Origin of the sequence: Demequina salsinemoris (assembly GCF_000974805.1) — a bacterium.
GTDB classification, from domain to species: Bacteria; Actinomycetota; Actinomycetes; order Actinomycetales; family Demequinaceae; genus Demequina; species Demequina salsinemoris.
In genome coordinates, this window is record NZ_BBQZ01000001.1 from 427,929 (window position 1) to 484,979 (window position 57,051).

The following is a 57,051-nucleotide window of genomic DNA, read 5'->3' on the forward strand; positions in this document are numbered from 1 at the left end:
GGCCCCGGGGATCGATCCCCGGGGCCCCGCCGTCGTCCAGGCGGCCAGCGCGTGACGCGCGGGCCGTCCGTCACCTGGCGGCGGTCACCAGCGCGGGCTCCTGCTCCGCGGGTCGGGGCTGCGGCTCGACCTCGATCCGCATCTGCGGAAGCCACTGCAGGGCGCGCGGCAGATACCAGTTCCACCGCCCGAGCAGGGTCATGAGGGACGGCACCAGGATCGTGCGCACGATCGTCGCGTCGAGGATCACCGCCGCCGCGAGCCCGAAGCCCATCTGAGCGAACTCCGCGAGGTCGCCCAGCGCGAAGCCAGCGAACACCGCGACCATGATGAGCGCGGCTCCCGTGATGAGCGACCCCGTCCTGCTGAGCCCGTGGACCACGGCTGCCCTGGTGGTGTCCCCGGCGTCGTGCCGCTCCTTGATGCGGGTGAGCAGGAACACGTGATAGTCCATCGAGAGCCCGAACAGGACGGCGAAGAGGAACAACGGGATCCAGGGAGCGATGGCGTCGGTCTGCGGCATGCCGAGCAGATCGGCCCCGACGCCCCACTGGAAGACCATCACCATCAGCCCGTACGCCGCGGCGGCGCTGAGGAGGTTCAGCATGATCGCGGTGGCCGGGATGACGATCGAGCGGAACGCCACGAGCAGCAGGACGAACGACGCCCCGAGCACCGCGAGGAGCACCCACGGCGTCGAGCTCGTCACGATGTCGGTGAAGTCGACCGACTCGGCCTGGTCCCCGCCGACGTAGGCCTCGAGCGCGGTGTCGTCGATGTGCGCGCGCAGGTCTCCGAGCGCCTGCTCCGCGCGCTCGTCGGCGCCGCCGTACACGTCCTTGGCGTCGATGAAGGCGGTGTCGCCGCGCCAGTCGATCGTCGCGTCCGTGTATGCGGGCGAGGCGTCGATCCACGCGGCGAGCTCCTCGACGGCGACCGCGTCGTCCGCTGCGCCCTCGATCGCGACCAGCGTGGTCTCCGACCCGTAGCCGAAGTCGTCGACGAGCACCTCCTGGGCGACCCGGAACTCGTTGTCCTCGGGCAGCGCCTCGAGGCCGGGGAACGCGAGCCGCATCGAGGCGGCGGGCACCGCGATGGCGATGAGGATCGCGAGGCCCGCGACGAGGCTCACGACGGGGCGCCCCGTCACGGTGCGGGCCACGCCTCGCCAGACCCGCGGCTCGCGGCCCGCGCGGGTGAGGGGCACGCGTCCCTTGTTGATCCGGTGCCCGAGCAGGCGCAGGACGGCCGGCAGCAGCGTGAGCGCGGTGACGACCGCCATGATCGCGGACAGCATCGCTCCCGCACCGAGGCTGCGCATGATCGTGCTGGGGACGATGAGCATCCCGGCGAGCGAGACCAGCACGGTCAGCCCGGAGAACAGGACGGCCCGGTTCGCGGTGGCGCCGGTCACGCCCACCGCGTCGAGCGGTGTGCGTCCGTGGGCGAGCTCCTCTCGGAAGCGTTGGACCGCGACGAGCGTGTAGTCCACGCCGAGCGCGAGCCCCATCATCGTGATCATGTTCACGATGAAGAAGGACAGGTCGAACGCGGAGCCGACGATCGCCGTCGCGCCGACCGCGGTCGTGATCGCGACGAGGCTGACGAGCAGCGGGATCCCCGCCGCGACGAGCGCGCCGAAGACGCCGATGAGGATGAGGATCGCGACCCCGATCCCGACCACCTCGCCGCGCACGAGCGTGTCCTCGGCAAGCCCGTCGAACATCGCCTCGCCGGTGAGCGGTCCGAAGCTCAGGAACTCGACGCCCTGTTCCTCGAGCGCGTCGGTCGCGGCGAGCAGGTCCTCGCCCGTGCGTTCCGGGTGATCGGCGGCCACCGTCACGCTCACCAGGAGGCTGGTGCCCGAGGCCGACGGCGCCGGCGAGATCTCTGCGGCGTCGACCCCGTCGACGCCGAGGGCCGCGGCGACGGCATCCTCGCCAGCACGCGCGAGCGCGTCGGCCGACGTGCCCTCGGAAGCGCTAACCACGATGGTCTCGGCCACGGGGCCGTCGTCGATGCCGCGTTCGCGCTGATCGATCTCGGCCGCGGTGTCGGAGTCGGTGGCGACGAGGTTGCTGTCGTCCTGGACGAGCGCGCTGCCGAGGCCTCCCGACAGCGCGATCGCGCCGCCCACGAGCAGCACCCACAAGGTGATGGTCAGCCATGGCCGGGCGGCCGAGGCGCGGGCGATGCGCCCGGTGAGTCCGATGTGCATGATGAAGCCCCCTCCAATGGGTGCGGCGCGCTGGTGCGGACCGCTGACTCCACGGTCGCGCCGGGCGGCCGCGCCCCACAGCCCGCGCGAGAGCGAACCGGGGCCCCCGTGCGAGGGGTTCGCGATCGCTCCGACTCGGGGAGGTCCCTGACGGATCCCCCGTACGGGGGAGGGCGGAACCACCGCGGGAGCCTGGCGATCCACGGGACGTACCGGGCACGATGGACGTATGGACGTCCTGCGCCGCTACTTCGCCGCCGCCTGGGAGGCGCGCACCTGGAACGCGGTGCTCTACCTCCTGCTCGGCCTGCCCGTGTCGATCCTGCTGTTCGTCTATGTCGTGACCGGTTATGCCGTCGGCGTCGGGCTCGCGGTCGTGTGGGTCGGGGTGCTCGTGCTCGTGGGGGTGCAGGCGTCGCTGCGCCCGCTCGGCGCGGTCGAACGCGGCATGGCCAACGGCCTGTTGGGGACGCAGGTGCGTGCGCCGTCGCCGCTGCGCGTGCCCGCCGATGCGGGGCGCGTCCGGATGGCCCTCGCGCCGTTCCACGATCAGTCGTCGTGGCGCGTCGTCGCGTGGATCGTGGCGCGGATCGTGCTCGGCCCGGTGGGCTTCGCGTTCGCGGTGGTCCAGCTCGTCGTGCCCGTCACGCTCGTCGCGTCCCTCGTCCTGGCCGTCGTCCAGCTGCTGGGGATGGCGGACGCGATCGGCATGCAGACGGACGATGCGCAGGCGGCGTCGGTGGTCGACACGGTCGCCTTCTGGGTCGCGGTCGGCTCCCCGGTGATCCTGCTCGTGCTGCCCATGCCTGGGTGGATCGTGCGCGGCACTGCGGAGCTGCATCGGCTGCTCGCGCGCTGGGCGCTCGGCCCGTGCGATCGGGAGCTCGCCGAGGCGGCGACCGAGCGCGCCGAGCTCGCCGAGGCGCAGCTGAGGATCGACCAGGAGCTGCACGACAGCATCGGGCACATGATCACCATGAACATCGTCCAGGCGGGCGCCGGCGCGCACGTGTTCGACTCGGACCCGGAGTTCGCGCGCCAGGCGCTGCGCAACATCGAGGAGCGCGGGCGCGCCGCGATGGGCGAGCTGGACCGCATCATCGCGCACCTGCGCGGGGACGAGGCCGCCGAGCGCGCGCCGCTTCCCACCTTGCGCGACATCACGGGCCTGGTCGAGACCTCGCGCCGAGGAGGCGCGGAGGTCACGGTCGACGTGGACGCGGACGACGTCCCGCCCGCGGTCGGGCGCACGGTGTTCGGCATCGTGCGGGAGGCCCTCACGAACGCCGCCAAGCATGCGCCAGGGGCGCCGATCGACGTGCGCGTCGCCACCGAGGACGATGCGGTGGGCGTCGCGGTCGTCAACGGCGCGGCCGTAGGGCCGCCGACGGCGACGCACTCGACCGGACGAGGGGTGAGCGGCATCCGTGACCGCGTGACCCTGCTCGGCGGGCGTACCCGCATCGGCGCCACGGGCGACGGCTTCGAGGTGGTCGCCCTCATCCCGCTCGGCGCGGACCTCGCCGAGGCAGGAGACCTGTCCTCCCCGTGGGCGGGCCTGCGTGAGAAGGTGGCCCCATGAGGATCGCCATCGTGGACGACGACCCGCTCGTGCGGATGGGCCTCAAGGCGATCCTCGGCTCGGAGGGCGGCTGGGACGTGGTCGGCGAGGCGGGCGACGGCGAGGCCGCCGTCGCGCTTGCGACGCGCGAGCGGCCCGACGTCCTCCTCATGGACATCCGGATGCCGGGGATCGACGGGCTCGAGGCGACGCGGCGCATCGTCTCCGCGGGCCTGCCCACCGCGGTCCTCGTGCTCACGACGTTCGAGCTCGACGAGTACGTCTTCGACGCGATGCGCGCGGGCGCAGCCGGCTTCGTGCTCAAGCGGGTCCCGCCCACCGAGCTCATCGAGGCCGTGCGCGTGGTGGCGGCGGGGGAGTCTCTGCTGTTCCCCGCGTCGACGCGGACGGTGATCGAGCGCTTCGCCGCTCGCGAGCCGGGCATCACGCTGCCCGAGCTCACCGAGCGCGAGCAGGAGGTGCTGCGCGCGCTCGCGAGGGGGAGGTCGAACGGCGAGATCGCCGCCGAGCTGTTCCTCGCGGTCGAGACCGTGAAGTCCCACGTCGCGTCGATCCTCACGAAGCTCGGCGTGCGCGACCGGACGCAGGCGGTGATCGCCGCGTACGAGAGCGGCTTCGTCGCGCCCGGGGAACCCACAGACTGACCTGACGGAAGGCCCCGGCCCGCGTCGTCGCGCGGGCCGGGGCCTTCCTGGTGAGCAGGGCGTCAGCTGTCGCGGTCGGCCCTGGCCTTGGCCTTGAGGCGCTTGACGGTCTTGTGCAGGGTGGTGTCGGCGTCGGTGAGCTTGGTGACCGATGCTGCGGGGCTGATGTGCTTGGCGGTGGAGATGGCGGTCTTGAGCCTGGTGCGCTGCGCGTCGGTGAGGTGGTGCTTGGCGAGCGAGCTGCGGTAGAACTTCACGGCGGTGGCGATGGTGCTCTTGAGCTCGCGGTAGGCGGTGCGCTTGGCGACGGCCTTCTTGGTCATCTTCGTGACCATGGTGGTCAGGCTCTTGGCTTCGGCGATGCGCTCGGTGGAGGTGCCGTCGGCGCGGATCTCCCTTGCGTCGGCGATGTGGTTCCTGAGGATCCTGAGCTGTCGGTCGGTGAGGAACTTCGTCAGGGCGCTGTCGCGCAGCTTCACTGCGGAGGCGATGGCGGCGGTGAGCTCGGCCTTCGGGTCCGCCGTGGTGGCGGAGGACGAGTCGTCGCTGCCCGAGTTGGAGCCGGAACCCGAGCCAGCCGCGTCGTCCGCGGGCGCCACGTAGGTCTCGACGGCGCCGATGTCGCAGGCGTTGCCGTCCGCGACCGCCTCGGCGCGCGAGACGCCGCGCTGGTCGAACTCCACCAGGAACGCCTCGTCCGACTCGAGGGCCGACTGGCACAGCTCGACCGGGATCGCGTCGACGAGCGGGCTGCTCGACGCGGGCAGGCGGGTCAGGGTGGTTCCGCCGTTGTCGGTCAGAGTGCCCAGCTGCGCGTCGAGACCCTCGCCGAGGTCTCCGTCGCCGCTCCACTCGAGCGTGCATGTGCCGTCCTCATCGAAGGTCATGGCGCTGGTGCTGCCCATGACGAGGCAGGCGTCGCCGGCGCCGCCGGTGATGACGCTCGCGACGAACGACAGGAGGCCTCCGGTGAAGACGTGGTCGGCCGAGGTGCCGGCCGTGTTGTCGGTGAGGGTCGAGAATCCCATCAGGATGTTCGCGTGCGAGTCGGTCGAGATCGCGCCGCCGGTTCCCGCGGCCGCGTTGCCGTCGAACGTGGAGGAGCCGATGGTGATCTGGTCGCCGGAGGACAGGATCGCTCCACCGTCGGTGGCCTCGTTGTGCGCGAACAGCGAGCGGTTCACCGTGAGGTCGCCGGGGGTGTAGATCGCGCCGCCACTCTCGCCTGCGATGTTGTCGACGAAGGTCGAGTCCTCGATCACGAGCGCGTCGCTGTTGGAGAAGATCGCCGCGCCGCTGCCTGTGGTCGAGTTGCCGGAGAAGACGGAGTTGCTGATCGTGACGGTGAAGTCAGAGGTGGGGTCGCTGTACACGGTGAGCCCTGAACCGCCGGGAAGCAAGAAGTACGAGTCGCTGTCGTAGGCGAACTCGTTGTCGCTGAACGTGCTGTCGGTGATGGTGACTCCACCGTCGCCGACGAGTGTGACGCCGGGACCGTTCACGGTGTCGGCCACAGTCAGGCCTTCGAACGCGATAGTGTCGTTGGACGCGATGAACAGTGCGGCCGAGCCGGTCCCGTCGAAGCCCGTGAGCGTGAGGTCCCTGATGACGAAGGCGGCGTCGAGGTTGGCCTCCTGGTGCGCGACGAGCGCTCCGCCCGCGAGGGTGCCGTCCCATGAGATCGTGTGGCCGTTGCCCTCGATGGTGAGGTCCTGGTTCCCCCAATAGTTCTGCGTGGTGCCAGGGACGGAGAAGTCGGCGAGCACGTTGATCGTGTCGGGCACGCCATTGGTCGACGCGGTCTCGAGCGCAGTAGTCCACGAGGCGGCGTCCGTGACGTCCAAGGTCGCGGCCGAGGCTGGAGCGGCGACCGCCGCGGTGGCGAGAGCGAGCAGGGTCGTCGTGCCGGTGACGGCGGTGACGCGGCCGAGGCCGCGGGTGTGCGCAGTTGAGCGCATGGAGATCCCCCAGATATCAGTGCGGCGCGCGTCCGGTCGCGTGCCGAGCGACACCTTAGCGAGTAGTGGACTCGTCCACAATGCGCACGGTGGCGTGTCTCGGAGGCCATGCCTGGGTATCTCGCGACGTGCGTTGCCCGACCCGGATACGACGACGGGGCTCGGTCCGCGCTGGTGGCGCGGGCCGAGCCCCGTGATCGTGGGCAGGGCGTCAGCTGTCGCGGTCTGCCCTGGCCTTGGCCCTGAGGCGCTTGACGGTCTTGTGCAGGGTGGTGTCGGCGTCGGTGAGCTTGGTGACCGATGCTGCGGGGCTGATGTGCTTGGCGGTGGAGATGGCGGTCTTGAGCCTGGTGCGCTGCGCGTCGGTGAGGTGGTGCTTGGCGAGCGAGCTGCGGTAGAACTTCACGGCGGTGGCGATGGTGCTCTTGAGCTCGCGGTAGGCGGTGCGCTTGGCGACGGCCTTCTTGGTCATCTTCGTGACCATGGTGGTCAGGCTCTTGGCTTCGGCGATGCGCTCGGTGGAGGTGCCGTCGGCGCGGATGTCGCGTGCGTCGGCGATGTGGTTCCTGAGGATCCTGAGCTGCCGGTCGGTGAGGAACTTCGTCAGGGCGCTGTCGCGCAGCTTCACGGCGGAGGCGATGGCGGCGGTGAGCTCGGCCTTCGGGTCCGCCGTGGTCGCGGAGGACGAGTGGGAGCCGCCCGAGCCGGAACCCGAACCGGAGCCCGAGCCGTCGCCCGCCGTGTCCACCGCGAGCTCGACGGCGCCGATGTCATTCGCGTCCCCCTGCGGGCGCGAGACGCCGCGCGCGTCGACCGCGATGCCGAACGTCGTCGGCGCCGCGTCGATGAGCGGGCTTCCCGCCAGGGGCAGCATGGTCGGCACGTCGCCGCCGTGCTTCGCGAGGCTTCCGAGGAGGGCGTCGATCCCGTTGCCGATGTCGCCGTCGCCCGACCAGTCGTCGGTGCACGTGCCGTCCGCGTCGAAGTTCGCTGCGGTGGTGGCGCCGCCGTTCGAGTCGTCGACCTTGCATACGTCGTCTCCGGTGTCCGAGGCGAAGGCGTTGCCGACCAGCTCGACGTCGGGTGCTGCGGCGCGGAGGTCGGTCACGTCGAACGTGCTCGTGTTGTCGGAGAACGTGTTGTGGAGCAGCGCGACGCGGGACTCGGAGGAGGCGACGATGACGCCGAGGCCGGTGCTGTTGCCGACGAACGTCGAGTTCGTGATGACGCGCTCCGACTCGTCGGCCGCGGCGAGCGAGAGCAGCTCGCTCCCGACTCCCGCGGAGTTGGACGCGAACGTGGAGGAGTCGATCTCCACGGGCCCTCCGGCCTGGATCAGGTTCGCGTCGAGGTGGTCGGTGAAGAGCGATCCGGTGATGGAGAGCGGATCGTCGGCGTCGGTCATCATGATCGCGTTGGCCGTGGGCGCGCCGTTGGCGGTGAAGGCGCTGCCCGCCACCGTGAGCGGGACCTCGGAGTAGATCGCCCCGCCCGTCGTGTCAGCGGTGTTGTCCTCGAACGTCGAGCTCTCGATGGTGAGGCTTCCCAGGCCACTGGCGTGGATCGCGCCGCCGCTCCCCGGCTGGGAGTTGGCGGTGTTCGACGTGTTGGAGGTGAACGTCGAGCCGGTCACCGTCGCGACCATGTTCTTCAGCTGAAGGGCCCCGAAGTTCTTCCCGTTCTGGTTCGCGAAGGTCGAGTCCGCGATCGTCACCTCGCCCGAGGCGCTCCGATAGGTCGTCATGATGGCCATCGACGTGGTGCTCGAGCCGGTGTAGTCGAACGTGGAGTCCGTGATCGTGGCGGTGCCGTCGACGTACATGAAGAACGGGCGCGAATCGTCGGCCTGGTGCACCGTGACGTTGTCGACGACGATCGCTCGTCGGGAGTCGAGCGAGAAGGCGTAGCCTCCGTCACTGCCGAAGCCGTCGATGGTGAGGTCGCGCATGGTGAGGTTGGCGTCGACCGAGTCGTACGCGTGGGCCTCGATGAACGCTCCGCGCCGCTGGCTGTCGTCCCACGTGACCGTGTGCCCCTGGCCATCGATCGTGAGGTCCTCGTCGAACTCGCTGTACCACGTGCCTCCCGGGGCGGAGAAGTCGGCCGTGATGACGATCGTGTCGGCGACGCCGTTGTCGATCGCGTCCTGCACCGCTTGGGCCCAGGTCGCGGCGTCGTAGGCCTCCAGAGGCTCGGTGGCTGCGGCAGTGGCCGGCGCCGCGACCGCCACCGCGGTCAGCGTCAGAAGAGTGGTGGTGCCTGCGGCGGCCGTCGCGCGGCGCAGGCGTGTATGAGGCGCGAAGTTGCGCATGTGAGTCCCCCCCGGGTGGTGGTCGAGCGCGCCGTCGGTGGCGCACCGCGTGTCACCCTAGCGAGATGTTGATGTGATCCACAATGCCCCTAGCAGGCGTGTCAGGGAATGCGGAGGAACACGTCCGCGTCATTGCCGCGGTGGGGCCGAGGACATGCTCCGCCGGTCTTGCGAACCTTCGCACCCTCCGGACTAGGCTGGGCCCGTCGAACCCCACCGCCGTGATTCGGCGTCCCCGACAGTAAAGGACCGACGATGGACCTGTACGAGTACCAGGCCCGTGATGTCTTCGAGAAGCACGGGGTCCCCGTGCTGCCGGGCATCGTGGCCACCACCCCCGCCGAGGCTCGCGCCGCGGCAGAAGAGCTCGGCGGCACCGTCGTCGTCAAGGCTCAGGTGAAGACGGGTGGCCGAGGCAAGGCGGGCGGCGTGAAGGTCGTCCACTCGCCCGAGGAGGCCGAGGCGGCCGCCGAGGCGATCCTCGGGATGGACATCAAGGGGCACACCGTCCACCGCGTGATGATCGCCGCGGGCGCGCGGATCGCTCAGGAGTTCTACTTCAGCGTCCTTCTGGACCGCGCCGAGCGCCGGTACCTCGCGATGTGCTCGTACGAGGGGGGCATGGAGATCGAGGAGCTCGCGGTCGAGCGACCCGAGGCGCTCGCGAGGGTCGCGGTCGATCCGATCGAGGGCATCGACAAGGCCAAGGCGCTCGAGATCGTCGCCGAGGCGCGCTTCCCCGAGCACCTTCACCACAAGGTCGCCGACGTCATCGTCCGCCTGTGGCACGTCTACCGGAACGAGGACGCGACCCTCGTCGAGGTCAACCCGCTCGTGCTCACGGACGACCACGAGGTGATCGCGCTCGACGGCAAGGTCACGCTCGACGAGAACGCGGACTTCCGCCACGAGGACCACGCCGCGCTCGTCGACAAGTCCGCGGAGAACCCGCTCGAGGCCAAGGCCAAGCACATGAACCTCAACTACGTGAAGCTCGACGGCTCCGTGGGGATCATCGGCAACGGTGCAGGGCTCGTGATGTCGACGCTCGACGTCGTCGCGTACGCGGGCGAGCGGTTCGGAGGCGTGAAGCCCGCGAACTTCCTCGACATCGGAGGCGGCGCCTCGGCCGAGGTGATGGCCAACGGGCTCGACGTGATCCTCCACGACGAGCAGGTCAGGAGCGTGTTCGTGAACGTCTTCGGCGGCATCACCTCATGCGTGGCGGTGGCCGACGGCATCGTCGGCGCGCTCGAGACGCTCGGCGACGAGGCGACCAAGCCGCTCGTCGTCCGGCTGGACGGCAACGCGGTCGAGGAGGGGCGCGCGATCCTCGCGCACGCCAACCACCCGCTCGTGACCATCGTCGAGACCATGGACGACGCCGCGGCCAAGGCCGCCGAGCTCGCCGCCTAAGGAGCGTACGCACATGGCAATCTTCCTCACCAAGCAGTCCAAGGTCATCGTCCAGGGCATGACCGGCTCCGAGGGCATGAAGCACACGCAGCGCATGCTCGCCTCCGGCACGAACATCGTCGGCGGCGTCAACCCGCGCAAGGCGGGCACCGAGGTCGAGTTCCCCGGCGACGTCACCGTCCCCGTGTTCGGCACGGTCGCCGAGGCGATGGCGGCCACGGGCGCCGACGTGTCGGTCCTGTTCGTGCCGCCGGCCTTCACCAAGTCGGCCGTCATGGAGGCCGTCGACGCGGGCATGCCGCTCGCCGTGATCATCACGGAGGGCGTGCCCGTCGCGGACACCGCCGAGTTCTTCACGTACGCGCAGGCCAAGGGCACGCGCCTCATCGGACCGAACTGCCCCGGCCTGATCACGCCCGGAGAGTCGAACGTCGGCATCACCCCGGCGTCGATCACGGGGCCTGGCCGCATCGGCCTCGTGTCCAAGTCGGGCACGCTGACCTACCAGATGCTCTTCGAGCTGCGCGAGATCGGCTTCTCCACCGCGGTCGGCATCGGCGGCGACCCGATCGTCGGCACCACCCACATCGACTGCCTCGAGGCCTTCCAGAACGACCCGGACACGGACGCGATCGTGATGATCGGCGAGATCGGCGGCGACGCCGAGGAGCGTGCGGCCGCCTACATCAAGGACCACGTGACCAAGCCCGTCGTGGGCTACGTCGCGGGCTTCGAGGCTCCCGAGGGCAAGACGATGGGCCACGCCGGCGCGATCGTGTCCGGCTCGGCCGGCACCGCCCAGGCGAAGAAGGAGGCGCTCGAGGCCGCGGGAGTGAAGGTCGGCAAGACGCCGTCGGAGACCGCGAGCCTCATGCGGGAGATCCTCAGCTAGCCCTTCGGCGACCGCGGGCGCGTGGCGTTCCGGGCAACCGGGACCCGCGCGGGCGACCATGGATGCCATGACCGCCTCCTCCCCGGGCTCCCGCGCGCCCCGCAGCCTCGCCGGCGACCTGCCCGGCTGGGCGAGCGGACTCGTGACGGGCGCCCTCGCCGCCGCGGTCTCCCTGCTCGTCGTGATCGCGCCCACGCTCGCCTCGCTCGCGACCGCGCCCGTGGACGGCACCGACACCGACTGGGGAGCGGGCATCGCGGTCGCGATGCGGATCTGGCTGCTCGGCATGGGCGTGCCCGCGGCGACCTCGCTCGGCACCTACTCCCTGGTGCCGCTGGGGCTGACGCTGCTGATCCTGGGGATCCTGGTCGCGACCGCGCAGCGCTTCCTGCTGCGCTCGTGGGACGCCGTGGGGCTCGCGGTCGCCGCGTTCGCGACGCTCGCGGGCTTCGTGGCCTCTTTTGCGTGGAGGGACGCGGACGATGCGTCCGACCTGGTCGTCAGGGCTGTCGTGGGTGCGCTGCTGCTCGGCGTGCCGGGAGTGTTCGCGGGAAGGGTGCGCGCGTACGGGCTGAGGATCGACGTCGTGGATCTGATCCCGCCGACGGTCCGCGCGGGCATCCGTGCGTCGCTGTCGTCGCTGTCGCTCGTCGTGGTGCTGGCTGCCGCGGCCGGCGCGGTCTCCGCGTTCAAGGGCGCGGGGACGATGGCCGCGACCGTCACCTCGCTCGACGCGGGTGCCGTCGGATCCGGCGTCCTCGCCCTCGCGCAGCTCGCCTACGTGCCGACGCTCGTGGTGTGGATGATGGCCTGGGTCGCGGGCGTGGGCTTCAGCGTCGGCGCAGGAACCGTGTACTCGCCGGGCACGGTCGAGAGCGGTGCTCTGCCGGAGCTGCCGCTGCTGGGCGCGCTGCCTCAGGGCTCCGGCGGGCTGCTCGTGTGGACGCCGTTGGCGCTGGTCGCGGTGGGCATCGCGGTGCGCCTCGTGCTGCGCCGCCGGATCGTCACATGGCGGGAGGAGCTCGTCGTGATGGGCGTCTCAGGCGTCGTCACGCTGCTCGTCGCCGCGGCGACGATGCGCCTCGCCACCGGCGCGGCCGGGCCCGGAAGGCTCGCGGAGGTGGGTCCGTCGGTGTGGGCGGCCGCGGCCGCGATCGCAGGGCTCACGCTCGCGGGTCACGCCCTGGTCGGGGGAGTGTTCGCGGGGCTGGCGGCGTGGAAGGGCAGGGGAGCCGGTGCGGATGAGACCGCCGACGAGCCTCAGCCCGCGGTCGGCAGCTCGACGCCGTAGCGGCTCAGCAGGTCCTCGTACGCCTGGTCGAACTCCGTCTGGCACTGCTGGCTCGCCGACGTCGTGATCGCGCGCGACTGGCACGCGTCGAGATCGCTGAGCGGCTCGAAGAGGATGAGCATCCCGATGGCGGACATCCCGCCGAACGCGCCGATGATCACGCCGATCACCGCGTTGGCGCGCGCCCACGTCCCGAGGTCGCCCGATCCCCGCGCGGCGAGGACCACGATGCCCACGAGCGCCGTCACCGGGCCGATCACGAGCGCGCCGAGCGTCCACGGGAACCCGAGCAGCAGGAGCATCGCGAGCCCGAGCACCAGGAAGCCGAGCGCGCGCGACCAGCGTGCGGCGGGGGTGAGCGGCGGCTGGGTGCTGGGATCGGGGTCGGGCACGGTGCTCCTCGGCTTCGGTAGGGACACCAGCATGCCGATAGGCTCGGGGGTGTGACAAACCGGGTGCCCGTTCAGAGGATCGTCGTGCTCGTCTCAGGGGCAGGCACCGTGATGCAGGCGCTGCTCGCGGCGACTCTCGACGAGGCCTACGGCGCGCGCATCGTGGCCGTCGTGTCGGACCGCGCGGACGCCGGCGGGCTCGCGTTCGCGCGGGAGACGGGCATCGCGACCGCGACGGTCAGCCCCCGGGACTTCCCCGACCGCGCCACGTGGGACGAGGCGCTCGCCCGCACGATCGGCTCGTTCGAGCCCGACCTCGTGATGTGTGCGGGCTTCATGCGCCTGCTGGGCGCCCCGGTGCTTGACCGCTGGCCGGGCCGCATCGTCAACACGCATCCCGCGCTGCTGCCGTCCTACCCGGGAGCGCACGCGGTGCGCGATGCGCTCGCGGGCGGCGCGAAGGTGACGGGGTGCACCGTGATGCTCGTCGACGCGGGCGTGGACACCGGGCCGATCCTGGCGCAGGCGGCGGTCGACGTGCGGGACAATGACACCGAGGAGTCGCTGCACGAGCGGATCAAGATGATCGAGCGAGGCCTGGTCGTGGACACGATCGGCCGGATGGTGCGCGACGGATGGACTCTCGAAGGCCGGGTCGCGAGGCTCGGACCCAGCTCGGACGACCAGCCCAAGGAGGCATGATGACGGACCGCCAGGACGTGCGCAGGGCACTGATCTCGGTGTACGACAAGACCGGCCTGGAGGACCTCGCCAAGGGCCTCGTCGCGGCGGGCGTGGAGATCGTCTCCACCGGCTCCACGGCGAAGCGGATCGCCGATGCGGGCGTCGCCGTCACGCCGGTGGACCAGGTCACCGGCTTCCCCGAGTGCCTCGACGGCCGCGTCAAGACGCTGCACCCTCGCATCCACGCGGGCATCCTCGCCGATCGCAGGCTCGAGGACCACCGCGCGCAGCTCGAGGACCTCGACATCGCGCCGTTCGACCTCGTGGTCGTCAACCTCTACCCGTTCGCCGCGACCGTGGCCGCCGGCGCCTCGCAGGACGACACGATCGAGCAGATCGACATCGGCGGCCCGTCGATGGTGCGCGCCGCCGCGAAGAACCACCCGTCGGTCGCCGTCGTGGTCGACCCGAGCGACTACGCGTCCGTCGCCGAGGCTGTGACCGGGGGCGGGTTCACGCTCGCCCAGCGCCAGGCGCTCGCGGCCAAGGCCTTCCGCCACACGGCCGAGTACGACATCCACGTCGCGTCGTGGATGGGCTCGGTCGTCGCGCCCGACACGGACGACGCGGGCAACCCGGGCTGGATCGCGGCCTCGTTCGAGCGCATCGGCTCGCTCCGCTACGGCGAGAACCCCCACCAGAGCGCCGCCGTCTACCGCGACCCGCTGGTCTCGGGTGGGCTCGCCCAGGCCGAGCAGCTGCACGGCAAGGAGATGAGCTTCAACAACTACGTGGATGCCGACGCCGCCGTGCGTGCCGCGTACGACCAGCCCGGGACCGCCGTCGCGGTCATCAAGCACGCGAACCCGTGCGGCATCGCGACGGGCAAGGACATCGCCGAGGCGCACCGTCGTGCGCACGCGACCGACCCGATCTCGGCGTTCGGCGGCGTGATCGCCGCGAACGACACGGTGACGGTCGAGGCGGCGAACCAGATCAAGGACATATTCACCGAGGTGGTCGTCGCCCCCGGCTTCGAGCCCGAGGCGCTCGAGATCCTCTCCCAGAAGAAGAACATCCGCCTGCTCAAGCTCGACAATGCGCCGCTGCCGCGCGAGTGGCGCCGCATCACCGGCGGCCTCCTGGTCCAGGCGACCGACCGCATCGACGCTCCCGGCGACGACGTCGCGGCGTGGGAGCAGGTCGCGGGCGGGCCCGTCTCGGATGAGCTGCTCGCGGACCTCGCGTTCGCGTGGCGGTCGTGCCGCGCGGTGAAGTCCAACGCGATCCTGCTGGCCAAGGACGGCGCGGCCGTCGGTATCGGCATGGGCCAGGTCAACCGCGTCGACTCGTGCCGCCTGGCCGTCGAGCGCGCCGGAGAGGACCGCGCGCGCGGCTCCGTCGCCGCCTCGGACGCGTTCTTCCCGTTCGCGGACGGCCTTCAGGTCCTGATCGACGCGGGAGTCACCGCGGTCGTCTCGCCTGGCGGCTCGGTGCGCGACGCCGAGGTCATCGCGGCCGCGAAGGACGCGGGCATCGCGCTGTTCCACACGGGCACCCGCCACTTCTTCCACTGACCGTCGCCTCCCATGAGCGCAGGCGAGACTCGAGGTTCCGCATGAGCTACCAGCAGCCCGACACCCCCAAGGTGATCGCGGTGGCCACGCTCGTCGGCATGGTCGGCGCGGTATGCCTGTCGCTCGTGCTCGGCGCGCGGGTCGCGGTGCTGCTGATGGCCGCCGCCTGCTTCGCAGGGGCCGCCGCCCGGATCGCGCTTCCCGTGGGGCGCGCGTTCGCGGTGCGCCGGCGCGCGATCGACGTCACGATCCTGGTCGTGTTCGGCGTCGGGCTCGCCTTCCTGGGGTTCACGGCGCCGCTGTGATCGCTGCCGCGTCGTCGTGATCCACGGCCCGCCGGGACGAACGGAAGGGGCCGGTCGCCTGGCGGCGACCGGCCCCTTCGTCGTTCCCGCTCAGCCCTCGACGGTCTCGACCGTCTCGTCCTCGATCGAGGCGTAGGCGAGGAGGTCCTCCTTGGGGCCGAACGCCCGGAAGAGGACGCCCGAGATCGCCGCGCCGATCAGCGGGGCGACCCAGAACAGCCACACCTGCTGGATCGCCCACAGGTCGGACCAGATCGCGGTGCCGGTAGCGCGCGCGGGGTTGAGCGCGCCGTTCGTGAACGGGATCGCGACCATCACGAGGAAGCCGACCGTGAGGCCGATCGCGAACGGGGCGAGGTGCGCGCCGGCGGCGTTCCTCGCCGAGGTCACGGACAGCACCACGGCCACGAGCAGGGCCGCGATGACGATCTCGATGATGCCGGCGGCCAGCACGCCGAACTCCGTGGGGGAGTGCTCGCCGTAGCCGTTGGAGGCCGAGCTGATGACCTCGCGCGTCGTGCCGAGCGAGTCGTACAGCGAGTTGGTCGCGATGAGCAGCGAGAACAGGCCCGCCGCGAGCGTCGCGCCGATCACCTGGGCGACGACGTACGGTGCGACGTCGCGTCCGCGCATGCGTCCCGACAGCCACACGCCCACCGTCACGGCGGGGTTGAGGTGCGCGCCCGAGATCCCGCCGAAGATGAACGCGGCGATCATGACGCCGAGCGCGAAGCCGAACGGCACCGCGATGGTGTCCCACCCGAGCACGCCCGAGAACAGCGCTGCGCCGACGCCCATGAAGACCAGGATGAAGGTGCCGACCGCCTCGGCGGCCATGCGTGCGACGATCGAGGGGCCGGACGCCGCCTCGACGGGGGCGTCGTCCTCGACCGGCGCATCGTCCATGGCAGGGGTGCTCGCCGCGTCGGGCGCCGGCACGGCGTCGCCGTCCGCGTCATCGAAGACCGGGGTGGTCTGGGGCTTGTCCATCTCAGGCTCGGTCATCTCGAGTCCCTTCACGTCCGTGGGCGCGCGTCTGCGTGTCACGTTCGATCTTGGCAGGTGAAGCGGCCCGTTGCAGGCTGGACGCTCCGGGGGCTGCCCGTCGATCCGGTGGGCTAGCCTTGGGGCATCGTTCCCGAGAAGCACGTGAGGTAGAGCGCATGGCGAAGATCAAGGTCGAGGGCAAGGTCGTCGAGCTCGACGGCGACGAGATGACGAGGATCATCTGGCAGTTCATCAAGGACCGCCTGATCCACCCGTATCTCGACGTGGACCTTGAGTACTACGACCTGGGCATCGAGTCGCGCGACGCGACCGACGACCAGATCACGATCGACGCCGCGAACGCCATCAAGGAGCACGGCGTCGGCGTCAAGTGCGCGACGATCACGCCCGACGAGGCGCGCGTCGAGGAGTTCGGGCTCAAGCGCATGTATGTGAGCCCCAACGGCACGATCCGCAACATCCTGGGCGGCGTCGTGTTCCGCGAGCCGATCATCATCTCCAACGTGCCTCGCCTGGTTCCGGGCTGGACCAAGCCGATCGTCATCGGCCGTCACGCTCACGGCGACCAGTACAAGGCCACGAACTTCAAGGTGCCCGGCGCGGGCAGGCTGACGGTCACGTTCACGCCCGAGGACGGCTCGGAGCCGATCGAGCACGTCGTCGCCAACTACGGCGAGGACGGCGGCGTCGCGATGGGCATGTACAACTTCAACAAGTCCATCGAGGACTTCGCCCGCGCGTCCTTCGCGTACGGCCTGCAGCGCGGCTACCCCGTGTACCTCTCCACGAAGAACACGATCCTCAAGGCCTACGACGGCCAGTTCAAGGACATCTTCGCCGACGTGTTCGAGAAGGAGTACAAGGCGCAGTTCGACGCCGCGGGCATCACGTACGAGCACCGCCTGATCGACGACATGGTCGCGGCCGCGATGAAGTGGGAGGGCGGCTACGTCTGGGCCTGCAAGAACTATGACGGCGACGTCCAGTCCGACACCGTCGCGCAGGGCTTCGGGTCGCTCGGCCTCATGACGTCCGTGCTCATGACCCCCGACGGCAAGACCGTCGAGGCGGAGGCCGCGCACGGCACCGTCACCCGGCACTTCCGCCAGCACCAGGCTGGCAAGCCCACGTCGACCAACCCGATCGCGTCGATCTTCGCGTGGACGGGCGGTCTCAAGCACCGCGGCAAGCTCGACGGCACGCCCGAGGTCACGGGCTTCGCCGAGACGCTCGAGGACGTCATCATCAAGTCCGTCGAGGGCGGCAGCATGACGAAGGACCTCGCGCTGCTGGTCGGTCCCGACCAGGAGTGGCAGACCACCGAGGAGTTCCTCGCGACCCTCGACGAGAATCTGGCCGCGCGCCTGGCGTAGGCTCTGCACCACAGTCATCACTCCATTCCCCGAGGAGTCACACCGCCGTGAATGCTGTCCCCGTCAACGTCACCGTCACCGGCGCCGCCGGTCAGATCGGCTACGCCCTGCTGTTCCGCATCGCCTCCGGGCAGATGCTCGGCCCGGACGTCCGCGTCCGGCTGCGGATGCTCGAGATCCCGCAGGGGGTGAAGGCAGCCGAGGGCACCGCGATGGAGCTCGAGGACTGCGCCTTCCCGCTGCTCGCGGGGATCGACATCTTCGACGATGCGAAGGCGGCCTTCGACGGCGTCAACGTCGGACTGCTCGTGGGCGCCCGCCCGCGCGGCGCCGGCATGGAGCGCGGAGACCTGCTCGCGGCGAACGGCGGCATCTTCGGACCGCAGGGCGAGGCGATCAACGCCGGAGCGGCGGACGACGTGCGCATCCTCGTGGTGGGCAACCCCGCGAACACGAATGCGCTGATCGCGTCCGCGCACGCGCCCGACGTGCCGGCGGACCGCTTCAACGCCATGATGCGGCTCGACCACAACCGGGCGCTCGCGCAGGTGTCGATGCGCGCCGCGACCCCGGTGCGCGAGATCGAGCGCGTGACGATCTGGGGCAACCACTCCGCGAAGCAGCACCCCGACCTCACGCATGCGCTGATCAGCGGGCGCCCCGCGCTCGACGTGATCGGCGACGAGGCCTGGGTGAAGGATGACTTCGTGCCCACCGTCGCCAAGCGTGGAGCGGCGATCATCGAAGCGCGCGGCGCATCGTCCGCCGCATCCGCGGCGAACGCCGCGATCTCGCATGTCCACGACTGGGTCCACGGCACGCCGGAGGGCGACTGGACCTCGGTCGCGATGCCCTCGGACGGCTCGTACGGCGTGCCGGCGGGGCTCGTGTCCTCGTTCCCGGCGGTCTCGCGCGACGGCTCGTGGGAGATCGTCCATGGTCTCGAGCTCGACGACTACACGCGGACGGGCATCGACACGTCGGTGGCCGAGCTCGTGGAGGAGCGCGACACGGTTCGCGCGCTGGGCCTCCTGCCGACCGCGAAGGTGTGACCGCCTTGCGGGCGTGACGCCTCGACAGCTGTGACGGGGGAGCCCTGGGCCGAGGTCTGGGGCTCCTTCGCATGCGGCGCGAGCTCGTGGCTGCCTGACCCGCTGCCCTCGTCGGGCCGGAGCGCCCTGGTGGGAGCTGAGGGTCGGATGCGGCGCGGATTCTGCATTCAGCTCCCACCAGGGCGCAGCGGAAGTGCGAGGGCCGAGCGCGGGGACGATGCGGTGGTCGGGTCGGGTCGGGTCGGGTCGGCGAGTGTCACGGAACGGTAACGGTTCACCGATTCGTCATTCTCAGGTCTTGCGGAACTTTCGTTAGTAACCTTTACTAACAAACATGACCACGGCGGACATCACCCCCACGGGGACCCAGGCGGACAGCCCGACGGCCCCTGCCCCGACCTCCGCCGCGCACGCGCCCACCGCGACCGCTCACGGAGCATCCTCCGCCGCGGCGACGCGGACCGAGCGTCGCACCGCGCTCGCCTCGACGGTCCGTCCCGGCGCCAGGGTCCGCCCCGAGCACGCACGCCGCCACAACAGGGCGCTCGTCCTCCAGGCGCTGTACCGCGCCGAGGGTCTCAGCCGTGCGGACCTCGCCCGCGAGGTGGGCCTCACCCGCGTCACCATCTCGGACCTCGTCGCCGACCTCATCGCGGAGGACCTTGTCGTGGAGCTCGGCGTGCGCGCCGACTCGCGCCCCGGCAAGCCCGCCACGCTCCTGGACATCAACCGCGCGGGCTTCGCGATCCTCGCGCTCGACCTGTCCAAGGACGCGGTGTTCCGCGGGATCGTCTCCGACCTCGACGGCACGGTGCTGCACCGCGAGGAGCTCGCAGTGGACGGCATCACGGGCGACGCGGCCGTCGAGGCCGCCGCACGCGTCCTCGACAGGCTCGTGGCCGCGGCGAAGGCCCCCGTGCTCGGAGTGGGCGTCGGATCGCCCGGCATCGTCGACATCGATGGAACCGTCCTGAACGCGCCCAACCTCGCGTGGTCGGACGTGCCCCTCCAGGCGATCCTCGCCGACCGCACGGGCCTGCCCGTCCAGGTCGCGAACGACGCGAACACCGCCGCGCTCGCCGAGCGCACCTTCGGCGGGGGAGAGGCCGACATGATGCTCGTCCGCGTCGGTCGAGGCGTCGGCGCGGGAATCGTCATCGGCGGCACGCTCGTGCAGGGCGCGGCCTCGGGCGCGGGCGAGATCGGCCACGTCGTCGTCGGCACCGACGGCGGCGACCGGTGCGCGTGCGGCAAGGACGGCTGCCTCGAGACCTGGCTCGCGATCCCGCGCCTCACGGAACGGCTCGACGCCGCAGCCGACGACGCCGCGCGCCGCGCGATCCTCGTGGAGGCCGGCGAGCGGCTCGGCATCTCACTCGCGCCCGTCGTGGGCGCCCTCGACTTGGGGGAGGTCGTCCTGAGCGGCCCCCTCGATGTGCTGGACGGACCGCTGCTCGACAGCGCCGTCCAGACGATCCGCAACCGCACGATGGCCAGTGTCCACGGCCACCTGTCGGTGCGGATGACGGCCCTGGGACGCGACATCGTCGTCCTGGGCGCGGCCGTCATGGTCCTCACGGGCCAGCTGGGGGTCTCCTGACCCTCCGCACCAAGGGACGTAGCCGACGGGGCTGCGGCCGGAACCAATGAGAAGGAACAGGCAATGAAGAAGACCACGCTCTCCGCGGCCGCGCTTCTGGCCGTCGGGACCCTCGGACTCGCGGGATGCTCCTCGGCTGACGCCGAGGCGGAGGCCTCGACGTCCTCGTCCGAGCAGGCCGCCGAGGAGACGGTCGAGCCCCAGGACATCACCCTGTGGCTGGCCGGCACCGACACGCCCGAGGCGCTCATCGAGTACCTCAAGACCGAGTACACCGACGTGAACGGCGGCTCCCTCACCGTCGAGCAGATCGGCTGGGGCGACCTGATCTCGTCGCTCACCACCGCGCTGCCCGACTCGGAGAACACGCCCGACGTCGCCGAGGTCGGCAACACGCAGGCCGCGACGTTCACCACGGTCGGCGCGTTCATGGACCTCACCGACTACTACGACGAGTTCGGCGGCGACTCGCTGCTGCCCGGCTTCGTCGAGGCCGGCTCGATCGGCGACCAGGTCTACGCCCTGCCGTACTACTTCGGCTCGCGCGCGGTGTTCTACCGCTCGGACATCTACGAGGCCGCCGGCGTCGAGGTGCCCACCACGCTCGAGGAGTACACCGAGGTCAACGCCTCGATGAAGGAGCAGGGCCTCGGCGGCGCCTACCTCGCGGGCCGCGACTGGCGCTCGGGCATCTCGTGGATCTTCGCCAACGGTGGCGAGATCGCCGAGTACGACGGCTCCGAGTGGCACGCCTCGCTGTCCTCCGACGCGTCGATCGCGGGCATGGAGATGTGGCAGGACCTCTTCGAGACCGGCAACGTCGCGCAGTCCACGGACGACGACACCACCACCTACTCGGCGATCAACGACGAGTTCCTCTCCGGCACCCCCGCATCGTCCACGCTCGCCCCGTCGTGGGCCACCTGGACGCTCGGTGACTACGACGAGGAGACCGAGGGCTACGTCTGGAACCCCGAGACGTTCGGCGTCTACGCGCTCCCGGGCGTCGACGGCGGCACCGCTCCGGTGTTCGCGGGCGGCTCCAACATCGGCGTCTCCGCGGCCACGCAGAACGTCGAGGGCTCGCTCGACCTCATGGGCATCATCTTCTCCGACGAGTACCAGACGATGCTCGCCGAGAACGGCATGGGCCCGGCCAACCTGGACTACGCCGACATCTACGCCGAGAACAGCTACTTCGAGGGCGTGAACGCCGTGGCTCTCGAGGCCGCGTCGAACGCGAAGCTCACCCCCGCCGCCGCGGGCTGGGCGTCCATCGAGGAGGCCGGCATCATGGAGGACTACTTCCAGGCGGTCGCCGAGGGCGGCGACGTCGCCACCTTGGCCGCTGAGGCCGACGCCAAGATCGACGAGCTGATCAACGGCTAGTAGCAATCCCCGTCGGGAGGTCCGGCGCGCGCACCCCCTCGTGCGCCGGACCTCCCCCGGGAACCCTTCCCGAGAGGCAGTCGTGACCATGACGACCCCTGCGCCCGCCCCCGACACCGTCGGCACGGAGCCCGCGCACCCCCAGACTCCCGCACCCACCCGCTCGCGCCGCCCCCGGCGCTCGAAGCTCCCCCTGTGGCTGATCCTCCCGGCCGTCGGCACCCTGCTCGTCGGCCTGGCCTACCCGGTCACCTGGCAGATCATCAACTCCTTCAAGGAGTACGGCCTGGCCCAGCAGTTCGGTCAGCCCGCCGAGTTCGTCGGCCTGCAGAACTACATCGCGCTGCTCACCGACTCCGTGTTCTGGACCATCGCGATCCGTTCCGTGGTGTTCATGGCGCTGACCGCGCTCATCACGATGGCCATCGGGATCCTCATGGCCCTCCTGATGAAGGCGGTGCCCACCTGGTCCCGCATCGTCCTGCAGGTCGCGATGCTGCTCGCCTGGTCCATGCCGATCGTCGCCCAGATGACGGTCGCCAACTGGCTCATCGACGACCGCAACGGCGTGGTCAACTATGCGCTCTCGCTCATCCCCGGCGTCGACATGGTCGGGCACAACTGGCTCGTCGAGCCGCTCAGCTTCTTCGGCGTCGCGATGACGATCATCGTGTGGGCGTCGGTGCCCTTCGTGGCGTTCTCCGTCTACGCGGGCCTCACGCAGGTCTCCGAGGAGGTCCTCGAGGCCGCGCAGCTCGACGGCGCGGGCCGCGCCCAGACCCTCCGCCTCATCATCATGCCGATCATCCGGCCCGTCCTCGTGATCCTGCTGCTCCTGCAGCTGATCTGGGACCTCAGGGTGTTCGCGCAGATCCAGCTGCTGCAGGACTTCGGCGCGGGAGGCGAGCGCTACGACCTGCTCGGCACCTACATCTACGGGCTTGGCATCGGCCAGAGCCAGTTCGGCATGGCGTCGGCCGCCGCCATGGTCGTGATGGTCCTCACCATCGCGGTCAGCTGGGGCTACGTGCGCAGCATGCTCAAGGAGGACCAGGAGTCATGACCCGCACCCTGCTTCGCGGCTCGGGAGCCGCGCTCGCCGTCCTGCTTGCGGCCGTCTGGGCCTTCCCGGTCTACTGGATGATCAACACGTCCTTCCAGACCCCCGGATCGATCAACCGGCTGACCCCCACGTTCTTCCCGACACACGGGACCCTCGGCAACTACACGGCCGTGCTCGCGGACAACAGCTTCCTCGCGGGCCTGGGCATGTCGGTGACGATCACCGCGCTCGTGCTCGTCGTGTGCGTGGCGTTCGCGACGCTCGCGTCCTTCGCGATCGCGCGCTTCCGGTTCCGCAGCCGTGGCGCGTTCGTGCTGGCGATCATCATCGTGCAGATGCTTCCCGCGGAGGCGATGTTCATCGCGCAGTACAAGATGCTCGCGTCGGCGAACCTGCTGAACTCGGTGCTCGGCGTCTCGATCATCTACCTGGCCATGGTGGTCCCGTTCACCACGTGGATGCTGCGTGGCTTCGTCGCGGGCGTGCCCGTGGACCTCGAGGAGGCCGCGATGATCGACGGCTGCACGCGCATGGGAGCGTTCCGCAGGATCACCTTCCCGCTGCTCGCACCGGGCCTGGTCGCGTCCGGCGTGTTCGCCTTCGTGCAGGTGTGGAACGAGTTCGCGCTCGCATCGATCATCCTGACCGAGAACGAGAAGGCGACCCTGCCGCTGTGGCTGCGCGACTTCGCGCAGACCTCCAACCTGGGCGTCACCGAGTGGGGCCAGGTCATGGCCGGCTCCGTGCTCGTCGCGATCCCCGTGATCGTGTTCTTCATGATCGTCCAAGGCCGCATGGCTCAGGGACTCGTGGGCGGAGCGGTGAAGGGATGACCGCGCTCACCGTGCTCATGCCGGGCTTCGAGGGCACGACGCTGCCCGCGTGGCTCGAGCAGCTTCTCCGCGAGGGCCTCGGCGGGGTGTGCCTGTTCGGCACGAACGTCTCCTCGCCCGAGCAGCTCCGCGAGCTGTGCGCCGCGATCCACGCCGCCAACCCTGACGCGATCATCGCGATCGACGAGGAGGGCGGCGACGTCTCGCGGCTCTACCAGGCGGAAGGATCCCCGTTCCCGGGCAACGCCGTGCTCGGTCGCCTCGACTGCGAGCGGACCACCGAGCGCGTCGGGATCCAGGTCGGCGTCGAGCTGCGCGCCGTCGGCGTGGACCTCACCCTCGCGCCCGATGTCGACGTCAACGCGAATCCTCTCAACCCGGTGATCGGCGTGCGCAGCTTCGGCGCCGACCCTGGCCTCGTGGCGAGGCACGGCGTCGCGTGGACGCGCGGCGTCCAATCGGTCGGCGTGGGCGCGTGCGCCAAGCACTTCCCGGGCCACGGCGACACCGCTCAGGACTCCCACGTGTCCCTTCCGACCGTCGACGCGGACGAGGCGACCGTGCGGGAGCGCGACCTGTCGCCCTTCGCGGCCGTCATCGCGGCGGGCACCGAGACGATCATGTCGTCGCACATCCTCGTTCCCGCGCTCGACGCGGAGAACCCCGCGACGTTCTCGCGCACGATCCTGCGGGGCCTCCTGCGCGACGAGATGGGCTTCGCCGGAGTGGTCGTGTCCGACGCGCTCGACATGCGGGGCGCGTGCGAGGGCATCGGCATCCCCGCCGCCGCGGTGAAGGCCATCCACGGCGGATGCGATCTGCTGTGCCTCGGCACGCGGAACACGGACGACGAGGTGGGCGCGATCGCGGCCGCGCTCGACGAGGCCGTGGTCGCCGGGGCGCTCGCCGCGGAGGATCTTGAGGCCGCGTCGACGCGCGTGCGCGCGCTCGGCGCCTCGCATCGCGAGCGCCGGGTGGAGGTCAACGCCTCGGCCGAGGTGGGCCTGGGCGAGATGACGGGCCTGTCCGCCGCGGACGTGGCCGAGGCGTTCGAGGTCTCGAACGAGGCGGCGGGCGAGCTCGCCCAGCGACGCCCCGTGGCCTGGGTGAGGCTCGAGCCGGCCGCGAACATCGCCGTGGGCACGAGCCCGTGGGGTCCGTTCGCGAACGGTGTCGCACCGACGGCGACGATCGGTCCTGAGGACGATGCGGCGGTGGCCGTGGCCTCGATCCCAGCCGGCTCGCTCGTCGTGGCCGTGGGCAAGGACAACCACCGGCACGGCTTCGCCCGCGAGGCGATCGCCGCGCTGCGGGCGGCTCACCCGACCGTCGCGGTCGACATGGGCTGGCCCGACTCCGCCGAGGGCGTCTGCGACATCTCCACCTTCGGGGCGTCCCGCCTCGCGGGGCTCGCGCTCGCGGGCCTGGTCGGGGGTCGCTGATGCATCTCGGTATCGACATCGGTGGCACCAAGACCGACGCGGTGCTCGTCGACGCCGACGGCGGCGTGCTGCATCGCCATGTCCTTCCGTCGGGTCACGGGCCCGATGAGGTCGTGGCGCAGGCCGTCGCCGCGGTCGCGCGGGTGTGCGACGAGGCGGGCATCGTGGTCGGCGACGCCGCATCGATCGGCGTCGGCATCCCCGGCTCTGTCCTGGGCGGCGTGGTGAGTCACGCGCAGAACCTCGGGATCACGAGGCTGGACCTCGCCGGGGAGCTCGAGAAGGCCTGGGGCGCGCGCCCCGTCGTCGACAACGACGTGAACGCCGGCGCTGTCGGAGCATGGGTCGCGGCCGACGGTGGACTCACCTCGGTCGCGTATCTCAACCTCGGCACCGGACTGGCTGCGGGCCTGATCCTCGACGGCAAGGTGTGGCGCGGCGCGCGTGGCGCCGCCGGAGAGATCGGCCATATCTCGATCGATCCCGCGGGACCGCTCGGTCCTGACGGACTGCCGGGCGGTCTCGAGACGTACGCCTCCGGAAGCGGCGTGGCGCTGCAGTCGGGGGGCGTGCCCGCGGTCGACGTGATCGCGGCGGCAGACACGGACTCCGCGTCGGCCGCGATCCGCGACGGGATCTTCTACGGCGTCGCGACCGCGGTGAGGATGCTCGTGCTGACCCTGGACGTCGAGGAGGTGCTTCTCGGCGGCGGGCTCACCCGCATGGGCGAGCCGCTGCTCGAGGGTGCCCGCCGGGTCATCCGCGGCTGGGAGCGGCAGAGCCCGTTCCTCGCCTCGGTGGACCTGACCGCACGCGTGAGCGTGCTCGACCCCGATATCCCGGTCGCCGCCGTGGGCGCGGCCATGAGAGGAGCCGGACGTGGCTGAGGTCATCCTCGTCGACAGCAAGGAGGCGGCGGGGGAGCTCGTCGCCGACCACATCGCGGGGCTCGTCACCGCGAACCCCGAGGCGGTCCTGGGCGTGGCCACCGGCTCCACGCCGCTGCCGGTGTACGAGGCGCTCGGCGCTCGTGCCGACGCCGGGCTCGACTTCTCGCGCGTCAGCGCCTACGCGCTCGACGAGTACGTGGGGCTCCCCGTGGAGCACCCTGAGAGCTACCGGTCCGTCATCACCAAGGAGTTCCAGGAGCGAGTCGGCGCGAACCCCGCGCTCGTGCACGTGCCTGACGGCTCTCTCGACGGCATCGAGACGGCGGGGGAGCGGTACGAGGCGCTCCTCGCATCGTCCGGCGGGGTGGACCTCCAACTGCTCGGCCTCGGCACGACCGGCCACATCGGCTTCAACGAGCCGGGCTCGTCGTTCGGCTCGCTCACGCGCGTCAAGACGCTCACGGAGCAGACCCGCCTCGACAACGCGCGCTTCTTCGACTCGCTCGACGAGGTCCCGATCCACTGCGTGACGCAGGGCCTCGGCACGATCCTGCGCGCGCGGCACCTCGTGCTGCTCGCGTTCGGCGAGGGCAAGGCGGAGGCGCTCGCCGCGAGCGTCGAGGGCGCGGTGTCGTCGTCCATGCCAGGCTCGGCGATCCAGCTCCACCCGCACGTGACCGTCCTCGTGGACGAGGCCGCCGCATCGGGCCTGAAGAACCTCGACTACTACCGCTGGGCGACGGCGCACAAGCCGCAGTGGCAGGGTATCTAGCGTGAGCCTCGTCGACATCCACTGCCACGGCGGCGGTGGGCACGCCTTCGGCGACACCGTCGAGGGAACGATCGCCGCGCTCCGGGCGCACCAGGCGGCGGGCACGTCGCGGATGGTGGCCTCGCTCGTCACCGAGCCTCTCGACGCGATGGTCGCGAGGATCGCGGTGGTCCGCGAGGCGATGGCGCACGAGCCCGACCTGCTGGGCATCCACCTCGAGGGACCGTTCCTCGCGCCCTCGCGCAAGGGCGCGCACCCGCCGCACGCGCTGATCGATCCGACGCCCGATGCGGTGTCGCGACTGCTCGACGCCGCGCAGGGGACGATCAGGCAGATCACGATGGCGCCCGAGCTGCCGGGGGCGTTGCAGGCCATCGAGCGGTTCGCGGCGGAGGGCGTGGTCGTGGCCGTCGGGCACACCGAGTGCACCGCGGCTCAGGCCCGCGACGCGTTCGACGCCGGGGCGCGGCTGATCACCCACGCGTACAACGCGATGCCTCCCATCTCGGGCCGCGTGCCCGGCCCGCTCGGCGCCGCGCTCGCGGACGAGCGGGTGTTCATCGAGGTGATCGCGGACGGCTTCCACGTCGCGCCCGAGTCGATCGCGCTGCTGTTCTCCGCGGCGCCCGGTCGCGTCGTCCTCATGACGGACGCGATGGCGGCCGCCGCATCGTCCGAGGGCGCCTACATGCTCGGCGAGCTCGAGGTGACCGTCGCGGACGGCAAGGCCGTCCTGACGGGCACCGACACCCTCGCGGGATCGACGCTGCTGCTCGCGCGCGCCCTCGACGTCTGCGAGGAGATCGGGATCCCGCGCGAGACGGCCGTCGAGGCCGCGACGGCCACGCCGCTCAGGGCCCTGGAGGCGTGCGGCTGGCAGGCGCCCGCCTGACCTGCCTCGGGCCTACTTGAAGACGCTCGGGCCTACTTGAAGACGATCGTGCGGTGGCCGTCCAGGAGGACGCGGTGCTCCGCGTGCCAGCGCACAGCGCGCGCGAGGGCGCGGCGCTCGACGTCGGCACCCGTCGCCGTGAGGGACTCGGGCGTGTAGGCGTGGTCGACGCGCTCGATGTCCTGCTCGATGATCGGGCCCTCGTCGAGGTCAGCCGTGACGTAGTGCGCGGTCGCGCCGATGAGCTTCACGCCGCGATCGTGCGCCTGGAAGTACGGGCGCGCGCCCTTGAACGACGGCAGGAACGAGTGGTGGATGTTGATCGCACGGCCCTTGAGCGCGGCGCACATCTCGGGGGAGAGGATCTGCATGTAGCGGGCGAGCACCACGAGCTCGGCGTCCACCTCGTCGACCAGGCTCAGGACGGCTGCCTCGGCGTCCGCCTTCGTGTCCGGGGTCACGGGGATGTGGTGGAACGGCTTGCCGTAGAACTCCGCGAGCGACTTCAGGGTCGGGTGGTTGCCGACCACGGCGACGATGTCGACGGGCAGCGTGCCCGCACGCTCGCGCACGAGCAGGTCGTTCACGCAGTGGGAGGCCTTCGACACCATGACCACGGTGCGCATCCGGCGGCCCGCGACGTCGAGGCGCCAGGTCATGCCGAACCGCTCGCCGAGTGCCCCGAACGCGGCCTCGAGGTCGTCCTGCGCGGACGGCACCTCGAACTCGACGCGCATGAAGAACAGGCCCGTGTCCGCGTCGCCGAACTGCTGCGACTCGGCGATGTTGCCGCCGCGCTCGGCCAGCGTCCCCGACACGGCGTGGACGATGCCGGGGCGGTCGGGGCAGGACAGGCTGAGCACGTAACGGCGGGTCTCGGGCGTGTCTGACATGCCCCCAGCGTAGTGAACCTGTGAGAACCCTCCGAACCGGGACCGCCGGGGTGGTGGCGGGGCACCGTGACCTGTCACCATAGGGCTATGAGCGACGATGCAGACGTCAGGATCGACACGGTCGACGCGGGTCACGCGGGAGAGGTGCTCACGCTGCGGCGCGCGGCCTTCGTCGTCGAGGCCCAGCTGTACAACGACGCGCACATCCCTGCGCTGACGCAGACCCTCGAGGAGCTCATCGAGGACATGGAGTCCGGCTCCACGGTGACGCTCGCCGCCTGGATGGGCCCGCGCATGGTCGGCACGATCCGGGTCGGCATCGAGGGCACGAAGGCGACCATCGGCCGCCTGGCGGTCGCCCCCGACCTGCAGGGCAAGGGCATCGGCGTGCAGCTCGTGTTCGCGGTGCTCGGCTATCTCCCGGAGAACACGTCCGAGGTGTGGGCCTTCACCGGCCAGAACTCCAAGCACAACATCGCGCTGTACAACAAGGCCGGCTACGAGCACCAGTTCGACCAGGTCTCGGGCGACCTCACGTACGCCTACCTGCGCAAGATCCTCGAGTCCGGCGCGATCGTGGACGACGCAGCCGTGGACTGATGTCCTGGTACGAGTCGGTCTTCGTCGACACAGGGCGGGCTCCCGCGCTGTGGCTGATGATCGCCTTCGTCCTCACGTTCGGCCTCACACGGTGGATCACGCGGCGCATCCGCGCGGGCGAGCTCAGGGCCGCGGAGCGCGCGTCCAGGGACGATGCTGCGCCCGGGGAGGACACGGGAGGCGGCCTGTTCTCGAACATCCACCTGGGCGGGGTTCACGTCCACCACCAGGTGTGGGGCATCGTCCTGGTCCTCGTGACCGGGCTGATCGAGTTCCGCTACGCCCCTGACTCCCCGTGGGTCGAGATCCTCGCCGCGCTGTTCGGCGCGGGCGCCGCGCTCGCGCTCGACGAGTTCGCGCTGTGGCTGCACCTCGAGGACGTCTACTGGTCGGCCGAGGGTCGCAAGTCGATCGACGCGGTGCTCGTCGCGGTCGTCCTCGGCGTCGCGATGCTCATGCAGGTCAACCTCTTCGGCCTCGAGGAGCAGACCACGGAGTCCGCGTGGGCGGTCGCGATCGTGCTCGCCCTCCACTTCACGTGGGTGATCATCGCGGTGCTCAAGGGAAAGCTGAAGATCGGACTGGTCGGCATCGTCGTGCCCGTGGTCGCGCTCGTCGCCGCGATCCGCCTCGCCAAGCCCACGTCGTTCTGGGCGCACCGGCGCTACGACGAGGCGCGGATGGAGCGTGCGCGCAGCCGTTTCTCCGACCACTACCAGGCACGATGGGACCGAATTCGCGACTCCATCGGCGGTCAGCACGGCCAACGGCTCCAGACCGCCCTGGACCGCATCGTCCAGGAGGAGATCCACAAGGCGACGGTCGACGAACCGGCGCGCGAAGCATCGTCCAGGTGACGTTCCGGCAAGGCCGGGACGATGCGGCCCGCCGTTGCTAGACTGACGCACGTCGCGACTGGCGCAGTGGGCTACCACGAGGGAGCGGCAACTTCTCAAGACTATTGGTCGTACGCCTGGGCCAAGGTCTCCGGAAAACAACCGGCGGCCCTGTGTCGGCCACACGACACAGCGCCGCCCTGACGGAGGGATGGCCATGGCCACCGATTCCAGCGCCACCGCAGCGGTGATGAACGCCTCGCTGCAGGACTTCGACCCCGAGATCGCCCAGGTCCTCGACCGCGAGCTCGCGCGTCAGCAGACCTACCTGGAGATGATCGCGTCCGAGAACTTCGTGCCGCGCTCCGTGCTCCAGGCGCAGGGCTCCGTGCTGACGAACAAGTACGCCGAGGGCTACCCCGGTCGCCGCTACTACGGCGGCTGCGAGGAGGTCGACGTCGCGGAGAACATCGCGATCGAGCGCGCCAAGAGCCTGTTCGGCGCCGAGTATGCGAACGTCCAGCCGCACTCCGGCGCGACCGCGAACGCGGCCGTGCTGCACGCGCTCGCCAAGCCGGGCGACCGCATCATGGGCCTCTCGCTCGCCCACGGCGGCCACCTCACCCACGGCATGAAGCTCAACTTCTCCGGCAAGCTCTACGAGGTCTCCGCGTACGGCGTGGACGACACGACGCACCTCGTCGACATGGACAAGGTCCGCGAGCAGGCGCTCGCCGACCGCCCCGACGTCATCATCGCCGGCTGGTCGGCCTACCCCCGCCACCTCGACTTCGCCGCGTTCCGCGCGATCGCCGACGAGGTCGGCGCGAAGCTGTGGACCGACATGGCGCACTTCGCGGGCCTCGTGGCCTCGGGCCTGCACCCCTCGCCCGTTCCCCACTCGGACGTGGTTTCCACGACGATCCACAAGACCATCGGCGGCCCCCGCTCCGGCATGATCCTGTCGCGCGACATCGAGGCGTACGGCAAGAAGCTCAACTCGGCCGTGTTCCCCGGCCAGCAGGGTGGACCGCTCATGCACGTCGTGGCCGCGAAGGCCGTGGCCCTCAAGGCCGCCGCGGGCGCCGAGTTCAAGGAGCGCAACGAGCGCGTCCTCGAGGGCGCGCGCATCCTTGCCGAGCGCCTCGTCGCGCCGGACGCCATCGAGGCCGGCGTCAACGTCGTCTCGGGCGGCACCGACGTCCACCTGGTGCTCGTCGACCTGCGCAACTCGCCCATGAACGGCCAGGAGGCCGAGGACCTGCTGCACTCGGTCGGCATCACCGTGAACCGCAACGCGGTCCCGAACGACCCGCGCCCGCCGATGGTCACCTCGGGGCTGCGCATCGGCACGCCGGCGCTCGCGAGCCGCGGCTTCGGCGCCGAGGAGTTCACCGAGGTCGCCGAGGTCATCGCGACGGCGCTCAAGGGCGGCGCGGACGTTCCCGCGCTGCGCGCGCGCGTCGCGAAGCTCGCCGAGGACTTCCCGCTGTACGACGGGCTCGCTCAGTGACGGCTGGGGCTCCTCAGAGGCTCGACGGCAAAGCCACCGCGGCCGCCATCAAGTCGGAGCTGGCGGAGCGCGTCGCCGCGCTGGCGGCGAAGGGCGTGAAGCCGGGCCTCGGTACTCTTCTTGTTGGCGATGACCCGGGTTCCACCTGGTACGTCAACGGCAAGCACGCGGACTGCGCCGAGGTGGGCATCGCGTCGATCCGGGAGGACCTTCCCGGCGATGCGAGCCAGGCCGACATCGAGGCCGCCGTGGATCGCCTCAACGCGGATCCCGCATGCACGGGTTTCATCGTGCAGCTGCCGCTGCCGAAGGGCGTCGACACGAACGCGATCCTCGAGCGGATCGACGCGGACAAGGACGCCGACGGGCTGCACCCGACCAACCTCGGTCGCCTGGTGCTGCGCGTGTCCGAGGAGGTCACGTCCTCGCTGCCGTGCACGCCCAAGGGCATCATCGCGCTGCTCGAGCGCCACGGGATCGACCTGAAGGGCAAGGAGGTCGTGGTCATCGGCCGCGGCACCACGGTGGGCCGGTCCATCGGCCTGCTGCTGACCCGCAAGGCCGTGAACGCCACGGTGACGCTGTGCCACACCGGTACCGCTGACCTTGCCGCCCACACCCGTCGCGCCGACGTGATCGTGGCTGCCGCTGGCGTGCCCGGCATCGTCTCGGGAGACATGGTCAAGGACGGCGTGGTGCTCGTGGACGTCGGCGTGAGCCGCGTCACCGACCCGGAGACCGGCAAGAGCCGCGTCGCAGGCGACATCTCGGCCGACGCGGTGGCCAGGTCCTCCTGGTACTCGCCCAATCCTGGTGGCGTCGGTCCCATGACCAGGGCCATGCTGCTGGCCAACGTCGTCGAGACCGCGGAGCGCGCGCTCTAGCCTCTCCTCGCAGCCTGCGTGCCTGCTGGCGGGACATGAGAGTCGGATTCGAGCGATCCGCAACCTTCATGTCCCGCCAGCGCGCCGCTGACTGTCCACGGCGGGAGGGGCCTCTCTGTCAGTGATGGCAGGTACCCTCGTGGCCATGAGAATCGCCTCCGTCAACGTCAACGGCGTCCGCGCCGCCGCACGCAAGGGCATGTCCGACTGGCTCGACCCGTCGGGCTGCGACATCGTCTGCATGCAGGAGGTGCGCGCGCCTCTCGAGACCACCGCCGAGCTCGTCGGCGAGGGCTGGCACGTGGTCGAGGACCCGTGCCTCATCAAGGGTCGCGCGGGTGTCGCGATCGTCAGCCGTGAGCCCCTGACCGACGTCGTCGTCGGCGCCGACGCGCTGGGCGACGGCATGGACGAGCCCGTGCACACCGGACGCTGGATCGAGGGCACCGCCGCGTCCCCGTCGGGCCCGGTCCGCATCGTCTCCGTCTACATGCACTCCGGCACCGTCGGCACCCCCAAGATGGACCAGAAGTACGCGATGCTCGAGGCGATGACCTCGCGGCTCGCGACGCTGCTCGCCGAGCACGAGCGCGTCGTCGTGATGGGCGACATCAACATCGCTCACACCGAGAACGACATCAAGAACTGGAAGGGCAACCTCAAGTCTGCGGGCTTCCTGCCCGAGGAGCGCGCCTACCTGGACCGCTGGTTCGAGGCCGGGTGGGTGGACGTGCATCGCGCGCTCGAGGGGCCCAAGCCCGGCCCGTACACGTGGTGGTCGCAGCGCGGGCAGGCCTTCGACAACGACGCCGGCTGGCGCATCGACTACCAGCTCGCGTCGCGGGTCCTCGCCGATGCGGCCACCGACGTGCACGTCGCGCGGCAGGCGTCGTGGGATGCGCGCTGGACCGACCACGCGCCGCTCGTCGTCGACTACGCGCTGTAGCGCCGGCGTGCGCGCCTTCGGTGCGGCGTGACGCGGAGCGGGATCAGACCCAGAGGAAGCGGGGCGTCTCGCGGCCCGCGTCGGAGAAGGCCTGCGCCACGTGCTGCGCGGCGAGGCGCGCCTGCGCCTTGCGGACGAGCGCGACGATCGCGCCGCCGTAGCCCGCGCCGCTGACGCGTGCTCCCAGGGCGCCCGCCTTGAACGCGGCGTCGACCGCATAGTCGAGCGTCGGGTCCGAGGCCTCGTAGTCGAGCTCGAGCGAGGCGTGCGAACGGTAGATCGCCTTGCCGATCGCCACGAAGCGCTCGTGGGCGGGGCCGGTGCCGCTGAGCTCGTCGACGACGAGCCGCACGCGGTCGATCTCCGCGGTCACGTGGCGCGCCCGACGGCGCAGGACGGGGTCCGAGATGCCCTCGACCCTGCGGGCCGCGAGAGGCGCGTCGGCGACCTCGCGGAGCGTGCGGGAGCCGAGCGCCTGCGCGGCGGCCGCGACCTCGGTGCGGCGGGTGCGGAACAGCTGCTGGACGTCGCCTCGCGGCACCCCTGTGTCGATCACGAGCAGTCCGAGGCCGTAGTCGCGGAAGTACATCGGGTACGGCTGGGCACCGGTCGGATGCTGCGCGAAGTCCAGGAGCAGCGCGTGCTCGTGGTCGCACCGCAGGATGGTGTGCGGGTCGAGCGCGCCGCACAGGGTCCCGACGGCGAGGTTCTCCGCGTGCAGGCACGCATCGGCGAGCTCGGCGTGGCCGTCGTCACCGTCGAGAGCGAGCCGCCACAGGTCGTTCGCGGCGAGCGCGGTCGCCGCGAGGATCGAGGCCGACGAGCCGAGCCCTGCGCGGGCCGGAAGACACGAGGCGTACGCGAGGTCCATGCCCGGGCCGTCGTAGCCGCGCTCCTGCATCGCCCACAGCAGGCCGATCACGTACTGGGGCCAGCCCTCGACCTCACGGGGTTCGTCGTCGAGCGTGCCCTCCCAGATCGCGCCCGGCCCGTCGAGCGTGTCGCCCTGGTCCGAGACGACGCGCACGCGTCGGTCGTCGCGCGGGCTGGCCGCCACGTAGATGGCGTGGGGAGTGACGGTCGGCAGCGCCAGGCCCTCGGAGTAATCCGTGTGCTCGCCGATCACGGTGACGCGGCCGGGGGCGTGCCACGAGGACGGCTGCTCGGCGCCGAACGTCTCCCTCAGCAGCGCGGTCGCGCGCTTGGACCCCTCAGAAGGCGTCCACGCCTCGACCCAGGTGGGTCCGGAATCGGCTGCGACGCTCACCTTGTCCATCATGCCAGCGATGCCCCCATGCATCCAGGCGTGAGAACATGAGTTATCAGGCTTTCTGATCGGAGGCAGTAGTCATGTCAGCCACCCCTGAGCCCGCCTCGGACGGCGAGGCGAGCGCCGAGACGGCAGAGAATCCCACCGTTCCGCCGGGCGCGCCTCGCTCCTTCCTGGACAGGCTGCGGCGCAATCGGATGGGGGCCCTCGCCGCCGGTCTGGTGGTGGCGGTGCTGCTCGGTCTGCTGCTGTCCGTCCTCGTGCCCAGCGAGCCGAACCTGCTCGCGTACGTGCTGCTCGGGCTGATGGTCACCGTCCTTGTCGGCGCGACCGTGCGCTACCTGAGTCCCGAGCGCGGATTCCTGGATCAGGCCGCTGCCTTCGTCTCCTCCGCGCTGGGCGTGCACCTCATGATCGTCACAGGTGCGGTGAACTCGGCTGGCTCTGGCCTGCTGGAGGACCTCGGCGTGACGGGGCCGGGCTTCGACGACGCGCTCATGGCCGCGCTCGCGGTTCCGATGGTGTCCACCGGGATGCTGCTGAGCGGGCTGGTGGCCGCGATCATCGTCGGCTGGGGGCCCAGGGAGACCGAGGAGCCTCGCCCGTCTCGCCCTGCGGGGTACTGAGCGCGTCGGGCACAGGAGAAGTGGGCAAGCCCGCTAGTTCTCAATCCACCCAGTGGGGTCGCTGTGCACCTGGTCGGGACGTTTTCTGACATAAGCGGGCCGCGCCGGGCGGTGTGTCTCTCGCAACACGCCGCGGAGCCACCACGCGATGTGTCAGAAAGTGTCCGCGCACGCGCCGAATAGCCCGGCAAGCCGACCTGAGCTGCGCCCGTCGTCGGGCGCTCCTAGCGCTTGACCGGGGTGACGCCGAGCGAGCGGCCCGCGAGGCCGCGGCGCCTGCTCGACAGCCTCGAGGCCACGGCGCGGAGCGCGACCGCGGCGGGGGAGTCGGGGTCGGAGATCACGACGGGCGTGCCCGCGTCGCCGGCCTCGCGCGCCGCGACATCGAGCGGGATCTGACCGAGCACCGGCACGTCCGTGCCGAGCGTGCGCGTGAGGTTGCCCGCGACGCGCTCGCCGCCGCCCTCGCCGAACAGGTGCAGGCGGGTGCCGTCGGGCTGATCGAGCCACGCCATGTTCTCGATGACGCCGACGACCGACTGGGACGTCTGGGTCGCGATCGACCCGGCGCGCTCCGCGACGGTCGCCGCCGCAGCCTGCGGGGTCGTCACGACGACGATCTCCGCGTGGGGGAGGAACTGCGCGATCGAGATCGCGATGTCGCCGGTCCCGGGCGGAAGGTCCAGCAGCAGGACATCCAGGTCGCCCCAGAAGACGTCCGCGAGGAACTGCTCGATCGCGCGGTGCAGCATCGGGCCACGCCACACCACGGGCTGGCCCGCGGGCACGAACATGCCGATGCTGACGGCCTTGATCTCGTGCGCGATGGGGGGCAGGAGCATGTCGCCCAGGCGCGTCGGCTGGCCCTCGACGCCGAGCATGCCGGGGATCGAGAAGCCGAAGATGTCAGCGTCGAGCACGCCGACCTTGAGGCCGTCGGCGGCCATCGCCGCGGCAAGGTTCGCCGTCACGGTGGACTTGCCGACGCCGCCCTTGCCCGACGCGATCGCGTAGACGCGCGTCATCGAGCCGGGCTCGTTGAAGGGGATGACGGGCTCGGGCTTGCCACCGCGCAGCTGCGTCTTGAGCTCGGTGCGCTGCTCCTCGGACATGACGCCCAGCTCGACGCGAACGTCGGTGACGCCGTCGACCGACCGCGCTGCCGCCTCGACGTCCGACGTGAGGCGCTCCTTCATGGGGCAGCCCGCGACCGTGAGGTCGATGCCGATCACGGCGAGCCCCGCATCGTCCATCTCGATGGAACGGACCATCCCGATCTCGGTGATGGGACGGCGGATCTCCGGGTCGATGACCTTGGAGAGGGCGGACTCGAGCGCGGGGACTGCAGACATGGCCTCCATCGTAGGCGGTGCCGCCGGGTCCACGTGGCGGCCGTGCGGCTGGTCCTCCCCGGGGAGGACCGTGCCTGGTGGGGGTGTCATCCCGGGGGCTGATCGACGGGTGACGGAATCATCCCCAGGGCCGTTCCGGGCAAACGTGGCACTCGGGTACGTTTTCTGCCAGGCGGGGGGCACAGGGCTCCTCCGGCCTCATGGGGGAAAGTGAGGGGCGGCATGGTCGTCACCTATCTCGTCATCGGCTGCGTCGGTCTGGGGATCGCGCTGCTGGCGCTGATCATCGGGGATCTGTTCGACGTCGCCGTCGACTTCGTTCCGGATGGCGCGCTGTCATCGACCTCGATCGCGGGCACGCTCGCCGGCTTCGGCTTCTTCGGGGCGGCGGCGGTCGGTCTCCTGCCCGACGCCGCTCCGTGGGTCTCGATCCTCATCGCGATCTTCGGCGCCGGCCTCGGCTGGCTGCTCGCGTGGTCGACGGTGCTCGTCGCCCGTCGCCAGGAGCAGCCCGAGGGTGCCGCGAGCCTTGACAACATCGTCGGCTCGACGGGCGTGATCGTCGAGGCCCCGCGAGAGGCGGGCATGGCGGGCACCGTCGCCGTCACGTTCCTCGGCTCGTCGCGGCGCCTGCACTTCCGCTCGCCTGACGAGCTCCGTGAGGGCGACCGCGTCGTGATCGACGCCGTCATCTCCACCACGCAGGTTCAGATCTCCCGGCTCACCGACTGAGCCTGGGCTTCAAGAAAGGCAATCATGGAAACCATCACCATCATCGCGATCGTGGGGGGCGTCGTCGCGGCGCTGGCGGTCGTGGGGGCGATCGTGTCGCGCTACAAGGTCTCCGACCCGGACGAGGCGCTCATCATCTCGGGCTCCAAGTCCAAGGAGGCCGGCGGCGGCACGGTTCCGTCCCGCGTCGTCCTCGGCGGCGGCGGCGTGTTCGTCTGGCCGTTCGTCCAGAAGCACACCTCGATGTCCCTTGAGACCAGGCAGATCGCCTGGACGGTGCGCGAGTCGCCGTCCAGCCAGAACATCCTCGTCAACCTCGAGGGCGTCGCGAACGTCAAGGTCGGCGGCGACGAGCGTGCGGTGCGCGACGCGGCCGAGCGCTTCAACGTCAACCCGAAGAACATCGAGGACTTCGTCACCCAGAACATCGAGGGCGACATGCGCGCCATCGTCGGCACCATGACGGTCGAGGAGATCAACTCCGACCGCGAGACGCTCAAGGACCGCGTCCTGCGCGTCACGGGCGAGGCCTGCGCCGAGTGGGGCCTGGTGCTCGAGGGGCTGAACATCCAGTCCGTCACGACGCCGTCCGGGTACATCAACGACCTGGGCCGCATCGAGGCGGCCGCGGTGCGACGCAACGCGGAGATCGCGGAGGCGAACACTCAGCGCGAGTCCGAGGAGGCCAAGGCGAAGGCTCAGCAGGCGATCGCGGACGCGAACCGCGAGCTCACGCTGCGCATCGCGGCGATCAAGCAGGACACCGACACCGCGGAGGCCAAGGCCAACTCGGCCGGCCCGATCGCCGCGGCCGAGCAGCAGGTGCTCGTGTTCGAGCAGGAGCGGATCGCTGAGAGCAAGCGTGCCGAGGTGACCGAGATGCGCCTCGCATCCGAGGTCAGCAAGCCCGCGGACGCCCGTGCCTACGCGACCAAGGTCGAGGCCGAGGCGCTCGCCGCGGCGCAGGTGGCCAAGGCAGAGGCGAACGCCACGACCGAGCGCCTCGAGGGAGACTCGCAGGCGGCGGCCAACAGGGCCCGCGGTGAGGCGGAGGCCGCGGTCACGCAGGCCAAGGGTGCCGCCGAGGCGACCGCGATCGAGGCCAAGGGCAAGGCCGAGGCCGCCGGTATCGACGCCAAGGCCGAGGCCTACAGGAAGATGCCCGAGCAGGGCTTCATCGAGGTCGTCCTCGACGGGCTGCCCGGCGTGATCCGCGAGGCCTCCGCGCCGATGGGCGCGATCGACAACCTCACGGTCGTCTCGACCGAGGGCGCGGGCGCGCTCACCAAGACGGTCGCGAGCACCCTCACGCAGGGCCTCGAGGTCATCAAGGGCACCACGGGCATCGACGTGCTCGGCATGTTCTCCAAGGACACCGAGACGGCGAACGGGGTCGCGATGGGCGACTTCGGCGCCGCGCGCGCCGCGCTCGTCAAGGCCGAGGCGTCGGCCGACGCAGCGTCGGCGGACAAGGACGCGCCGGTCCAGGAGTAACGGGCCGGCAGCAGGCGAGGGGTCACCCGCGGGGGACCGGAGCGATCCGGGGTGGGTGGCCCCTTCGTCATGCCAGGACGATGCGAGGGCCGGGACGATGCGGGGTCAGCGACGCTTCCTGCGGGGCGTCGTGTCCTCGGCCTCGTCGGGGTCGTCGCCATCGTCGTCGTCGCGCAGCTCCTCGAGCAGTGCTCGCAGCTCGGAGCGCACGAAGTCGCGCGTGGCGGTCTCGTTGATCGCCTGGCGCAGCGCCGCGACCTCGCGGGCAAGGTACTCGGTGTCCGCGAGCGAGCGCTCGGTCCGCTGGCGGTCCTGCTCGGCGGCCACGCGGTCGCGGTCGTCCTGACGATTCTGCGCGAGCAGGATCAGGGGCGCGGCGTACGAGGCCTGGAGGGACAGCATCAGCGTGAGCGCGGTGAAGCCGTTCGCGGCGGAGTCGAAGCGCAGGTGGTCGGGCGCCCACACGTTCCAGGCCAGCCAGACGATGCAGAAGATCGTCAGGTAGAAGATGAAGCGCGGGGTGCCGAGGAAGCGTGCGATGCCTTCCGAGATCTTGCCGGCGCGGTCGGGGCTCGAGGCGGAGCGCGCGCGGCGGCGGAAGAAGCCGCGCTCGTCGCCCTTGGGCTTGTCGAGGCGGAAGTCAGCCACGGGCCACCTCCGGCTCCGGCCCGGAGTCCTCGTCGAAGTGGTCGCGCCAGTCGCTCGGCAGCAGGTGGTCGAGGACGTCGTCGATCGAGACCGCGCCGAGCAGGCGTCGCTCGTCGCTGACGACGGGCAGGGCGAGGATGTCATAGGCGGCCATGCGGCGAGCGACCTCGGGAAGCCTGTCGTCGGGGTCGAGCGGCGAGATCGCCTGGTCCACGTAGGCGCCGATCGCGTCGTGAGGCGGCTCACGCAGGAGCCGCTGGATGTGCACGAGCCCGACGTAGCGGCCGGTGGGCGTCTCGAGAGGTGGGCGCACCACGAACACCATCGAGGCGAGCGCGGGCGGGAGCTCCTGCTTGCGCACGGCCGCGAGGCAGGCCGCCACCGTCGTCTCCGGCCCGACGATGACCGGCTCCGTCGTCATGAGACCGCCCGCGGTGTCGTCCTCGTAGCCGAGCAGCTGCTCCACGTTCTTGGCGTCCTCGGGCTCCATGAGCTCGAGAAGCGCGGCGGCCTGCGTCTCGGGAAGATCTCCCAGGAGGTCGGCAGCATCGTCCGGGTCCATCGCCTCGAGGACATCGGCCGCGCGCTCCGAGCGGAGCGTCGAGAGCAGCGCGATCTGGTCCTCCTCGGGCAGCTCCTCGAGGACGTCGGCGAGCCGCTCGTCGTCCAGGGCCGCAGCGATCTCGGCCGAACGCGACGGCGACATCTCCATGAGCGCGGCCGCGAGGTCGGCGGGCTTGTGGTCCTCGAACGACTCGATGACGAGCGCGGCGCCCTGGTTCTTGTCCCGCGTGGACAGGCCCGTCACCTGGTCGACGTCCACGACGAGGGCCTCGCCGCGGCGGGAGAAGCCCAGAACGCCCTTGCGCCGCTCCGCGCGGCGCACGTACAGCTTGGTGACGTGCCACGTCCTGGTGCGGTCGGGCTCGATCGCGAGGTCCTCGACGTACGCGGTGGTCTTGTCCGACTTCAGGCGCACGCTGCGCTCGAAGACCTCCGCGATCGCGAGGGTCTCTCCTGCACGCGCCTTGAATCGGCGCAGGTTGATGACGCCCGTGCAGATGACCTGGCCGGGCGAGACCGAGGTGACGCGCGTGAGCGGCATGAAGACGCGGCGTCGTCCAGGGACCTCGACCACGAGTCCGACGGCCGTCGGGGAGCCGCCGCTGCGGCGCACGAGCAGCACGACGTCGCGGACGCGGCCCACGGCATCGCCCAGGGGGTCGAAGACGGTGGTGCCGGCCAGTCGTGCGACGTAGACGCGCTCGCTTCCGGTGCTCATGGGACAACCTTAGCCAGGCGGGGCCGTCGTCACAGGTACATCGGTCGAGGTGCGTGCGGCTTTCGGGGTGGCGACGGCGGTGACCTTCGCACTGACTGGCACCGGCTCGAAGGTGCCGATACATCCGAGACTGGCACTTGCGACAGGGTGCCGGTTGCCGCCAGCATGAGTCCATGCTCACCGCCGCCCAGCAGCTCACCGCCGTCCTCGACCACTGGCAGTCGGGTCGCGGGCCGCTGTACCAGCAGCTGGCCGACGCGATCGTCGCGCTTGCCGAGTCCGGCTCGCTCGAGCATGGGACGCGTCTTCCCTCCGAGCGGGCGCTCGCGGCCGAGCTGCACCTGTCCCGCAACACCGTGACCGCCGCCTACCAGCAGCTGCGCGAGTCCGGCTGGCTCGAGGTCAAGCCGGGCGCCGCGCCGCGCCTCGGATCGCTGTCGCGCGGCGTGATGGCGCTGTCCGCGCAGGACCGCTTCAGCAAGATCCTCACGGGACGCTACGAGCCTCTCGTCGCCTTCAACACGGCGTCGCCGCCGCCCGCGCCGATCGTGACGGAGGCGCTCGCGGACCTGCCGACCTTCGTCGGAGGGAGTCCGACGGTCGGCAACGGCTACGCGGCGCTCGGCGACCGCGACCTGGTGCTCGCGGTGACCGATCACCTTCGCGCGCACGGCGTGCCCGCACGGCCCGACGAGGTCGTCATCACCTCGGGGGCGCAGCAGGCGCTGTGGCTCGTCGTGACGATGCTCGGCGGCGCGACCAAGCCCGTCGCCCTGGAGTCGATCACCTACCCGGGCGTCTTCGACGCGGTTCAGGCGTCCGGCACCCGGCCTCTCGCGCTGCCGATGCGGGATGCGGGCCTCGACGCGACGGCCGCCGCGAAGCTGCTGCGCGCGAGCCGCCCCGACCTCGCGTACCTCACGACGTTCCACAACCCCACCGGCACCGCGATGAGCGAGGAGTCCGCGCTCGAGGTCCTTCATGCCGCGGCCGCGGTCGGCACGACCGTGATCGACGACCGCACGATCGGCGATCTCGCGCTCGACGGCCGTCCGCGTCGTCCGCTCGCGTCGTACGGCTCGGGCGCCTCGGTGATCACCGTCGGCGGCATGTCCAAGGTGTTCTGGGGAGGCCTGCGCATCGGCTGGCTGCACACCAACGCGACCCTGGCGGCCCAGCTGCGTCACCGGCGCGCCGCGATGGACCTCGGCTCGCCCGCCGTGTTCCAGCGGATCGCCGCGCGGCTGCTCAAGGACCACTACGAGGAGACGCTCGCGTGGCGCATCGGCGAGCTGCGGGAGTCCCTCGCGGCGACCCGCGGCGCGGTCGAGGAGCACGGGCTGGACTGGTCGTGGCACGAGCCCGAGGGTGGGCCCTCCCTGTGGGTCGAGCTCGGCGAGGGCAACGCCGACCGCTTCGCCGAGAGGTCGGACGCGGCGGGAGCCCCCGTCGCTCCAGGCTCGGCGTTCGAGGTCATCCCTGGAGCGGCGACCGGTCACTTCCGCCTGCCGTTCTACCTCCCGCCCGAGCAGATGCGGCTGGGAATCAAGATGCTCGCCGAGCGCGCCGCCTGACCCGGGTCCCGCATCGTCCGCGTCAGCGCGCGTCCGAGCCCTCGCATCGTCCCTGGTCTGCTCCTAGGCTGGAGGTGACCAGGAGGCGACGATGCTGCTGTTCTACATCGACGAGTGCGGCGACACGGCGGCGCGAGCGCCGCGCCACAGCTCGCATGGGACGCCGAGCGACCTGTTCGTCCTCGCGGCCGTCGGCATCCACGACTCGTCGCGCGAGCTGCTCGCGCGCGAGCTGATCGGGATCAAGCGGCGGTACTTCCCCGCGAGCGTCGGGGCCGAGGACTGGGGCCGCTCGGAGATCAAGGGACGGTTCCTCACGCACTCGACGCGTCTGCATGGGCACGAGCGCGTGCGGTTCCTGCCCGAGGGGTGGCGGGAGGCGGACGACCCCGCCGTCATGGACAACTTGCTGGTCGACCTGGCTCAGGTCTTCGCGAAGTTCAAGCCGCTCATCTTCACCGCGCTCGTGGACAAGGTCGCCCTGCGGCAGTCGGGCGAGGACATCGACCCGCTCGCCGTCGCCTACACGCGGCTCTACGAGCGCGTGGCGCTCGTGCTGGATCAGGTGAACCGCGGTGAGGGCGCGCTGTTCGTCGCGGATCAGCAGGACGAGCACGAGGCCTACTTCAAGTCAGGCGCGATGTACGCCGCGCGCGCCGAGCTCGAGAAGAAGGAGCGCAACCGGCCCCGCCTGGAGCCCGTGCTCGACAAGCCGCTGTGGATCGACTCGCACTTCAGCACGCTCGACCGCGAGATCATCCAGCTCGCGGACATCGTCGCCTACTCGGTCTACGAGTGGTACGAGCGGCAGGAGCCGCCCGCCGAGAAGCAGTACCTGTGGCGAGCGATCGCGCCGTGCTTCGCCGCCCACTGGAAGGCGCAGAAGACGCACGGCGCGGGCATCATGGTCTACCCCGAGCTTGAGGCGTACCCGCGGATCGAGCCCCTGCCGGAGGGCTAGCCTGCGGCTCCCGTCAGCCGGACCGACTCGACGCGCGCGTCGGCGTCCAGCGCCGAGTGCACGGTGATGATCTCGTCTGCGCGGGCCTCCTCGGCGAAGGCCTCGAGCCCGCGGCGGACCTGGTCGGGCGTGCCCGCGACCGCACGCGACATCATCGCGGCGATGTGCTGACCCTGCGCCGTCCCCAGGAACTCCTCGATCTCCGCGTCCGAGTAGTCGCGGGCCGTGGGGCCGCGCTTGATGAGGCGGCGCACCCGGTCGCGTCGCGCGGCGGCGAACATCTCCCGCGCCGCGTCGCCGTCCTCGGCGGCCACGACGTTGAAGCCCGCGATCACGTAGGGCTCGGGGTGCTCCTCCGAGGGCTGATAGGTGTCGCGGTAGACGGCGACGGCCTGGTGCAGCGCCTGCGGCGCGAAGTGCGAGGCGAACGCGTAGGGCAGGCCGAGCGCGGCCGCGAGCTGCGCGCCGAACAGGGACGAGCCGAGGATGTACAGCGGCACGCGCGTGCCCGCGCCGGGGGTCGCCCTGATCCCGTCGGGACGGGTCTCGCCCGCGAGCAGGCCGCGCAACTCGGCGACGTCGTCGGGGAAGCGGTCCGCTGCGGCCGGGTCCGAGCGCAGCGCGCGGTAGATGGACTGGTCGCCGCCGGGTGCGCGGCCCAGCCCCAGGTCGATGCGGCCAGGGTGCAGCTCGGCGAGCGTGCCGAACTGCTCGGCGACGGTCAGCGGCGAATGGTGGGGGAGCATCACGCCGCCCGAGCCGAGCCGGATCGACGAGGTGTGCGCCGCGACGTGCGCGACGAGCACCGCGGGCGCGGACGAGGCGATCGACTCCATGTTGTGGTGCTCGGCGTACCACACCCGCTCGTATCCCGCGGTCTCGGCGGCTCGCGCGAGGTCGACGGAGTGGCTCAGCGAGTCGCGTGCCGTGCCGTGGGGCGGAATGGCGGCGAGGTCGAGCAGGGACAGCTTCACGGGCATGGGTGCGCCTCTCGGGTCGGGGATCCGAGAGGTCCAACGCGGTGGGGCCCGCGCATCATCCCGGCAGGACGATGCGCGGGCCCCGGCTCGCGTTCGGGCGCTCAGCGCGCGACGGCTCAGCGCGCGACGGCTGAGCGCTCGACGGCTCAGCGCGCGAGGCGCGCCATCCAGGCCTCGATCTCGTCGGGCGTGCGGGGCAGGGCGGCGGAGAGGTTCTCGTAGCCGTCCTCGGTGATGAGCACGTCGTCCTCGATGCGGATGCCGATGCCGCGCAGCTCCGCGGGGACCGTCATGTCGTCGGACTTGAAGTACAGCCCGGGCTCGATCGTGAACACCATGCCGGGCTCGAGGACGCCCTCCATGTAGTGCTCGCGGTTGGCGAGCCCGCAGTCATGCACGTCGATCCCGAGGTGGTGCGAGGTCGAGTGGACCATCCAGCGGCGGAACAGCTTCGCCTCGGGGTCCTCGTGGTCGGGGACGATCCCCATCTCGACCAGGCGCTTCTCGATGACCTCCATCGCGGCCGCGTGGACGTCGAGGAAGCGCGCGCCGGGCTTCGCGACCGCGAATCCGGCGTCGGCGGCCTCGAGCACGATCTCGTAGATCTGGCGCTGGACCGGCGAGTAGGTGCCGTCGATGGGCAGGGTGCGGGTCACGTCGGCGGTGTAGAGGCTCTCCATCTCGACGCCGGCGTCGAGCAGCAGCAGGTCGCCGCTGCGGACCTGGCCGTCGTTGCGGATCCAGTGCAGCGTGGTGGCGTGCGGGCCCGAGGCCGCGATGGTCTCGTAGCCGACGCCGTTGCCCTCCTCACGGGCGAGGCCGTCGAAGGTGGCCTCGATGACGCGCTCGCCGCGCTTGTGCTCGCTCGCGCGGGGAAGCTCGGGGACCACGCGCTCGAAGCCGGCGATGGTCGCGTTGACGGCGTCGCGCAGCTGCTGGATCTCGTACTCGTCCTTGACGAACTTCATCTCGGCGAGCGCGACGGCGACCTTGTGCTTGGGGTGCTTGGCGACCTTGATGTCGGCCGGAAGGTCCGCGAGGTCCGCGGTCGCGATGCCCGTCATGGCGGCGAACTCGGCCAGCCCGGGACGGCGACCGATCCAGAACTCACCCGAGCGCGGATCCGCGTAGAAGCCCTCATCTCCCGCGACAGCCGGGGGAATAAGGTACAACATCGCATCGTGTCCGTCGTCGGTGGGCTCCATCACGAGGACCGCGCCGGGCTCGTGGTCGGCGCCGAGGCCCGTGAGGTACGCGAAGTCCGACGCGGGGCGGAAGCGGTAGTCGGTGTCGTTCGAGCGGACCTTGAGGTCGCCCGCGGGCACGACGATGCGCTTGCCGGGGAACCGCGCGCTCAGGCGCGCGCGGCGCTCGGCCGCGTAGGGCGCCGCCGCGATCAGCGTCGTCGTGGCGGCCTCGGGCTCCGCCCAGCCGCCGGCGAGGAACTCCTTGAACGCCGCCGAGTTGGGGCGCCCGGTGCGCGCCTTGTTGAGATCGTCCTTGTCATCGTTCATGGAGCAATCGTCTCACCCGGCCCACCCCGCCCCGCACGGTCGGGGACCCGTCCCCGAGGCCTGCTCCGGCATCGTCCCGGCGATCCGGCCTAGGGTGGCGATATGCGCATCGACCTGCACCTGCACTCGACCGTCTCCGACGGCACGGGCTCGCCCGCGCAGGTCATGCGCGAGGCCGCGGAGGCGGGGCTCGACGTGGTCGCGCTCGCGGACCACGACGCGATGGACGGCTGGGACGAGGCGCAGGCCGAGGCCGACGCGCGCGGGCTGCGGCTCATCCCCGCGATCGAGGTCTCGGCCCGTCACCGTTGGGTGTCGGTCCACATGCTCGCGTACTGGCCACGCCGGGACGATGCGACGCTCGGGGCGATGCTCGCGAGGACCCAGGAGGCGCGGGTCGGGCGGGCTCGGGAGATCGTCGAGAAGATCGCTGTCGACTACCCGCTGGACTGGGAGGACGTCGAGGCGCGCGCGGGGGTGTCGGCGACCGTCGGCAGGCCACACATCGCCGATGCCCTGGTGGAGCGCGGCGCCTTCCAGACCAGGGATGAGGTGTTCGCGCACGTCCTCAAGAACGGCTCCCCGTACTACGTGCCGCATTACGCGCCCGAGGTCGAGGAGGCGATCGGCGTGATCCGCGCGGCGGGAGGGGTCGCGGTGTTCGCGCATCCCGGCGCGCATGCGCGGGGCAAGACCGTGCCCGACTGGGCGATCGCGGAGCTCGCCAAGGCGGGGCTGGCGGGCCTCGAGGTCGACCACCGTGACCACGACGAGGCCACGCGGGCGCATCTCGCGACGCTCGCCGAGAGGTACGGGCTGCTCCAGACCGGATCCTCCGACTACCACGGGACCGGCAAGCTCAACCGGCTCGGCGAGAACCTCACCGCTCCCGAGGTGCTCGAGGCGCTGGAGGCGCTCAGGGGCTGACAGGCTGAGGTGCTGCGGCGACGTCGGCGCGTCGTCTGTGCCGCATCGTCCCTGCCCGTCGCCTGCCAGTTCGTCGCCGCACGTCCTGCACACACCTGACCGTGCGCACGGCGTGTCGGGGCCGCGACACGCCTGGTGCAGTGCGAAACGTGTGCAGGACGTGCGGAGCCGGGTTGCGCTGAGGGCTGCGAGGAGCGCTCCGTGACGGGGTTGACACGACGAAGGCCGGGCCGCTCCCGAAGGAGCGACCCGGCCTTCGTCGTGTCTGAAGTCTTACTCGGCGGCGGGCTGAGCCTGCGGGGCCTGGCCCTCACCGGAACCGCCGCCCGAGCCGCCACGACGGCGACGTCGACGGTTGCGCTTGGGACGGTCGCCCTCGGCCTTCGGTGCGGCGTCGGACGCGGCAGGCGCGTCCGTGCGCGGGCCACGGCCCTCGCCCGAGCCGGAGCCGCCACCGGAGCCGGAACCACCACGACGACGGTTGCGTCCGCCGCCCTCGCGGCCACCCTCGGAACGGCCTCCACGACCGCCCTCGGAACGACCACCGCGGCCGCCGTCACGGCCGCCACGACGCTCACCGCCGCCGGCGTGCTTCTTGCCGGTCTCGCCGAGGTCCTCGAGCTCCTCGCCCTCGAGGCCCTCGAGGACCTGCTTGTCCTTGGGCAGGCGGCCCTTGGTGCCGGCGGGGATGTCGAGGTCCTCGAACAGGTGCGGGGACGACGAGTAGGTCTCGACGGGCTCGGGGTAGCCGAGGTCGAGCGCCTTGTCGATGAGCGACCAGCGGGGGATCTCGTCCCAGTCCACGAAGGTGACGGCGGTGCCGGTCTTGCCCGCGCGGCCGGTGCGGCCGATGCGGTGCAGGTAGGTCTTCTCATCCTCGGGGCACTGGTAGTTGATGACGTGAGTGACGTCGTCGACGTCGATGCCTCGCGCTGCGACGTCGGTCGCGACGAGCACGTCCACCTTGCCGTGACGGAACGCGCGCAGCGCCTGCTCGCGGGCGCCCTGGCCCAGGTCGCCGTGGATCGCGCCGGCCGCGAAGCCGCGGTCGCGCAGCTCGTCGGAGACCTTGGCGGCGGTGCGCTTGGTGCGCGCGAACACGACGGTGCGGCCGCGGCCCTCGGACTGCAGGATGCGGGCGACGACCTCGACCTTGTCGAGCGCGTGAGCGCGGTAGACGACCTGCTTGATCGCCTTGACGGTGGCGCCCGAGTCCTCGGGGTCGTTCGCGCGGATGTGCGTGGGCTGGATCATGTAGCGGCGCGCGAGGGTCACGACGGCGCCCGGCATGGTGGCCGAGAACAGCATCGTGTGGCGCGACGCGGGAGTCGCGGCGAGGATCTTCTCGACGTCGGGCAGGAAGCCCAGGTCGAGCATCTCGTCGGCCTCGTCGAGCACGACGGTCTTGACGTAGCGCAGGTCCAGGTGGCCCTGGTTGAGCAGGTCGATCACGCGGCCGGGGGTGCCGACGACCACCTCGACGCCCTTGTTCAGCGTCTCGATCTGCGGCTCGTAGGCGCGGCCTCCATAGATCTGCGCGATGCGCACCGAGCGCTTCTTCGACGCGGTCTCGAGGTCGCCCGCGACCTGGACGGCGAGCTCGCGGGTCGGCGCGATGACGACGGCCTGGGGCTTGCCCTGCGCGTCCTCGAGGCCGTCCCAGCCGTCCTCGCCCGGCGCGATCGCGCGGTGGAGCAGCGGGATGCCGAAGCCGAGGGTCTTGCCGGTTCCGGTCTTCGCCTGGCCGATGATGTCGTGACCGCCGAGCGCGACCGGCAGCGTCATGGCCTGGATCGGGAACGGCGCGACGATGCCCTTCTCGGCGAGCGCCTCGACGATCAGCGGGTTGACGTCGAAGTCGGCGAACGACTTGTCTGCGGTCTGCACGGAAGCGTGCGTGTCTGTCATGTGGTTTCCCTGCGGTGGGGCGCCCCGGGGAGGCGCGATCGGTGGCAGCCGATCGCGAACTTCCTTCAGTGCGGGGCCGCCGTCTACGGGGCCCGAGCGCTTCACATGACGACCGGTCAGCCTGGTGTCGTGGACAAGTGTACCGTGCGGCCCTTTCGGAGCGAAGAGGCCCATGGCAGAGTGGCTTGGGTGCGGATCGTGGTGATGGGCGTGACCGGATGCGGCAAGAGCACCGTGGGGGTGAGGCTCGCCTCATCCCTCGGGAGCGAGTTCGGGGACGCCGACGATCTCCATGCGCCCGAGGCCGTCGCGAAGATGTCGCGGGGCGAGCCCCTGGACGATGCGGATCGGTGGCCATGGCTCGACCGGGTCGGGGCGTGGCTGGGCGACAGGGACGATGCGGTGGTCGCCTGCTCGGCGCTCCGGCGCGCCTATCGCGACCGCTTGCGGGACGCATCGTCCGGGCCGCTGTTCTTCATCCACCTGACCGCGCCGATCGAGGCGCTCGAGGAGCGCGTGGTCGCGCGCTCGCGCGACACCGGGCACTTCGCGGGGGCGAGCCTGCTCGAGTCGCAGTTCGCGACGCTCGAGCCGCTCCAAGGCGACGAGGACGGGCTCACGATCGACATCGCCCACGCGGATCCCGAGCAGGCGGTCGACTACGCGCGTCAGGTGCTCGCCTGAAGGAGCCTGCTTGGCGACGGAGGTCGCCAGGAGTCGTCAGCGAGCGTCAGGCCTCGAAACCGACGCGGTGACGCTCCTCCTGGCCGATCTCCACATAGCCGAGCGCATCGGCGGGGATGAGGATGCGGCGCCCCTTGTCCGCGGTGAGGTCGAGCATCGACCCACCCGAGGCCGCGGCGACGGCCTTGGCGACCTCGTCGGCGCTCATCGTGGTCTCGAACGAGAGCTCACGGGCGACGTTGCGCACACCGATCCTGATTTCCACCTGGCACCTCCGAGTACGGCTGGGACGTTTCCTGGCTCTATCGTAGGGGGATGGAACGCGAGCGCCGGGGCCTGTTCGCGCCCAGGAGAATCGACCCGCTCACGGCGGTGAAGGTCCTGCTCGTCGTGGTTCTCGGGTTCGCGATCGGCGTCGGCGGCGGGTGGTTGGCCATCCAGGCCCCCGACCTCTACCGGTCGATGAACGAGCCCGAGCCGAGCCCGACGCCGTCGGTCACCCCGAGCCCGATCCCCAGCCTCTCCGTCGAACCGTCCCCCGAGCCGGCGATCACGCGAGCGCTCGACGAGGACGACACGGAGGCGGGGATCGTCGATGTCGACGTCCCGTTCCGCGCGGACGAGACCTTCACAGCGGTGTCGGGCACCGAGGAGTCGTCGGGCACCGCCGCCGCGACCCGCTGGGTGCGGATCGAGGTCGAGGACGGGCTCGACGTCAACGTCTTCAAGCTGTCCGAGTTCGTCATGGACACGCTCAACGACAATCGAGGGTGGGGCAGCGGAGGGACGATCGAGTTCCTCCGCACCGATGGGGTTCCTGACGCCCGCATCGTGATCGCGAGCCCGCGCACCGCAGCCGCGCTGTGCAGCGACCCGAAGTCAGGGCTCGCGTCGGGGCCCGTCGTCGAGGGATCCGCGGAGCCGTCCGAGTCCGCTGACGAGGAGCTCGACGTCACGACGGTCGCCTCCTCGTGCGCCGCCGCAGGCATCATGGTGGTCTCGCTCTACGACTGGACCGCGGGGCTCGACGTCTATGCGGATGCGAGGCAGGACTCGCGGCGCTATGTGCTCACCCACTTCGCGGGATTCCTGCTGGGACACGGCCAGGAGAAGTGCGGGAAGGGCCTCGCGAGCGTCATGGTGGACCAGACGTCGATGAAGGACTCGTGCACCGTGAACCCGTGGGCTTATCCCGACGCTGACCCCTCGCCGTCCGCGGAGCCGACCGCCTCGGCAGAGCCCGCGGCTTCGGCAGAGCCCGCGGCTTCGGCCTCGTCCTAGCGCGTCCGCATCTCATCGTGTCGGACCCCCGTGGTGGGATGTCCCCATGAACCCGACCGGCCTGCTCGCGCCCACCCTCGTCGCCTCGCGGCCGGTGCCCGAGCCCGAGCTCGACGCTGAGCAGAGCAGCGCGCTCGACGCGGTGAGGCGCACGTCAGGTGACATCGCGGTGATCGGCGGGGCCGGGACAGGGAAGACCACGCTCGCTGTCGCTCTCGCCGCGGACGCGGTGCGGTCAGGGCTCCCCGCGCGCCGGCTGCTCGTGATCGCCGCGACTCGCCAGGCCGCGGGCGTCATGCGGGACAGGGTGGCGCACGCGATCGCCGGTCCGCTCGGCGAGCCGGTGGTGCGCACCGCGCCGTCGGTCGCCTTCGAGGTCCTCGTGAACGAGTCCCTCGCGCTCGGGATACCGCGCCCGTCGCTCGTCTCCGGCGCGGAGCAGGACGTCGTGCTCCATGATCTGCTCGAGGGCCACGCCAACGGTCGCGTCGCCCCGCTCGACTGGCGCGGGGTCGTGCCCGCAGAGGCGACCCTGCTTCCGGGCTTCCGTGAGGAGCTGCGCAACGTGCTCATGCGCGCGGCCGAACGCGGCCTCGCCTCCGACGAGCTCGCGCTCCTGGGCGAGCGATGCGGACGGCCCGAATGGCAGGCCGCTGCCGAGATCTACCAGGAGTACGAGGACGTGCTCGCGCTCGGGTCGATGACGGTGGACCAGGGCGATCGCTTCGACCCCGCGTCCGTCGTCTCGCGGGCGACGATGGTGCTCGAGCAGTGGGACGAGATCGTCGGGGCCGACGCGCCCGCGCCGTCGTGGGACCTGGTGATCGTCGACGACGCGCACGACGCGACAGCCGCCACGTACGCCTTCCTCCGGCAGCTCTCCAGCCGGGGGACGCGTCTCGTGCTGCTGGGCAACTCCGACGAGTCGGTGCAGGGCTACCGGGGCGCGGTCCCCGACGCGCTCGCGGACCTCGCGGGCAGCGCCGCGGCGAGGATCGAGCTCGCGGTCGACCACCGGCAGCCCGCGCCGCTCGCCGCGGTGAGCGCCAGGGTCGCGGAGCGCATCGGGGTCAAGGGGGCGGCGAGCGCGCGCGAGGCGGTGAGGCGCGCGTCCTCCGCCGAGACGGACGATGCGCCGGTGACGGTGCTCACCGCGCCGCACCGATACGCGCAGTCGCGCGCGATCGCGGCGGAGCTCCGCAACTCGAGGCACGGCTTCGACGGTCCCGAGGTGCCATGGGGGCGCATGGTCGTCATCGCCAGGTCCACCGCGCTCCTCAGATCGGTGCGCTCGGACCTGCTCGCGGCCGACGTGCCATGCGAGGCGCTGGGAGAAGGCACCGCGCTGCACCTCGAGCCCGCGATCGCGCCGCTGCTCACGCTCCTGCGCGTCGCCCTCGGCGAGGAGTGGGACGAGGACAAGGCGCTCGCGGTCCTGGGCTCACGGCTCATCGGTCTCGATCCGGTGGCGGTGCGGCGACTGCGCCGCGCGCTCGTGCGCGAGGAGCGCGCGGGCGGCGGCTTGCGCTCCAGCGTGGAGCTGCTCGTCGAGGCCATGGAGGACCCCGCCCGGTGGGCTTCGCTCGACGGACCGGAGGCGCGGCAGGCGGAACGGGCGTCCCGCGCGGCCGTCGCCGCGGGGGAGCGGCGTGCTCAGGCAGGCGCGAGCCCCGGCGCGGTGATCTGGGCGGCCTGGGAGTCGCTCGGTGTCGCGGAGACGTGGCGTGAGGCCGCGCTCGCGGGGTCGGCCAGGGACGACGCCGACCTCGACGCCGTGATCGCGCTGCTGCGCGCCGCGCAGACGTACACCGAGCGCCTTCCGAGCGCGCCGCTCGCCTCCTTCCTCGAGTACCTCGAGGGGCAGGACTTCGCCGCCGACTCGCTGGGTGCCCAGGGGCGTACCCCCGACGCCGTCTCGTTCTGCACGCCGGCATCCGCCGCAGGCCGGGAGTGGGACGTGGTCGTGATCGCGGGCCTCGAGGAGGGCGTGTGGCCGAACCTGCGGCTGCGCGACTCCGTCCTGGGCGCACAGACGCTCGCCGAGGTGCTCGACGCGGGTGGGCTCGCCTCGGAGGAGGCGGTCGGCCTGGCCCGAGGTCCGCGCGACCTCCACGCCGCGCGTCGGGCCGTGCTCGACGACGAGACGAGGGCCCTCCTCGTCGCCGTGTCGCGGGCGCGCTCCCGGCTCGTGCTCACGGCGGTCGAGGATGCCGAGTCGCAGCCCTCGCGGTTCCTGTCCCTCGTCGCCGACTCCGCAGGAGTGGAGAGCCGCAGCACGGCGGGTGCGCGCGGAGTCTCGGATCTGCGTGCCGCGGTCGGCTGGCTGCGCGCCGAAGGCCTGGGCGCCGTCGCGAGGCTCGAGGAGGAGCCCGGCGACGCCGAGGCTCTCGCGAGGCTCGAAGGCGTGGCCGCGCAGCTCGCCGACCTCGCGACGAAGGGCATCCCCGGCGCGCACCCGAAGCATTGGCACGGCGTGGCGGCGCCATCCACGGAGGAGCCGTTCTGGGAGCCCGACGCGCAGGTCCGCGTCTCGCCGTCGCGCATCGACTCGATCCGCGCGTGTCCGCTCAAGTGGGCGCTCGAGTCCGCGGGCGGCACGACCGAGAGCACCGATGCCCAGAACGTCGGGCTGCTCGTCCACGCGATCGCCGAGGCCTTCCCCGAGGGCGGCGAGGCGGCGATGCTCGCGATGCTCGACGACCGATGGGCCGAGATCGGCGGACGCGAGACCTGGATGGAGCGCGAGGCCTACTCGCGTGCGCAGGACATGGTGCGGCGACTGTCTGGATACCTCAAGGACGTGCGAGCGGACTCGGTGCTGCTCGAGCAGGGCTTCAGGGTGGAGCTCGGACGGGCACTCGTGTCGGGACTCGCGGACCGCGTGGAGATCCACGGCGACCAGGCCAGGGTCGTCGACCTCAAGACGGGAAGGACCGTCTCCGCCGCCGAGGCCGAGGACCACGGTCAGCTCATGATGTACCAGCTCGTCGCCGGCGCCGGGGCGTTCCCTGGCGTCGCGCGAGCCTCGGACGCGGCGCTCGTGTTCGTCGGAGGCTCGACGCTCAAGGCGAGCGTGCGCAAGCAGTCGCCGATCGACGAGACCACGGCCAGGCAGGTGCTCGACGACGCCGTCGCCGACATGACCGCGGAGAGATTCGCCGCCCGGCCGAACGCGATGTGCGACCACTGTCCGATCAGGCGGTCCTGTCCCGCCCACGCCGCAGGAAGGCAGGTGAGCGACTCGTGACGGTCGAGACCCACGCGATGCCCGGGATCGTGATCCCGCACCATCGCTCCGCGCTCGAACTCGCGCAGATCATCGACCCTGGCAGGACGCCCACCGGCGAGCAGCTCGCGATCATCGGTGCGGGGATCGAGCCGACGCTCGTGGTCGCGGGAGCCGGCTCCGGCAAGACCGAGACGCTGTCGATGCGCATCGTCTACCTGCTCGACCACGCGGACGAGCTGTTCGGGCGCCCGATCAGCCCGGACGAGATCCTGTGCCTCACCTTCACGCGCAAGGCCGCGGCGGAGATCGCCGAGCGCGCCGACGAGCGCATCTCCCGGGTGTGGGACAGGACCACGGGAGTGGACGGCTCCGAGCGGATCGTGAGAGATCCCGAGCGCCCTGCGCCGACCGTCGCGACCTACAACGCCTACGCCGCCGCGCTCGCGGCCGAGCACGGGCTGCGCGTCGGGGTGGACCCCGACTCGACCGTGCTGACCGACGCCGCCCTGTGGCAGCTCGCGTCGCTGACCCTCGAGGAGTGGACGGTATCCCTCGACACCGACAACGCCGCGGGCACCGTGCGGTCGGCGCTTCCCCGGCTGTCGGCGCAGCTGCGCGAGCACGGCGTCTCCACCGCCAGGCTCCGGGCCTACCTCGACGAGATGAGCGTCGCCTTCGCCTCGCTGCCGAAGAAGGTCGGCGACGCGGCTCCTACAGCGATGACGAAGACGCTCGCGGGGCGGATCAAGGCGGTGCGCACGCTGCGCGCCATGGCGGACCTCGTCGACGACTTCCGCAGGCGCAAGCATGAGGGCGCTCTGCTGGACTTCTCGGATCAGGTCGCCACCGCGGTCGAGCTCGCGCAGATCCCCGCGGTGAGGGACGCGGAGCGGGCCCGCTTCCGCGCGGTCCTGCTCGACGAGTTCCAGGACACCTCACCGGCGCAGCTCGACCTGTTCGTCAAGCTGTTCGGAAGAGACTTCCCGATGATGGCAGTCGGCGACCCGAACCAGGCGATCTACGGGTTCCGCGGCGCCTCGGCCGCCGCGCTCGAGGACTTCAAGCGGCTGCTCGACGCCCGCGACGCCTCGCTCACGGTGTCCTGGCGCAACGAGGCGAGCGTGCTCCACGCCGCGAACGCCTCGGTGGATCCGCTGCGCGAGGCGACGACCGTCGACGTCAAGCCGCTCATGTCCAAGGGAGAGCATCTCGGCATCCCCGAGCCGACGAGGCTCGCCCCCGGCGTGACGGCCCACATGGCCGAGACCCTTGAGGACGAGGCGACGAACGTCGTCGACTTCATCATCGCGCGCCGCGAGGAGCTCGGCCACGGACCCGACTCGACGGTCGAGGCGGCGGTGCTGTGCAGGCGACGCGCCACGATCCCCGGCATCGTCGACGCGCTCACCGCGCGCGGCATCGACTACGAGGTCGTCGGGCTCGGGGGCCTCCTCGACACGCCCGACGTCGCCGACCTCGTCGCGCTGCTCGAGGCCGCCCACGACCCGTCTCGCGGCGACTCCCTCATGCGGCTGCTCACCTCCGAGCGCGTCAACCTCGGACCGCGTGACCTGATGGCGCTTCAGGACTGGGCCGAGCATCTCGCGGGCCCGAGGGCGACCCGCGAGGGCGGGGCGAGCATCGTCGACGCGCTCGCCCAGGAGCCACCGACGGACTTCGCGTTCGACGGTCGCGCCCTGACGCACGAGGCGCGCGACCGGCTGAGGTCCCTTCAGCGGACGATCGACCAGATCCGTCAGCACACCTACCTGCCGCTCACCGAGCTGATCGCGTTCACCGAGCGGGTGTGGGGACTCGACATCGAGGCGGACGTCGCGAGCCCCGACGGTCGCATCCGACGCAACGTCGACGCGTTCCTCGACGCCGCGAGGAGCTTCGCACAGGGAGCGGAGCACGCCACGCTCGGCGCGTTCCTGCACTGGCTCGACGCCGCGCGGAGCGAGGAGAGAGGCCTCGACGCGCCCGTGAAGGACCCCGAGCCCGGAGCGGTGCAGATCCTCACCGTGCACGCCGCGAAGGGTCTCGAGTGGGACGTCGTCGCGGTCCCCGGAGCGGTCGAGGACGCCTTCCCGTCCGTCACCCGCTCGAAGGGCGCGTGGCTCTCGGGCGACCCCGAGGTTCCGTGGGAGCTGCGCATGGACGCGCGGTCGCTGCCGGTCTGGGGATGGCGAGACGCCCAGGACCACGCGAGCCTCGCCGAATCGATCGACGAGTTCCGCGAGGCAGCGGGCGACCACGCGGTCGACGAGGAGCGGCGGCTGTTCTACGTGGCGCTCACCCGCGCCCGCAGCCACGTGCTCGTCTCGGGTTCCTGGTACACGGAGGGCAAGAAGCCACGCAGCCCCTCGCAGTTCATCGATGAGCTCTGCGAGGCGGGCATCGTCAGCGACGCCGGCTGGGCGTCGAGGCCCGAGGCGGACCAGGAGCCTCCCGCGCCGCGAGTCGAGGAGGGTGTGTGGCCCCGTCCCGAGACCGAGCCGCAGCGTCGGCGTCGCGCGCTCGCCCGACGGGTCGCGGCGGTGGAGCCCGGCTCGACGCCCGCCGGCGTCGAGCTTCCGCTGGCCGCCGAGATCGCCGCGATGCTCGCCGAGGGGCGGGCGAGGCACGGAGGCGCCGACGAGCTCGCGATGCCTTCGCATCTGTCGACCTCGGCGCTCGTCGCGATGCGCCGCGACCGGGACCAGTTCGCGCGACAGCTGCGCCGACCCGTCCCGCAGGAGCCGACCCTCGCGGCTCATCGCGGCTCCGCGCTCCACGCGTGGATCGAGTCGCGCTATGGCCAGACCGCGCTGTTCGGTGAGGACGATCTCGGGCCCGACGAGCAGCACGCGGTGGACCTCGACGAGCTCAAGGCCACCTTCGAGGCGTCCGAGTGGGCCAAGCGGGTGCCGACCGACATCGAGGTGGACGTGGAGCTGCCCGTCGGAGGCGTATCGGTGCGCTCGCGCATCGACGCTGTCTTCCCCGCAGGAGGAGGGCTCGAGCGCGTCACGGTCGTGGACTGGAAGTCCGGCCGGCCACCTCGAGACGACGACGAGCGCGCCGCTCGCGAGGTGCAGCTGGCGATGTACCGGCTCGCGTGGTCCGAGCGCACGGGACTGCCGCTCGAGGAGGTGGACGCGGCCTTCTACTACGTGGCGGCGGACGCGACGGTGAGGCCTGAGCGACTGCTGGACAGGGGGGAGATCGAGGACCTCATCCGAGGTGATGCCGGCGCGACGGCCTAGGCAGCGGGCTCGGGGTCCCCGCCCTCGGGCTCGGCCTCGACGTCGCTCTCCTCGAACAGGAGCGCCTCAAGATCGGCGAGCATGC

The 57,051-nt window shown here is 71.2% G+C and carries 48 protein-coding genes and 1 riboswitch (1 of these 49 cut by a window edge); of the genes, 33 read left to right on the forward strand and 15 right to left on the reverse strand.

Going from position 1 to position 57,051, the window contains the following annotated elements; genetic code table 11:
- Positions 1 to 70: 70 nt before the first annotated feature.
- Positions 71 to 2,218 carry an MMPL family transporter gene (locus tag AOP78_RS02010; protein ID WP_062200838.1) on the reverse strand — a complete coding sequence of 716 codons (2,148 nt, stop codon included), beginning with the start codon at positions 2,216 to 2,218 and terminating at the stop codon, positions 71 to 73.
- Positions 2,219 to 2,447: 229 nt separating this feature from the next.
- Between AOP78_RS02010 and AOP78_RS02015 the strand changes: the two genes are divergently transcribed.
- Positions 2,448 to 3,800, forward strand: a complete 1,353-nt coding sequence (locus AOP78_RS02015; RefSeq protein WP_062200841.1) for a sensor histidine kinase — start codon at positions 2,448 to 2,450, stop codon at positions 3,798 to 3,800.
- Positions 3,797 to 4,444, forward strand: a complete 648-nt coding sequence (locus AOP78_RS02020; protein WP_062200843.1) for a response regulator transcription factor — start codon at positions 3,797 to 3,799, stop codon at positions 4,442 to 4,444. The genes AOP78_RS02015 and AOP78_RS02020 overlap by 4 nt, the downstream gene beginning before the upstream one ends.
- Positions 4,445 to 4,506: 62 nt before the next feature.
- On the opposite strand, the gene AOP78_RS02025 is transcribed toward AOP78_RS02020, so the two are convergent.
- Complete coding sequence (locus tag AOP78_RS02025) at positions 4,507 to 6,402, reverse strand: right-handed parallel beta-helix repeat-containing protein (protein ID WP_062200845.1); 1,896 nt, start codon at positions 6,400 to 6,402, stop codon at positions 4,507 to 4,509.
- A 211-nt stretch (positions 6,403 to 6,613) separates the two neighbouring features.
- Positions 6,614 to 8,713 (reverse strand): right-handed parallel beta-helix repeat-containing protein, encoded by a 2,100-nt coding sequence (locus tag AOP78_RS02030; protein ID WP_062200848.1) that lies wholly within the window; start codon positions 8,711 to 8,713, stop codon positions 6,614 to 6,616.
- A gap of 255 nt (positions 8,714 to 8,968) precedes the next feature.
- Between AOP78_RS02030 and sucC the strand changes: the two genes are divergently transcribed.
- From sucC to AOP78_RS02045, 3 genes are all read left to right on the forward strand, one after another.
- Positions 8,969 to 10,129: an ADP-forming succinate--CoA ligase subunit beta gene (gene sucC, locus AOP78_RS02035; RefSeq protein WP_062200851.1), complete on the forward strand. Its 1,161-nt coding sequence runs from the start codon at positions 8,969 to 8,971 to the stop codon at positions 10,127 to 10,129.
- 13 nt (positions 10,130 to 10,142) lie between these two features.
- Positions 10,143 to 11,021, forward strand: a complete 879-nt coding sequence (gene sucD, locus AOP78_RS02040; RefSeq protein WP_062200853.1) for a succinate--CoA ligase subunit alpha — start codon at positions 10,143 to 10,145, stop codon at positions 11,019 to 11,021.
- Between the two features lie 67 nt (positions 11,022 to 11,088).
- On the forward strand, positions 11,089 to 12,312 hold the full coding sequence (locus tag AOP78_RS02045; RefSeq protein WP_062200855.1) for a cell division protein PerM: 1,224 nt from the start codon (positions 11,089 to 11,091) through the stop codon (positions 12,310 to 12,312).
- On the opposite strand, the gene AOP78_RS02050 is transcribed toward AOP78_RS02045, so the two are convergent.
- Complete coding sequence (locus tag AOP78_RS02050; RefSeq protein ID WP_062200858.1) at positions 12,282 to 12,704, reverse strand: hypothetical protein; 423 nt, start codon at positions 12,702 to 12,704, stop codon at positions 12,282 to 12,284. The two genes, AOP78_RS02045 and AOP78_RS02050, sit on opposite strands and share 31 nt — an antisense overlap.
- A 51-nt stretch (positions 12,705 to 12,755) precedes the next feature.
- On the opposite strand from AOP78_RS02050, the gene purN reads away from it, so the two are divergent.
- The 3 genes from purN to AOP78_RS02065 are packed head-to-tail and all read left to right on the forward strand — an operon-like array spanning position 12,756 to position 15,270.
- Complete coding sequence (gene purN, locus AOP78_RS02055) at positions 12,756 to 13,406, forward strand: phosphoribosylglycinamide formyltransferase (RefSeq protein ID WP_062200860.1); 651 nt, start codon at positions 12,756 to 12,758, stop codon at positions 13,404 to 13,406.
- Positions 13,406 to 14,965, forward strand: coding sequence for a bifunctional phosphoribosylaminoimidazolecarboxamide formyltransferase/IMP cyclohydrolase (gene purH, locus AOP78_RS02060; protein WP_062200863.1), 1,560 nt, complete (start codon positions 13,406 to 13,408; stop codon positions 14,963 to 14,965). The genes purN and purH overlap by 1 nt, the downstream gene beginning before the upstream one ends.
- A 41-nt stretch (positions 14,966 to 15,006) precedes the next feature.
- Positions 15,007 to 15,270 (forward strand): DUF3017 domain-containing protein, encoded by a 264-nt coding sequence (locus AOP78_RS02065; protein ID WP_062200866.1) that lies wholly within the window; start codon positions 15,007 to 15,009, stop codon positions 15,268 to 15,270.
- Between the two features lie 90 nt (positions 15,271 to 15,360).
- Here AOP78_RS02065 and AOP78_RS02070 read toward each other — a convergent pair whose 3' ends face one another.
- Positions 15,361 to 16,275: an aquaporin gene (locus tag AOP78_RS02070; protein ID WP_152659364.1), complete on the reverse strand. Its 915-nt coding sequence runs from the start codon at positions 16,273 to 16,275 to the stop codon at positions 15,361 to 15,363.
- A gap of 158 nt (positions 16,276 to 16,433) precedes the next feature.
- Here AOP78_RS02070 and AOP78_RS02075 point away from each other — a divergent pair, with 158 nt between their 5' ends.
- The 10 genes from AOP78_RS02075 (at position 16,434) to nagA (ending at position 27,584) form a co-directional block, all read left to right on the forward strand.
- Positions 16,434 to 17,651, forward strand: coding sequence for an NADP-dependent isocitrate dehydrogenase (locus tag AOP78_RS02075; RefSeq protein WP_062200871.1), 1,218 nt, complete (start codon positions 16,434 to 16,436; stop codon positions 17,649 to 17,651).
- 47 nt (positions 17,652 to 17,698) lie between these two features.
- The gene (locus tag AOP78_RS02080; RefSeq protein WP_062200873.1) at positions 17,699 to 18,703 is read left to right on the forward strand and encodes a malate dehydrogenase; all 1,005 of its coding nucleotides are present in this window, start codon (positions 17,699 to 17,701) and stop codon (positions 18,701 to 18,703) included.
- Between the two features lie 334 nt (positions 18,704 to 19,037).
- On the forward strand, positions 19,038 to 20,303 hold the full coding sequence (locus AOP78_RS02085) for an ROK family transcriptional regulator (RefSeq protein WP_083979699.1): 1,266 nt from the start codon (positions 19,038 to 19,040) through the stop codon (positions 20,301 to 20,303).
- A 63-nt stretch (positions 20,304 to 20,366) separates the two neighbouring features.
- Positions 20,367 to 21,692: an extracellular solute-binding protein gene (locus AOP78_RS02090; protein ID WP_062200875.1), complete on the forward strand. Its 1,326-nt coding sequence runs from the start codon at positions 20,367 to 20,369 to the stop codon at positions 21,690 to 21,692.
- An 88-nt stretch (positions 21,693 to 21,780) separates the two neighbouring features.
- Positions 21,781 to 22,755 (forward strand): carbohydrate ABC transporter permease, encoded by a 975-nt coding sequence (locus AOP78_RS02095; protein ID WP_062201674.1) that lies wholly within the window; start codon positions 21,781 to 21,783, stop codon positions 22,753 to 22,755.
- Positions 22,752 to 23,588: a carbohydrate ABC transporter permease gene (locus AOP78_RS02100; RefSeq protein ID WP_062200878.1), complete on the forward strand. Its 837-nt coding sequence runs from the start codon at positions 22,752 to 22,754 to the stop codon at positions 23,586 to 23,588. Before AOP78_RS02095 ends, AOP78_RS02100 begins: the two co-directional genes overlap by 4 nt.
- A complete protein-coding gene (gene nagZ, locus AOP78_RS02105; RefSeq protein ID WP_062200880.1) occupies positions 23,585 to 25,030 on the forward strand; it encodes a beta-N-acetylhexosaminidase in 1,446 nt (481 codons plus the stop codon). Before AOP78_RS02100 ends, nagZ begins: the two co-directional genes overlap by 4 nt.
- Positions 25,030 to 25,917 carry an ROK family protein gene (locus AOP78_RS02110; protein ID WP_062200883.1) on the forward strand — a complete coding sequence of 296 codons (888 nt, stop codon included), beginning with the start codon at positions 25,030 to 25,032 and terminating at the stop codon, positions 25,915 to 25,917. Before nagZ ends, AOP78_RS02110 begins: the two co-directional genes overlap by 1 nt.
- On the forward strand, positions 25,910 to 26,692 hold the full coding sequence (locus AOP78_RS02115) for a glucosamine-6-phosphate deaminase (RefSeq protein WP_062200885.1): 783 nt from the start codon (positions 25,910 to 25,912) through the stop codon (positions 26,690 to 26,692). The genes AOP78_RS02110 and AOP78_RS02115 overlap by 8 nt, the downstream gene beginning before the upstream one ends.
- Before the next feature lies 1 nt (position 26,693).
- Positions 26,694 to 27,584, forward strand: coding sequence for an N-acetylglucosamine-6-phosphate deacetylase (gene nagA, locus AOP78_RS02120; protein WP_062200887.1), 891 nt, complete (start codon positions 26,694 to 26,696; stop codon positions 27,582 to 27,584).
- A gap of 32 nt (positions 27,585 to 27,616) precedes the next feature.
- On the opposite strand, the gene purU is transcribed toward nagA, so the two are convergent.
- Positions 27,617 to 28,477, reverse strand: a complete 861-nt coding sequence (gene purU / locus AOP78_RS02125; protein ID WP_062200890.1) for a formyltetrahydrofolate deformylase — start codon at positions 28,475 to 28,477, stop codon at positions 27,617 to 27,619.
- An 87-nt stretch (positions 28,478 to 28,564) separates the two neighbouring features.
- Here purU and AOP78_RS02130 point away from each other — a divergent pair, with 87 nt between their 5' ends.
- The 5 genes from AOP78_RS02130 to AOP78_RS02150 all read left to right on the forward strand — a co-directional run bounded on the left by AOP78_RS02130 (position 28,565) and on the right by AOP78_RS02150 (position 33,256).
- Entirely contained in the window at positions 28,565 to 29,077 is a 513-nt protein-coding gene (locus AOP78_RS02130) for a GNAT family N-acetyltransferase (protein ID WP_062200893.1), read from the forward strand.
- Entirely contained in the window at positions 29,077 to 29,934 is an 858-nt protein-coding gene (locus AOP78_RS02135; protein WP_062200896.1) for a hypothetical protein, read from the forward strand. Before AOP78_RS02130 ends, AOP78_RS02135 begins: the two co-directional genes overlap by 1 nt.
- A 44-nt stretch (positions 29,935 to 29,978) precedes the next feature.
- Positions 29,979 to 30,063, forward strand: a riboswitch (ZMP/ZTP riboswitch).
- 67 nt (positions 30,064 to 30,130) lie between these two features.
- Positions 30,131 to 31,426: a serine hydroxymethyltransferase gene (glyA, locus tag AOP78_RS02140; protein WP_062200898.1), complete on the forward strand. Its 1,296-nt coding sequence runs from the start codon at positions 30,131 to 30,133 to the stop codon at positions 31,424 to 31,426.
- Positions 31,423 to 32,310: a bifunctional methylenetetrahydrofolate dehydrogenase/methenyltetrahydrofolate cyclohydrolase gene (locus AOP78_RS02145; RefSeq protein ID WP_062200901.1), complete on the forward strand. Its 888-nt coding sequence runs from the start codon at positions 31,423 to 31,425 to the stop codon at positions 32,308 to 32,310. The genes glyA and AOP78_RS02145 overlap by 4 nt, the downstream gene beginning before the upstream one ends.
- A 145-nt stretch (positions 32,311 to 32,455) precedes the next feature.
- Complete coding sequence (locus AOP78_RS02150; RefSeq protein ID WP_236685261.1) at positions 32,456 to 33,256, forward strand: exodeoxyribonuclease III; 801 nt, start codon at positions 32,456 to 32,458, stop codon at positions 33,254 to 33,256.
- A gap of 43 nt (positions 33,257 to 33,299) precedes the next feature.
- On the opposite strand, the gene AOP78_RS02155 is transcribed toward AOP78_RS02150, so the two are convergent.
- The gene (locus tag AOP78_RS02155; RefSeq protein ID WP_160297583.1) at positions 33,300 to 34,523 is read right to left on the reverse strand and encodes a galactokinase; all 1,224 of its coding nucleotides are present in this window, start codon (positions 34,521 to 34,523) and stop codon (positions 33,300 to 33,302) included.
- Positions 34,524 to 34,606: 83 nt separating this feature from the next.
- Between AOP78_RS02155 and AOP78_RS02160 the strand changes: the two genes are divergently transcribed.
- The gene (locus AOP78_RS02160; RefSeq protein WP_062200908.1) at positions 34,607 to 35,152 is read left to right on the forward strand and encodes a hypothetical protein; all 546 of its coding nucleotides are present in this window, start codon (positions 34,607 to 34,609) and stop codon (positions 35,150 to 35,152) included.
- A 224-nt stretch (positions 35,153 to 35,376) separates the two neighbouring features.
- On the opposite strand, the gene AOP78_RS02165 is transcribed toward AOP78_RS02160, so the two are convergent.
- Positions 35,377 to 36,504, reverse strand: a complete 1,128-nt coding sequence (locus tag AOP78_RS02165; protein ID WP_236685262.1) for a P-loop NTPase — start codon at positions 36,502 to 36,504, stop codon at positions 35,377 to 35,379.
- Positions 36,505 to 36,726: 222 nt separating this feature from the next.
- On the opposite strand from AOP78_RS02165, the gene AOP78_RS02170 reads away from it, so the two are divergent.
- Positions 36,727 to 37,236 (forward strand): hypothetical protein, encoded by a 510-nt coding sequence (locus tag AOP78_RS02170; RefSeq protein ID WP_062200912.1) that lies wholly within the window; start codon positions 36,727 to 36,729, stop codon positions 37,234 to 37,236.
- 24 nt (positions 37,237 to 37,260) lie between these two features.
- A complete protein-coding gene (locus AOP78_RS02175) occupies positions 37,261 to 38,730 on the forward strand; it encodes a flotillin family protein (RefSeq protein ID WP_062200915.1) in 1,470 nt (489 codons plus the stop codon).
- Between the two features lie 105 nt (positions 38,731 to 38,835).
- Here the strand turns inward: AOP78_RS02175 and AOP78_RS02180 are convergent, their stop codons facing one another.
- Together AOP78_RS02180 and AOP78_RS02185 are read right to left on the reverse strand one after the other, a co-directional pair.
- Entirely contained in the window at positions 38,836 to 39,378 is a 543-nt protein-coding gene (locus tag AOP78_RS02180; protein ID WP_062200918.1) for a DUF1003 domain-containing protein, read from the reverse strand.
- Positions 39,371 to 40,660, reverse strand: coding sequence for a magnesium transporter MgtE N-terminal domain-containing protein (locus AOP78_RS02185; protein WP_062200920.1), 1,290 nt, complete (start codon positions 40,658 to 40,660; stop codon positions 39,371 to 39,373). Before AOP78_RS02185 ends, AOP78_RS02180 begins: the two co-directional genes overlap by 8 nt.
- A gap of 173 nt (positions 40,661 to 40,833) precedes the next feature.
- On the opposite strand from AOP78_RS02185, the gene AOP78_RS02190 reads away from it, so the two are divergent.
- Together AOP78_RS02190 and AOP78_RS02195 are read left to right on the forward strand one after the other, a co-directional pair.
- Complete coding sequence (locus AOP78_RS02190) at positions 40,834 to 42,234, forward strand: aminotransferase-like domain-containing protein (RefSeq protein ID WP_062200923.1); 1,401 nt, start codon at positions 40,834 to 40,836, stop codon at positions 42,232 to 42,234.
- 91 nt (positions 42,235 to 42,325) lie between these two features.
- Entirely contained in the window at positions 42,326 to 43,195 is an 870-nt protein-coding gene (locus tag AOP78_RS02195; protein WP_062200925.1) for a DUF3800 domain-containing protein, read from the forward strand.
- Here the strand turns inward: AOP78_RS02195 and AOP78_RS02200 are convergent.
- Positions 43,192 to 44,175: an LLM class flavin-dependent oxidoreductase gene (locus AOP78_RS02200; protein WP_062200927.1), complete on the reverse strand. Its 984-nt coding sequence runs from the start codon at positions 44,173 to 44,175 to the stop codon at positions 43,192 to 43,194. The genes AOP78_RS02195 and AOP78_RS02200 overlap by 4 nt on opposite strands.
- A 146-nt stretch (positions 44,176 to 44,321) precedes the next feature.
- A complete protein-coding gene (locus AOP78_RS02205; protein WP_062200930.1) occupies positions 44,322 to 45,689 on the reverse strand; it encodes an aminopeptidase P family protein in 1,368 nt (455 codons plus the stop codon).
- A 102-nt stretch (positions 45,690 to 45,791) separates the two neighbouring features.
- Between AOP78_RS02205 and AOP78_RS02210 the strand changes: the two genes are divergently transcribed.
- Complete coding sequence (locus AOP78_RS02210; protein WP_062200933.1) at positions 45,792 to 46,616, forward strand: PHP domain-containing protein; 825 nt, start codon at positions 45,792 to 45,794, stop codon at positions 46,614 to 46,616.
- Positions 46,617 to 46,889: 273 nt separating this feature from the next.
- Here the strand turns inward: AOP78_RS02210 and AOP78_RS02215 are convergent, their stop codons facing one another.
- Positions 46,890 to 48,524, reverse strand: a complete 1,635-nt coding sequence (locus AOP78_RS02215; RefSeq protein ID WP_083979705.1) for a DEAD/DEAH box helicase — start codon at positions 48,522 to 48,524, stop codon at positions 46,890 to 46,892.
- A gap of 189 nt (positions 48,525 to 48,713) precedes the next feature.
- Here AOP78_RS02215 and AOP78_RS02220 point away from each other — a divergent pair, with 189 nt between their 5' ends.
- Positions 48,714 to 49,208 (forward strand): gluconokinase, encoded by a 495-nt coding sequence (locus AOP78_RS02220; protein ID WP_236685263.1) that lies wholly within the window; start codon positions 48,714 to 48,716, stop codon positions 49,206 to 49,208.
- A 46-nt stretch (positions 49,209 to 49,254) separates the two neighbouring features.
- Here AOP78_RS02220 and AOP78_RS02225 read toward each other — a convergent pair whose 3' ends face one another.
- Positions 49,255 to 49,473 (reverse strand): DUF3107 domain-containing protein, encoded by a 219-nt coding sequence (locus AOP78_RS02225; RefSeq protein ID WP_062200939.1) that lies wholly within the window; start codon positions 49,471 to 49,473, stop codon positions 49,255 to 49,257.
- A 50-nt stretch (positions 49,474 to 49,523) separates the two neighbouring features.
- Here AOP78_RS02225 and AOP78_RS02230 point away from each other — a divergent pair, with 50 nt between their 5' ends.
- The 3 genes from AOP78_RS02230 to AOP78_RS02240 are packed head-to-tail and all read left to right on the forward strand — an operon-like array spanning position 49,524 to position 56,966.
- Complete coding sequence (locus AOP78_RS02230) at positions 49,524 to 50,489, forward strand: DUF3152 domain-containing protein (protein ID WP_062200942.1); 966 nt, start codon at positions 49,524 to 49,526, stop codon at positions 50,487 to 50,489.
- A gap of 46 nt (positions 50,490 to 50,535) precedes the next feature.
- On the forward strand, positions 50,536 to 53,736 hold the full coding sequence (locus AOP78_RS02235) for an ATP-dependent helicase (protein ID WP_062200944.1): 3,201 nt from the start codon (positions 50,536 to 50,538) through the stop codon (positions 53,734 to 53,736).
- Complete coding sequence (locus AOP78_RS02240; protein ID WP_062200946.1) at positions 53,733 to 56,966, forward strand: ATP-dependent helicase; 3,234 nt, start codon at positions 53,733 to 53,735, stop codon at positions 56,964 to 56,966. Before AOP78_RS02235 ends, AOP78_RS02240 begins: the two co-directional genes overlap by 4 nt.
- On the opposite strand, the gene AOP78_RS02245 is transcribed toward AOP78_RS02240, so the two are convergent.
- On the reverse strand, positions 56,963 to 57,051 hold the 3' end of the coding sequence (locus AOP78_RS02245) for a phosphotransferase (RefSeq protein WP_062200949.1). The gene runs 880 nt beyond the window's last position; only the last 89 of its 969 coding nucleotides appear in the window; the start codon falls outside the window, past its right edge; the stop codon is at positions 56,963 to 56,965. The two genes, AOP78_RS02240 and AOP78_RS02245, sit on opposite strands and share 4 nt — an antisense overlap.

Coding starts and splice junctions, on each gene's coding strand:
- AOP78_RS02205 (WP_062200930.1), bottom strand. CDS start 45,689: ATGAACGATGACAAGGACGATCTCAACAAGGCGCGCACCGGGCGCCCC.
- AOP78_RS02070 (WP_152659364.1), bottom strand. CDS start 16,275: ATGACCGAGCCTGAGATGGACAAGCCCCAGACCACCCCGGTCTTCGAT.
- glyA (WP_062200898.1), top strand. CDS start 30,131: ATGGCCACCGATTCCAGCGCCACCGCAGCGGTGATGAACGCCTCGCTG.
- sucC (WP_062200851.1), top strand. CDS start 8,969: ATGGACCTGTACGAGTACCAGGCCCGTGATGTCTTCGAGAAGCACGGG.
- AOP78_RS02150 (WP_236685261.1), top strand. CDS start 32,456: ATGAGAATCGCCTCCGTCAACGTCAACGGCGTCCGCGCCGCCGCACGC.
- AOP78_RS02230 (WP_062200942.1), top strand. CDS start 49,524: ATGGAACGCGAGCGCCGGGGCCTGTTCGCGCCCAGGAGAATCGACCCG.
- AOP78_RS02135 (WP_062200896.1), top strand. CDS start 29,077: ATGTCCTGGTACGAGTCGGTCTTCGTCGACACAGGGCGGGCTCCCGCG.
- AOP78_RS02200 (WP_062200927.1), bottom strand. CDS start 44,175: ATGCCCGTGAAGCTGTCCCTGCTCGACCTCGCCGCCATTCCGCCCCAC.
- AOP78_RS02085 (WP_083979699.1), top strand. CDS start 19,038: ATGACCACGGCGGACATCACCCCCACGGGGACCCAGGCGGACAGCCCG.
- AOP78_RS02215 (WP_083979705.1), bottom strand. CDS start 48,524: ATGACAGACACGCACGCTTCCGTGCAGACCGCAGACAAGTCGTTCGCC.
- AOP78_RS02130 (WP_062200893.1), top strand. CDS start 28,565: ATGAGCGACGATGCAGACGTCAGGATCGACACGGTCGACGCGGGTCAC.
- purH (WP_062200863.1), top strand. CDS start 13,406: ATGACGGACCGCCAGGACGTGCGCAGGGCACTGATCTCGGTGTACGAC.
- AOP78_RS02065 (WP_062200866.1), top strand. CDS start 15,007: ATGAGCTACCAGCAGCCCGACACCCCCAAGGTGATCGCGGTGGCCACG.
- AOP78_RS02160 (WP_062200908.1), top strand. CDS start 34,607: ATGTCAGCCACCCCTGAGCCCGCCTCGGACGGCGAGGCGAGCGCCGAG.
- purU (WP_062200890.1), bottom strand. CDS start 28,477: ATGTCAGACACGCCCGAGACCCGCCGTTACGTGCTCAGCCTGTCCTGC.
- AOP78_RS02170 (WP_062200912.1), top strand. CDS start 36,727: ATGGTCGTCACCTATCTCGTCATCGGCTGCGTCGGTCTGGGGATCGCG.
- AOP78_RS02190 (WP_062200923.1), top strand. CDS start 40,834: ATGCTCACCGCCGCCCAGCAGCTCACCGCCGTCCTCGACCACTGGCAG.
- AOP78_RS02110 (WP_062200883.1), top strand. CDS start 25,030: ATGCATCTCGGTATCGACATCGGTGGCACCAAGACCGACGCGGTGCTC.
- AOP78_RS02235 (WP_062200944.1), top strand. CDS start 50,536: ATGAACCCGACCGGCCTGCTCGCGCCCACCCTCGTCGCCTCGCGGCCG.
- sucD (WP_062200853.1), top strand. CDS start 10,143: ATGGCAATCTTCCTCACCAAGCAGTCCAAGGTCATCGTCCAGGGCATG.
- AOP78_RS02030 (WP_062200848.1), bottom strand. CDS start 8,713: ATGCGCAACTTCGCGCCTCATACACGCCTGCGCCGCGCGACGGCCGCC.
- AOP78_RS02165 (WP_236685262.1), bottom strand. CDS start 36,504: ATGTCTGCAGTCCCCGCGCTCGAGTCCGCCCTCTCCAAGGTCATCGAC.
- AOP78_RS02075 (WP_062200871.1), top strand. CDS start 16,434: ATGGCGAAGATCAAGGTCGAGGGCAAGGTCGTCGAGCTCGACGGCGAC.
- nagZ (WP_062200880.1), top strand. CDS start 23,585: ATGACCGCGCTCACCGTGCTCATGCCGGGCTTCGAGGGCACGACGCTG.
- AOP78_RS02090 (WP_062200875.1), top strand. CDS start 20,367: ATGAAGAAGACCACGCTCTCCGCGGCCGCGCTTCTGGCCGTCGGGACC.
- AOP78_RS02025 (WP_062200845.1), bottom strand. CDS start 6,402: ATGCGCTCAACTGCGCACACCCGCGGCCTCGGCCGCGTCACCGCCGTC.
- AOP78_RS02100 (WP_062200878.1), top strand. CDS start 22,752: ATGACCCGCACCCTGCTTCGCGGCTCGGGAGCCGCGCTCGCCGTCCTG.
- AOP78_RS02195 (WP_062200925.1), top strand. CDS start 42,326: ATGCTGCTGTTCTACATCGACGAGTGCGGCGACACGGCGGCGCGAGCG.
- AOP78_RS02095 (WP_062201674.1), top strand. CDS start 21,781: ATGACGACCCCTGCGCCCGCCCCCGACACCGTCGGCACGGAGCCCGCG.
- AOP78_RS02175 (WP_062200915.1), top strand. CDS start 37,261: ATGGAAACCATCACCATCATCGCGATCGTGGGGGGCGTCGTCGCGGCG.
- AOP78_RS02185 (WP_062200920.1), bottom strand. CDS start 40,660: ATGAGCACCGGAAGCGAGCGCGTCTACGTCGCACGACTGGCCGGCACC.
- AOP78_RS02045 (WP_062200855.1), top strand. CDS start 11,089: ATGACCGCCTCCTCCCCGGGCTCCCGCGCGCCCCGCAGCCTCGCCGGC.
- AOP78_RS02010 (WP_062200838.1), bottom strand. CDS start 2,218: ATGCACATCGGACTCACCGGGCGCATCGCCCGCGCCTCGGCCGCCCGG.
- AOP78_RS02015 (WP_062200841.1), top strand. CDS start 2,448: ATGGACGTCCTGCGCCGCTACTTCGCCGCCGCCTGGGAGGCGCGCACC.
- AOP78_RS02210 (WP_062200933.1), top strand. CDS start 45,792: ATGCGCATCGACCTGCACCTGCACTCGACCGTCTCCGACGGCACGGGC.
- AOP78_RS02020 (WP_062200843.1), top strand. CDS start 3,797: ATGAGGATCGCCATCGTGGACGACGACCCGCTCGTGCGGATGGGCCTC.